35 protein-coding genes and 1 tRNA gene (2 of these 36 running past the window's edge) are annotated in these 57,671 nt (G+C 69.9%); 20 read left to right on the top strand and 16 right to left on the bottom strand.

Going from position 1 to position 57,671, the window contains the following annotated elements; translation table 11 throughout:
• The 3 genes from ACZ4XD_RS13285 to ACZ4XD_RS13275 form a co-directional block, all read left to right on the top strand.
• Nucleotides 1-302, top strand: partial view of a cytochrome P450 gene (locus ACZ4XD_RS13285; protein WP_468041438.1) — the end only. 1,123 nt of this gene lie to the left of the window's left edge; only the last 302 of its 1,425 coding nucleotides appear in the window; its start codon lies beyond the left edge, outside the window; the stop codon is at nucleotides 300-302.
• Between the two features lie 321 nt (nucleotides 303-623).
• Nucleotides 624-2,249, top strand: coding sequence for an ABC-F family ATP-binding cassette domain-containing protein (locus tag ACZ4XD_RS13280; RefSeq protein WP_468041437.1), 1,626 nt, complete (start codon nucleotides 624-626; stop codon nucleotides 2,247-2,249).
• A gap of 117 nt (nucleotides 2,250-2,366) precedes the next feature.
• Complete coding sequence (locus ACZ4XD_RS13275) at nucleotides 2,367-4,229, top strand: hypothetical protein (protein WP_468041436.1); 1,863 nt, start codon at nucleotides 2,367-2,369, stop codon at nucleotides 4,227-4,229.
• A gap of 73 nt (nucleotides 4,230-4,302) precedes the next feature.
• On the opposite strand, the gene ACZ4XD_RS13270 is transcribed toward ACZ4XD_RS13275, so the two are convergent.
• The 9 genes from ACZ4XD_RS13270 to ACZ4XD_RS13230 all read right to left on the bottom strand — a co-directional run bounded on the left by ACZ4XD_RS13270 (nucleotide 4,303) and on the right by ACZ4XD_RS13230 (nucleotide 16,336).
• On the bottom strand, nucleotides 4,303-4,740 hold the full coding sequence (locus tag ACZ4XD_RS13270; protein ID WP_468041435.1) for an NUDIX hydrolase: 438 nt from the start codon (nucleotides 4,738-4,740) through the stop codon (nucleotides 4,303-4,305).
• A 26-nt stretch (nucleotides 4,741-4,766) separates the two neighbouring features.
• Entirely contained in the window at nucleotides 4,767-5,441 is a 675-nt protein-coding gene (locus ACZ4XD_RS13265; protein ID WP_468041434.1) for an HAD family hydrolase, read from the bottom strand.
• A 106-nt stretch (nucleotides 5,442-5,547) separates the two neighbouring features.
• On the bottom strand, nucleotides 5,548-6,309 hold the full coding sequence (locus ACZ4XD_RS13260) for a Bax inhibitor-1/YccA family protein (protein ID WP_468041433.1): 762 nt from the start codon (nucleotides 6,307-6,309) through the stop codon (nucleotides 5,548-5,550).
• Between the two features lie 75 nt (nucleotides 6,310-6,384).
• A complete protein-coding gene (locus ACZ4XD_RS13255; RefSeq protein WP_468041432.1) occupies nucleotides 6,385-7,755 on the bottom strand; it encodes a hypothetical protein in 1,371 nt (456 codons plus the stop codon).
• 3 nt (nucleotides 7,756-7,758) lie between these two features.
• Nucleotides 7,759-10,290: a hypothetical protein gene (locus ACZ4XD_RS13250; protein ID WP_468041431.1), complete on the bottom strand. Its 2,532-nt coding sequence runs from the start codon at nucleotides 10,288-10,290 to the stop codon at nucleotides 7,759-7,761.
• A gap of 16 nt (nucleotides 10,291-10,306) precedes the next feature.
• Nucleotides 10,307-11,803 carry a caspase, EACC1-associated type gene (locus tag ACZ4XD_RS13245; RefSeq protein ID WP_468041491.1) on the bottom strand — a complete coding sequence of 499 codons (1,497 nt, stop codon included), beginning with the start codon at nucleotides 11,801-11,803 and terminating at the stop codon, nucleotides 10,307-10,309.
• Between the two features lie 180 nt (nucleotides 11,804-11,983).
• On the bottom strand, nucleotides 11,984-12,925 hold the full coding sequence (locus tag ACZ4XD_RS13240; protein ID WP_468041430.1) for a pseudouridine synthase: 942 nt from the start codon (nucleotides 12,923-12,925) through the stop codon (nucleotides 11,984-11,986).
• Nucleotides 12,926-13,057: 132 nt separating this feature from the next.
• Nucleotides 13,058-14,221, bottom strand: coding sequence for an alkaline phosphatase PhoX (locus ACZ4XD_RS13235; protein ID WP_468041429.1), 1,164 nt, complete (start codon nucleotides 14,219-14,221; stop codon nucleotides 13,058-13,060).
• Nucleotides 14,222-15,028: 807 nt separating this feature from the next.
• Entirely contained in the window at nucleotides 15,029-16,336 is a 1,308-nt protein-coding gene (locus ACZ4XD_RS13230; RefSeq protein WP_468041489.1) for a hypothetical protein, read from the bottom strand.
• 706 nt (nucleotides 16,337-17,042) lie between these two features.
• On the opposite strand from ACZ4XD_RS13230, the gene ACZ4XD_RS13225 reads away from it, so the two are divergent.
• Together ACZ4XD_RS13225 and ACZ4XD_RS13220 are read left to right on the top strand one after the other, a co-directional pair.
• Complete coding sequence (locus ACZ4XD_RS13225; RefSeq protein WP_468041428.1) at nucleotides 17,043-18,461, top strand: hypothetical protein; 1,419 nt, start codon at nucleotides 17,043-17,045, stop codon at nucleotides 18,459-18,461.
• The gene (locus ACZ4XD_RS13220; RefSeq protein ID WP_468041427.1) at nucleotides 18,458-21,115 is read left to right on the top strand and encodes a phospholipase D-like domain-containing protein; all 2,658 of its coding nucleotides are present in this window, start codon (nucleotides 18,458-18,460) and stop codon (nucleotides 21,113-21,115) included. The genes ACZ4XD_RS13225 and ACZ4XD_RS13220 overlap by 4 nt, the downstream gene beginning before the upstream one ends.
• 15 nt (nucleotides 21,116-21,130) lie before the next feature.
• On the opposite strand, the gene ACZ4XD_RS13215 is transcribed toward ACZ4XD_RS13220, so the two are convergent.
• A complete protein-coding gene (locus tag ACZ4XD_RS13215; RefSeq protein WP_468041426.1) occupies nucleotides 21,131-22,021 on the bottom strand; it encodes a DUF429 domain-containing protein in 891 nt (296 codons plus the stop codon).
• Between the two features lie 418 nt (nucleotides 22,022-22,439).
• On the opposite strand from ACZ4XD_RS13215, the gene ACZ4XD_RS13210 reads away from it, so the two are divergent.
• The 8 genes from ACZ4XD_RS13210 (at nucleotide 22,440) to ACZ4XD_RS13175 (ending at nucleotide 44,405) form a co-directional block, all read left to right on the top strand.
• On the top strand, nucleotides 22,440-24,164 hold the full coding sequence (locus ACZ4XD_RS13210) for an N-6 DNA methylase (protein WP_468041425.1): 1,725 nt from the start codon (nucleotides 22,440-22,442) through the stop codon (nucleotides 24,162-24,164).
• On the top strand, nucleotides 24,161-25,297 hold the full coding sequence (locus ACZ4XD_RS13205; protein WP_468041424.1) for a serine/threonine-protein kinase: 1,137 nt from the start codon (nucleotides 24,161-24,163) through the stop codon (nucleotides 25,295-25,297). Before ACZ4XD_RS13210 ends, ACZ4XD_RS13205 begins: the two co-directional genes overlap by 4 nt.
• A gap of 82 nt (nucleotides 25,298-25,379) precedes the next feature.
• On the top strand, nucleotides 25,380-28,361 hold the full coding sequence (locus ACZ4XD_RS13200) for a helicase-related protein (RefSeq protein WP_468041423.1): 2,982 nt from the start codon (nucleotides 25,380-25,382) through the stop codon (nucleotides 28,359-28,361).
• A gap of 4 nt (nucleotides 28,362-28,365) precedes the next feature.
• Nucleotides 28,366-33,294 carry an Eco57I restriction-modification methylase domain-containing protein gene (locus ACZ4XD_RS13195; RefSeq protein ID WP_468041422.1) on the top strand — a complete coding sequence of 1,643 codons (4,929 nt, stop codon included), beginning with the start codon at nucleotides 28,366-28,368 and terminating at the stop codon, nucleotides 33,292-33,294.
• Nucleotides 33,295-33,303: 9 nt separating this feature from the next.
• On the top strand, nucleotides 33,304-40,041 hold the full coding sequence (locus ACZ4XD_RS13190) for a DEAD/DEAH box helicase (RefSeq protein WP_468041421.1): 6,738 nt from the start codon (nucleotides 33,304-33,306) through the stop codon (nucleotides 40,039-40,041).
• Complete coding sequence (locus ACZ4XD_RS13185; protein ID WP_468041420.1) at nucleotides 40,041-42,188, top strand: UvrD-helicase domain-containing protein; 2,148 nt, start codon at nucleotides 40,041-40,043, stop codon at nucleotides 42,186-42,188. The genes ACZ4XD_RS13190 and ACZ4XD_RS13185 overlap by 1 nt, the downstream gene beginning before the upstream one ends.
• A gap of 97 nt (nucleotides 42,189-42,285) precedes the next feature.
• A complete protein-coding gene (locus ACZ4XD_RS13180; RefSeq protein ID WP_468041419.1) occupies nucleotides 42,286-43,662 on the top strand; it encodes an AAA family ATPase in 1,377 nt (458 codons plus the stop codon).
• Between the two features lie 44 nt (nucleotides 43,663-43,706).
• On the top strand, nucleotides 43,707-44,405 hold the full coding sequence (locus tag ACZ4XD_RS13175; RefSeq protein WP_468041418.1) for an HNH endonuclease family protein: 699 nt from the start codon (nucleotides 43,707-43,709) through the stop codon (nucleotides 44,403-44,405).
• 796 nt (nucleotides 44,406-45,201) lie between these two features.
• Here the strand turns inward: ACZ4XD_RS13175 and ACZ4XD_RS13170 are convergent.
• Nucleotides 45,202-45,969 (bottom strand): IclR family transcriptional regulator, encoded by a 768-nt coding sequence (locus ACZ4XD_RS13170; RefSeq protein ID WP_468041417.1) that lies wholly within the window; start codon nucleotides 45,967-45,969, stop codon nucleotides 45,202-45,204.
• Nucleotides 45,970-46,247: 278 nt separating this feature from the next.
• On the opposite strand from ACZ4XD_RS13170, the gene ACZ4XD_RS13165 reads away from it, so the two are divergent.
• On the top strand, nucleotides 46,248-46,769 hold the full coding sequence (locus tag ACZ4XD_RS13165; protein WP_468041416.1) for a hypothetical protein: 522 nt from the start codon (nucleotides 46,248-46,250) through the stop codon (nucleotides 46,767-46,769).
• Nucleotides 46,770-46,979: 210 nt separating this feature from the next.
• Here ACZ4XD_RS13165 and ACZ4XD_RS13160 read toward each other — a convergent pair whose 3' ends face one another.
• Nucleotides 46,980-47,300, bottom strand: a complete 321-nt coding sequence (locus tag ACZ4XD_RS13160; RefSeq protein ID WP_380839208.1) for a helix-turn-helix domain-containing protein — start codon at nucleotides 47,298-47,300, stop codon at nucleotides 46,980-46,982.
• A gap of 21 nt (nucleotides 47,301-47,321) precedes the next feature.
• Here ACZ4XD_RS13160 and ACZ4XD_RS13155 point away from each other — a divergent pair, with 21 nt between their 5' ends.
• Nucleotides 47,322-48,323, top strand: a complete 1,002-nt coding sequence (locus tag ACZ4XD_RS13155; protein WP_468041415.1) for a hypothetical protein — start codon at nucleotides 47,322-47,324, stop codon at nucleotides 48,321-48,323.
• Nucleotides 48,320-50,218, top strand: coding sequence for a hypothetical protein (locus ACZ4XD_RS13150; protein WP_468041414.1), 1,899 nt, complete (start codon nucleotides 48,320-48,322; stop codon nucleotides 50,216-50,218). Before ACZ4XD_RS13155 ends, ACZ4XD_RS13150 begins: the two co-directional genes overlap by 4 nt.
• A 242-nt stretch (nucleotides 50,219-50,460) precedes the next feature.
• Here the strand turns inward: ACZ4XD_RS13150 and ACZ4XD_RS13145 are convergent.
• A tRNA-Leu gene (locus ACZ4XD_RS13145) sits at nucleotides 50,461-50,548 on the bottom strand.
• Nucleotides 50,549-50,864: 316 nt separating this feature from the next.
• Here ACZ4XD_RS13145 and ACZ4XD_RS13140 point away from each other — a divergent pair.
• The 3 genes from ACZ4XD_RS13140 to ACZ4XD_RS13130 all read left to right on the top strand — a co-directional run bounded on the left by ACZ4XD_RS13140 (nucleotide 50,865) and on the right by ACZ4XD_RS13130 (nucleotide 53,549).
• A complete protein-coding gene (locus tag ACZ4XD_RS13140; RefSeq protein WP_468041413.1) occupies nucleotides 50,865-52,190 on the top strand; it encodes a M20/M25/M40 family metallo-hydrolase in 1,326 nt (441 codons plus the stop codon).
• A 141-nt stretch (nucleotides 52,191-52,331) separates the two neighbouring features.
• Nucleotides 52,332-52,565: a chaplin gene (locus ACZ4XD_RS13135; RefSeq protein WP_468041412.1), complete on the top strand. Its 234-nt coding sequence runs from the start codon at nucleotides 52,332-52,334 to the stop codon at nucleotides 52,563-52,565.
• Nucleotides 52,566-52,736: 171 nt separating this feature from the next.
• A complete protein-coding gene (locus ACZ4XD_RS13130; protein ID WP_468041411.1) occupies nucleotides 52,737-53,549 on the top strand; it encodes a chaplin in 813 nt (270 codons plus the stop codon).
• A 108-nt stretch (nucleotides 53,550-53,657) separates the two neighbouring features.
• On the opposite strand, the gene ACZ4XD_RS13125 is transcribed toward ACZ4XD_RS13130, so the two are convergent.
• Nucleotides 53,658-53,846, bottom strand: coding sequence for a DUF5703 family protein (locus tag ACZ4XD_RS13125; RefSeq protein WP_030416245.1), 189 nt, complete (start codon nucleotides 53,844-53,846; stop codon nucleotides 53,658-53,660).
• Nucleotides 53,847-53,893: 47 nt separating this feature from the next.
• Between ACZ4XD_RS13125 and ACZ4XD_RS13120 the strand changes: the two genes are divergently transcribed.
• Nucleotides 53,894-54,568, top strand: coding sequence for a hypothetical protein (locus ACZ4XD_RS13120; protein WP_468041410.1), 675 nt, complete (start codon nucleotides 53,894-53,896; stop codon nucleotides 54,566-54,568).
• 142 nt (nucleotides 54,569-54,710) lie between these two features.
• Here ACZ4XD_RS13120 and ACZ4XD_RS13115 read toward each other — a convergent pair whose 3' ends face one another.
• Both ACZ4XD_RS13115 and ACZ4XD_RS13110 read right to left on the bottom strand, forming a co-directional pair.
• Nucleotides 54,711-57,494: a helix-hairpin-helix domain-containing protein gene (locus ACZ4XD_RS13115; RefSeq protein WP_468041409.1), complete on the bottom strand. Its 2,784-nt coding sequence runs from the start codon at nucleotides 57,492-57,494 to the stop codon at nucleotides 54,711-54,713.
• On the bottom strand, nucleotides 57,491-57,671 hold the 3' portion of the coding sequence (locus ACZ4XD_RS13110; protein ID WP_468041408.1) for an aldo/keto reductase. 803 nt of this gene lie beyond the right edge of the window; only the last 181 of its 984 coding nucleotides appear in the window; the start codon falls outside the window, past its right edge; the stop codon is at nucleotides 57,491-57,493. Before ACZ4XD_RS13110 ends, ACZ4XD_RS13115 begins: the two co-directional genes overlap by 4 nt.

Here is a 57,671-nt window from a genome sequence, read left to right as displayed (position 1 = left end):
GGGTCACGCACCGCGACCCGGAGCTGTGGCCGGACCCGGAGCGCTTCGACCCGCGGCGCTTCGGTCCGGAGTCCGAGGCGGCGCGGCACCGCTACGCCTGGTTCCCGTTCGGTGGCGGACCGCGCGCCTGTATCGGGCAGCACTTCTCGATGCTGGAGTCCGTGCTGGCGCTGGCCGTGCTGCTGCGCGGGTACGAACTCGACGCCGTGGACGAGGAGGTGCCGGTCTCGGCCGGAATCACCCTCCAGGCGACCGGTCCGGCACGGGTACGGCTGCGGCCGCGCGCCGGGGCGGGGGAGTAGCGCCCGGGGACGCCGCCCGAAGGGAAATTAAACGCAACGAAAATAGCGTTTGCTTTTCGGTGGCGTTCCCCGTACCGTCAACATCGTTCCTGTTGCCGCCGATCGGAGAAGGCCGTTGCTCGTCTGAGGTCATGAGACACCGCGCCCGTGAGCGGTGATCCGCCCTGCGCTTCCGGTATCCGGAGCGGCGGATCATGCCTCATGCGGCCCGTCCGCGACCTCGGCGTACCCGCACGGCGTACCCCGGCGCACACCGGCGTTCCGACGCGGTGTCTCCCAGCGCAGTCCGCATGCACCCCCACCCGCGCCCAGGAGACCCGTATGTCCATGTCCTCCGCCTCCCCGTCCGCCGCCTCCATCGTCTGCACCGGCCTCGGCTTCACCTGGCCCGACGGCAGCCCCGTCCTGGAGGACTTCCCGCTGGCCGTCGGCCCCGGCCGCACGGGCCTGATCGGCCTCAACGGGGCCGGAAAATCCACCCTGTTGAAGCTGATCGCGGGCGAACTCACCCCAACGGCGGGCAGCATCAAGGTCGCCGGCGAGGTCGGCTACCTCCCGCAGCACGCCCCGCTCGACACCGCCCTGCGGGTCGACCAGGCACTCGGTATCGCCACCGCGCGCGCCGCGCTGCACGCCATCGAGGGCGGCGACGCGAGCGAGGAGCACTTCACCGCCATCGGTGACGACTGGGACGTCGAGGAGCGCGCCCGCGCCACCCTCGACCAGCTCGGGCTGCCCGGTATCGACCTCGACCGCACCATCGGCGAGGTGTCCGGCGGCGAGTCCGTGCTGCTGCGGCTGGCCGCCCTGCTGCTGCGCCGGCCGGATGTCCTGCTGCTCGACGAGCCCACCAACAACCTCGACCGGGCGGCCCGGGAGCGGCTGTACACCGCGGTCGCCGGCTGGTCCGGCGTGCTCGTCGTGGTCAGCCACGACCGCGAACTCCTCGAACGCGTCGACCGGATCGCCGACCTCCGCGACGGCGAGGTCCACTGGTACGGCGGCAACTTCAGCGCCTACGAACGGGCCCTGGCCGTCGAACAGGAGGCGGCCGAGCGGATGCTGCGGGTCGCCGAGGCCGACGTCCAGCGCCAGAAGCGCGAACTGGCCGACGCCCACGTCAAGTTGGCCCGCCGGGTCCGCTACGGCAACAAGATGAGCGCCCAGAAGCGTGAGCCGAAGATCGTCATGAACGAGCGCAAGAGGGAGGCCCAGGTATCCGCGGGCAAACACCGCATCATGCACACCGAACGCCTCAAGGAGGCCAGGGACCGGCTCGACGAGGCCACCGAAGCGGTCCGGGACGACGACGAGATCCGTATCGATCTGCCGCACACCGCCGTGCCGCCGGGCCGCACCGTGCTCACCCTCCGCGCGCTGCAGGCCCGTTACGGCGTACACGCGAATCTGGAGGTGCGCGGCCCCGAAAGGATCGCGCTGACCGGCCACAACGGCTCCGGCAAGACCACGCTGCTGCGCACCGTCGCCGGTCTGATCCCGCCGGAGTCCGGTACGGCCGAGACCCATGTCCCCTACCGCTTCCTGCCCCAGCGGCTGGAGGTGCTCGACCCCGCGCTGACCGTCGCCGAGAACGTCGCCCGCTTCGCCCCGGACGCCACCAACAACCGTATCCGGGCCCGGCTCGCCCGCTTCCTGTTCAAGGGCGCCCGCGCCGACCAGCCGGCCGGCACGCTCTCCGGCGGTGAACGCTTCCGCGCCTCGCTCGCCGCGCTGATGCTGGCCGAACCGGCCCCGCAGCTGCTGCTGCTCGACGAGCCGACCAACAACCTCGACCTCGCCTCGGTCCGCCGGCTGGTCACCGCCCTGGAGTCCTACGAGGGCGCGCTCCTGGTCGTCAGCCACGACCTGACGTTCCTCCGCGACCTCGGCATCACCCGCTGGCTGTCGACGGAAGGCGGTGAACTGACCGACATCGCACCGCTGTAGGAGGGGAGGGGGCGGGCCCACTGCCCGGCCCGCCCCCGAAAACCGGTTGCCGCCCCCCTTCCCGTGGGCCACGATCCTCCCCATGACCTACAGGAAGGGCGGCCACCGCCCCACCCGATGACCGCGCGGACCCCGGGCCAGGACCCGGTCCCCGCCCCGTCAGCCACCGATCCCGACCACCCTGCCGAGGTAACCGCGGCGGTCGTTGACGGATCCGTCCTCACCCCCGGCGCCACCGTCCGTAGTGCCGTCTTCGACGCGGTACGCGCCGACCCGGACGGCCCGGTCGCCCAAGAGCTGACCGCACTCACCCACCACCGGCGCCCCGCCGTACGCCGCACCGCGCTCACCCTGCTCACCGAGCTGTCCTTCAGCGGTCCCCGGCCCTGGCCGGGCCCGATCGAGGCGGCGGCGGCCCGGCTCCACGACCCCGACCCGGAAGCCCGCCAGGCAGCCGCCCGCCTCCTCGTGCGCGCCGGCGGCACCGACCGCGCCCGCACGGCCCTCGACAGCCACCCCGACCCCGCCACCCGTATCGCGCTGGCCGACGCACTGCTGCTGCACACGCGCCACACCCCGTGCCCGTCCGTGTCGCTGCGCACCGACCCGCTGCCCGACATCCGCCTGCTCGCCTGTATCGAGGAGCTGCGCACGGCGCCGGAGGAGGAGTGGCCCGCCCTGGACGCCCAGACGATGGCGGAGGTCGGCGCACTGTCCGCCCATGACGCGGACGGCAGTTGGCCCCTCGGCTTCCGCTGGGGTGACGCCCTGTTCCGGCAGGACCGGGAGCAGCACTGCTACACCACCGCCGCCCGGCTGCTGACCGGCACCGCGGGCCCCTACGGCCAACGGGTCGGGGTGGACCTCGCCCGGCGGGCCCTCCAGTCGTGGCGGGCCGCCCCCGCCACCCTGACCCCGCACCTCACCGGGCTGCTCCGCACCGCACCGGCCGCCCTGCGCGACCTCGCCGTGGACGCGCTCTGCGCCTCCCGCACCGCCACCCGCCTGGCCGCCGACGACCTGGCGGCCCTGCTGCCCGCCACCCGTAACCCCCGCTCCGCCATGGCCTGGAAGCTCGCCTACGCCCTCGCCACGGTCGACGACCCGCGCGCCGCCCCGTACGTCCACGCCCGCCTGGCATCGGGGACACCGCCGGCCGGTGCGGTGGCCGCCGTCCGCGGTCTGCTGCGCTCCGGGACCGCCGACCCGGAGCATCTCGTCCCCGTCATACGGAGGTTGCTCCGCTCCGACGATCCGCTCGCCGTGCCGACCGCCACCGCGTTGAGCGAGGACCTCGGCCCCGCGGCGGCGGCCTGCGTCCCCGACCTCATCGAGGCGCTCCGCACCGAGTGCGCCGCGGGCGATGCCCGGGGCGCCGAGTGGGCCGGCCGGCACGAACTGCGCCTGGTCACCGCGCTCGGCCGGATCGGCCCCGCCGCCGGGGCCGTGGTGCCGCTGCTCGAAGGGCTCAGCCGCGACTCCCGGCAGCGGGCCGGCTACCGGGAGCTCGCCCTCTCCCGGATCACCGGGGAGCGCCGCTACGTCGAGGCCGCACTGCGCACCCCGTCCCGGCTGCGGCGGTATGTGTCCGACCGCTCCGCGCTCTTCGACTGGCTGCTCGACCACGGCGGCCTGACACCGGACCAGTCCCGTCAGCTGCGGGACCTCGTCCTCAGCCGCCCCGGCGGGATGCAGGTCTTCGGATCGCGGGCCCTGTGGCGCCACGAGGGCCCGGCGGCCGCCGCCGACCTGCTCGCCGTCCTCCCGCAGTACCTCGACGACGATCTCTTCGGTCCCGCGGCCATGGCCACCCTGGCAGCCATGGGGGAGCACGCCCGCCCGGCCCTGCCGCCGCTGCGCGCACTCATCGGCCGACGCACCCGGCTCCCGCTGCACGCCGGTTCCGGGGACGCCGATATGAACGCCGATGAACACCTCCTCGAAGCCGCCCGGCGGACGGTCCGCGCCCTGACCGCCTAGGTGGGCTGTCCGGCGGACCTGCCGCGATCCGCCGGACGATCCGCCGGACAGCCCCGCGCCGCCGCGAGCGGCCTCACCGGCTCCCGAGCCCCCGGGCGCCCGCCGCGAACAACCCCAGCGTCTCCCCGCATTGCGAATGCAGCGGCTCCGGCAGCGCGTCCGGGGCGAACCAGTCGAGCGCGTCGAACTTGTGCGGTTCGCCGATCGTCACCCCGTCCGGGGCCACCCGTACGGCGAAGACCACCGCGACCCAGTGCGAGTCGACCGGATCGCCGCGCAGCACATTGCGCACCCCGATCTGCTCGATGCCGAGCGGCCGCACCCCGTACTCCTCCCGCACCTCCCGGGCCACGGCCGTCTCGAAGGACTCCCCGAACTCCAGCGCCCCCGCGCCGCAGTCCCAGGTCCCCGGCTCGTCCCGGGCCCCGGCGCCGCGCCGCGCCAGCAGCACCCGCCCGGCACCGTCATGGCACACGAAGACACAGGACACCTTGGGTTCCACCGTTGTCATCTCCCTCTCAACTCCCCTCGGTCCGCTCAGAAGTGGTGCAGCAGCTCGCCGAACGCGGGCAGCCGCAGCACCTTCTCGTCGGCCGGGTCGAGCTCCTCGTGCTCCAGGACCCAGGTGTGGTCATGCGGGATGAACACCGCGTTGAGGCCCGCCGAACGCGCCGGCAGGATGTCCGACTTCGGGGAGTTCCCGATCATCCACGTCGAGCTGGGCACCAGGTCGTAGGCCCGCACCAGCTCCTCGTAGGTCGCGACGTTCTTCTCCGCCACGATGTGCACCTCCCGGAAGTGCCGGGTCAGCCCCGAGGCCGTCACCTTCCGCTGCTGCTCCTCGGTGTCGCCCTTGGTCAGCAGCAGCAACTCGTGCCGCCGGGCCAGCTCGGCCAGGGTCTCGGCCACCCCGGGCATCAGCTCCACCCGGTCCCCGGCGAAGGCCGCCGCCCACCCGGCGATCCGCGCCGACTCCTCGGCCGTCGCGGCCCGTCCGCGCAGCCGCGCCACACACTCCCCGAGGCTGTGCAGAAAGACCTTGCTGCCGTATCCGAGCGTCAGCGCGTTCGCCGCCTCGATCCCGTCGAGCACCGCCCGCACCCCGGCCCGGTCGAGCTCGGGGTGGGCCATCCACTCCAGGAACTCGTCGATGACCCGCTCGAAGATCACGTTGTTCTCCCACAACGTGTCATCCGCATCGAAGATCAGCATCCGTCCGTCAGCCCTTCTCCCACTTCACCGGCCTGCGCACCCTACGCAGGCCCGGCGGCCGACCGCACCGGATATTCGGCGGGGAGGGACGTGCCGAGGCGGTGACTCACCACCACCGGAGATACGACAGCAGCCGCAACAGCTCCACGTAGAGCCAGACCAGGGTCATCGTCAGCCCGAACGCGACGTACCAGGCCCACCGGTGGGAGGCGCCGGACCGCAGCAGGCGGTTGGCGGCCTCGAAGTCCAGCAGCAGGAAGAAGGACGCGGCGGCGACCATCAGCACACTCACCCCGACCGCCAGGACACCGCCGTCCCGCAGCCCCAGATCCGCGCCGAACCCCCACCATGCGACCAGCTCCGCCAGGAGCAGCACCAGCAGCCCGAGCGCCGCCCCGACCGCCCAGCGCGTCACCTTCGCACTGATCCGCACCTTCCGGGTGCGGTACGCCGCCAGCATGCCGGCGAAGACGCAGCCGGTGCCGAGGACGGCCTGGGTCCCGGCCCCCGGATGCAGCGCGTCGAAGAACCGCGTCGCCTCACCGAGCACGACCCCCTCGACCGCCGCGAACAGCAGGGCCAGTGCGGCACTGGGCCGGGGCCGGAGGGCGAGGAAGATCCCCAGGCCCATCCCGGCGAACAGGGCGGGCAGGGCGAGGTATCCGAGTTCCAGGAAGACGGTGAGGAAGGCGCTCGCCACCAGGACGGCGAACACCGTCAGGGTCTTGACGGTGATGTCGTCGAGCGTGATCGGACGGTCCGCGGCGACCGCCGGGGACGCCTCGCCCGACCTGACCGGACCGGCCGGTGACACCGCGCCGTCCAGCGTCAGAAGATTGCGGATCGCAGGGTTGCTCGTCGTGGGCACCGGCCCTCCCGGAGGGGCGAGAGAAGTGAACAACTCCGTGGTGTCACAGCATAGTTGGCGAAAACGGGGAATACCTCAGTCCACCTCGACGACCTGCCGCCGCCCCGGCACGCTCGCCCGCAGCGCCCGCGTCACCTCCGGCACGTCGGGAAACACGGTGTCCCCGCCGGGCGGGGAGGCGTACGGCAGCGCCGTCCCGAGATGATCGCGCCAGGGCGCGGGCACGGCGATCGGCTGGCGGATACCGGTCAGCACCACACACTGGACCGCCTCGGCACCGTGGTCCCGCAGCGCGGTGCGCAACCGGCCCGGCAGCCCCAGGCGTTGCGGCACCGCGGTGTTGAGCAGCCGCTCGCCCACGCTCTCGCCCTGCGCGGCGAGCTCGGCGCCGTGCAGCTGACGGACGGTGTCACGGATGGCCGGGTACTGCTCCGGCAGCACCCCGCGGCAGCGCAGCACGACCGGGGTCTGCGTTTTCCCGTCGACCTCCACCTCACAGGCGATGTCGAACGACATCCGCCGCTTCAGGAAGCCGTAACGGACCTCGTTGATCACCTCCAGATGCGCGTCCGGCTTCGGCCGGCCCGTCTCCCCGGGCGGCTGGCTGTACAGCCCGTGGAGCTGTTCGCCGACCGTCACGCAGCCGGTGAACAGCCGCCGCAGCCCCACGGCCACGGCGTTCCGCTCGTACAGCTCCAGCCAGGCGGGCAGCCGGCTGACGCTGGTGAGATCGGGCGCCAGCAGCCGGGCCGTCTCGGCGTGCTCCAGCGCGTCGTCACGCATCTGCTCGGTGAGCAGACCGATCCGGCGGCGCAGCTCGATCAGCGCCAGCGCGTCGAACTGCGCCGCCTCGTCGCCGGTCTGCTGCCTGCCGACGCCTTCGAGCACCCCCGCCAGCACCTGGGTCGGGGCGGCCTCGGCGGGCCACCCGCGCCGCCGGGCCAGCTCGGTGAGCCGGTCCTGTGCGTACGGGGTCAGCCAGCCCCGGCCCTCGACGAAGCCGCCCCAGTCACGGGACTCCAGACCGTGCCGGGCGGCGAGCCTCGGCAGCCGGGCCAGCAGCGCCAGCAGCAGCAACTCGGCGTCATCGATGCCGTCCTGGTGGTGCCCCGTCTCCCGCAGCGCCTGTGCCAGCTGATGCCCGTCGAAGAGGGTCGCGAACACCTCGGGCTCCGGGCACCCCAGGAGCTCCGCGAGCAGCGGCTGCGTGGTCGGGCCGACCAGCAGACGCAGCTGCCGTTCGGTGAACACGGTCGGCAGCTCGGGCGGGGTGAAGGCGGCCCGGACCCGGGCCGCCAGCTCCGCCAGCGTGCTCTCGGCCTCGCTGAACCGGCCGATCCGGTGCAGCAGATCATGCGCGGCGAAGTGGCCCAGCGCCTCCTCGGCCGCCGCCCTGGCACGGTCCGAGCTCCGCACCATCCAGACGACATACAGCTCGTTGTCCATGTCCTACCTCCCCGCCACCCGGCCGTAGCGCGGGGGTTCCTGCCCGGTGAGGACCTCGAAGAGCTCCTCGGCCGCACCCCGCGACCCCCCGGCATACGGCCCCACCAGAATCTCCTCCAGCGCCCGGCCGAGCTTCGCCAGTGCCGCGTCGACGGCCTCCTGATGCTCGGCCAGCTCCTCACCGGCCTCGTCCAGCTGCCGGGCCAGCCGGGCGTACTCCACCGCGTTCCTGAAGAGCCACACCGCGTACTCCCGCTCGGGGCTCACCTTGTTCAGCGGATCGCCCTTGCAGCTCGCCCGGGCCCGCGGCAGCCCCTGGAACAGCCGCCGGATGCCCTTGTCCAGACCGGCCTCCGGCAGCCTCTCCAGCCAGTCCCGGGTGAACTCCTCGTCCGCGCTGCCCGCTTCGTCCAGGGCCCGCAGCGCGACATCGGGAAGTCCGGGCATCTGATGCCCGAGCAGACCGGGGATCTCCCGGGACTCCAGCCGGGCGGCCCGGCACTCCACGATCGCCCGCAGCAGCCAGACCCGGGCCTGCCACCGCGTCTCCGTACGGATGTCGTCCAGGCACTCCCGCGCGGTGAGGAACGCCTCGTTGCGCATCGCCATCAGCGCCCGGTCCAGCCCCTCACCGAGCGAGGTGTGCCGCTCCGCGGTCCGCAGCGCCGCCTCGATCCGGTCCTCCTCGGCGGCGTCGGGCCCGGTCGGCTGGAGCGCCTCGATCATCCGCCGGGCGATACCGTCCGGCCGCGCCCGCAGTGCCTCCAGGAACCGGCGGCTGAACTCCTCCTCGGCCTGCGGCTGTTCGGCCAGTGCGGCCAGCTCGTCCCAGAGCTGCTGCGCGGACGGGCCGGTGGCGTCGGCCGGGGCCGGCCCGGCGTGGTCCGTGGCGTCCCGCACCACCAGCACGGCGCGCCCGGCGTCGGCGAGGACCGCGGACCGGGCGGTGTCCACCAGCGTGTACGGGTGGCTGAAGAGCACCGCCGGGGCCTCGGCGGTCGGCGGCAGATAGCGGCTGATCAGCACGGTGTGCGGGGTGAACACATCCTCCGGTGCGATGCCGTCCCGGCGCAGCGCACACCGCCACTCGAACCACAGCATCGGCGCGGCCTCCGTGCACCAGGCGCGAAAGGCCCGTTCGGTGGCGGGACTCTCGTCCGGGACGACGCCCCGTAAGGCGGCATCGAGGAACCGCCCCGCGGCCACCTGCCGCGCGGGGGCCTGCGGCCGGTGCACCGCCGTCTCCAGCTGCTCGACCAGCTCCCGCATCCGCCGCGCCCACGCCTTCCGGATCTTGATCAGATGCGGAACATTGACCTCGTAGTACTTCTCGGTGGGCACCTCCTCGGGCTCGGGGAGCCGGATGGTCCGCCCGGTCGCCTCGTCGAACCGCACCACCAGCAGCACCGTCGCCGGCCACAGCGTCCGCCGCTCGTCCTCGCTCGCCTGCTCATAGGCCCGCTTGTCGGCCGTCAGCTGCTCGATCTCCGTCTCCAGCTGGTCCAGGCGCAGCCGGGCGTCCATCGTCAGCCGCTGCGACAGCACCCGCTGATGGGCCTGCTCGACGCTGATATAGGCGTCCGTGGTGAACAGATCCGGGCTGAAGTCCAGCCCCACGGCCCCCTGCCCGCTGACCGTACGGAGATACGGCTGCAGGGACACCAGACCGTCCTCCTCCGTGGCGCGGGGCGCCCGCAGGAAGGCCCGGTCCGTCTCACTCGCCGCCCGGTCCGCGAGCGCCCGCATCCCCTGGGTGTACGTCACCAGGTCCGCGTACGCGATGTCCGCGACCTCCACCAGGCCGGTCTCGTGGGCCAGCGACCGCAGCAGGCCGACGAAGTCGCGCAGCGCACCCCGGGCCGTCGATGCCACCGCCTCCGCCACCGTCACCGACCGGGCGTGGAACACCGAGGGGATGTCCAGCGAGGGCCGGGCGCCGGACAGCCCGGCGGTGACCCGGATCAGCCCCACGCCGATGTGGTCACCGACGAAGTCGCCGCTCTCCGGGTCGCCCAGACCGTTGACCCGCAGACAGGTGGTCAGCGCCGACTGCACCACCTGCTGGCGGATCTCGGGAAGGCCCGCACCGGCCACCAGCACTTCCACCGGGCCCTGTTCGTCCCCCGCCACCCACGCCCGCACCAGCGACGACGGGAGCGCGGCCCGCACCTGCGGCGCGAGCGCGGCCTTCGGCCCCCAGGCGAGCGGCGCGGGAAACAGCGGCCCGCACTCCGCGGACTCCCGGGCCCGCCGGACCCACCGGGCGAGCGGCCCGTCGTCGGTCCCCGGATCACCGGCGGGCACCCGCAGCCCCAGCGCCCTGGCGTGCAGCACCAGCGCGAGATCGTCCTCGGTGTCACCGAACAGCGGCTGGTCCGGGCACTGCTGGAGCCAGTACTGCCACAACCTGCTCACCAGGCGCTTCGGCACGGCCGGCCGGCTGTCCCGGAAGCGCTGCGCGATCCGCTCGGCCTCGTCGGCTGTCCAGGTGTGCGGCAACCGGCTCAGCACCTCGTCGACGGCGTCCCCCCGCATGGATCTCCTCTCGTCGTCACCTGTCGCCGGCGCACCGGAATCCGGCGTTCCCGCGGCACTCGGCCGGTGACCGTGGCGACATGTGCTCCCGCAGACGGGCCGCGGGGGTGTCATAGGCCCCGCCGCGCAACACCGGCGCCCCCGTGTCGTCCACGCAGATGTCCCAGACGTTACCGAGCAGATCGCCGATGTTGTACGGGTTCGGTGGGAATTCCCCGACCGGGGTCAACGCGGCATGACTGCCGAGGAAGTTCACCCGGCCCGCCGCGATCTCCGCCCGCCACCACTCGCCGCTCCGTCCGGCCCGCGCCGCCAGCTCCCACTCCGCCGCGGTCGGCAGCCGCAGCGGTACGCCCAGCAGACGGCCCGCCCAGACCAGATACGCACGGGCCGCGGGAGCGCTCACCGCGACCACCGGGTGCTCCGCGCGCCCCGCCGGAAAGTCCGCACCGTTCCAGCCCGCCAGGTAGTTGTCGTCCACGTCCGTGCCCGCCGCCCGCGCGGCCGCCGGATGCCAGCGCGCGTTCGCCGGATCGCGGAGGAAGGCGCCGAACTGCGCATGGGTCACCGGGTACCGGCCCAGCCACACCGTCCGCGTCTCCGTGAGCGCCACCGGGACCAGCTGTGGCAGGCCGGGCTCCGGCTCCTGGACCGACCGTCGCGGCCGCGCCGGGGACACCCGCCCGCCACCCGGCGGTCCGGCCTCCCCGGCCGTCGCGCCCACCGGAACCCGCGGCTGCGCGTCCACGCCGGCGCCCGCGCGCTGCCCAGTCGGCACCCGGGCCCGGTTCCGGAACAGACAGATCTCCCCACCGCCCTGGCGGATGCTCTGCTGGGGCAGCGGCCGGGACTTCGCGGTGAGCGCCGCCGTCAGCTCCTCGAACAGCGCCGACATGCTCAGCAGCGCGGGCCGCCCCGGCACCCCGTTCTCGATGAGCCGGATCAGCTCCCCGGTGAACGCGGTGTAGGTCTCTCCCGGCGGCGCCAGCGCCTGCCGGGTCGCCGGGGTGGCGGTGAGGACATAAGCGCCCTCGACGGCGACCGCGGGCGCGATCTCCGGGCCCTGCATCAGACCGTCCAGCGCCAGCCCGCTCCAGCAGCAGTCCAGAATCACCACCTTCCGCGGGGCGGTGGGCCGCCCGCCCGACGGGTGCAGCAGGACCGACCGCAGATCCTCGTACCGCAGTGCCGTGAACGACGGTCCCGGGCGCGATCCGGACAGCGCGAGATGGAGCTCGCCCGCGTGCGGATCGACCAGCCCGTGCCCGGCGTAATACACCAGCACGGTGTCGGTGGCCTCGGCGGTTGCCTCCTCCACCGCCCGCAGGATCTCGTCCCGCGACGCCCGCCGCAGCGCCCGGCACCGCCCGTCGGCCAGTCCCCAGGCCGCCGGGTCACAGCACAGCTCCCGCAGCCGGGTGACGTTGTCCGCCACTGCCGGAAGGTCGCCCAGCTCCGTATACGTGGGGGTGCCGATCAGGACGGCGCGCGACCGGGACGGGTCGGACTGCACCCCGGCCAACGGACTAGCCCCTTCGGCCGGGCCGGTGCACCGGCCTCCCGCGACCCCCGCCGCCCCCGGCCTCCGCGCCCCGCCCGGCCTCGATCCGTACCCGCACCGCCGCCCCCGCCGCCGTCCGTGAACCCGTCAGAGCGGTCAGCATAAGCGGCGCCCCCCACCCAGGTCCCGGGATCAGGCGATCGGGCCGCCCGCCCACTCCGCCAGCCGCAGCCGGCTCTCGTACCGCCGTACGCTGCCGTCCACCGGATCGGTGAACTCCAGGGTCTTGGCGAGCAGTTGGAGCGGCGCTCCGAAGTCGTCCGGGGCCGGATCCGTGACGACCGGATAGACCGGGTCATGGCGGATCGGCAGCCCGAGGCGGTTCATATGGACCCGCAGCTGATGGGTGCGGCCGGTCGCGGGCAGCAGCCGGTACCGCCCGAGCCCGCCCCGCCGCTCCACCAGCTCGATCCGGCTCTCCGCGTTCGGCGCACCGGCCTCCTCGCGCGCGGCCAGCACCCCGCGCTCCTTCACGATCCGGCTGCGCACGGTCACCGGCAGCGCCACCGCCCCGTCGTACGGCGCCACCGCCTCGTACTCCTTGCGCACCCGCCGCGCGCCGAACAGGTTCTGGTACGCGCCCCGGTCCTCGGGCCGTACGACGAACAGCGCCAGCCCCGCCGTCAGCCGGTCCAGCCGGTGCGCGGGCTGCAGCGCGGGCAGCCCGAGATCCCGCCGCAGCCGCGCCAGCGCGGTCTCGGTGATGTGCCGCCCGCGCGGAGTGGTGGCCAGAAAATGCGGTTTGTCGGCGATCACGATCCGCTCGTCCCGGTGGACGATCCCCACCTCGAACGGCACCGGCACCTCCGGCGCGAAGTCCCGGTGGAACCACACATACCGTCCGGCCGCATACGCCTCGCCCCCGCTCAGCACCCCGTCCACCCCGACGAACCGCCCCGCACCCAGCATGGCGTCCACCCGCCCGGCCCCGATCGCCCCCTGGAACCGGTCGACGAGATGGTCCCGGACGGTGCCCCACACCCCGTCCGGGTCGGCGGGCAGCCGCACCCGTACGGGGTCGATCCCGTCACGCTGGGGGAGAGGGGCCGGAGGAACCGGGGATCTGCGTCTCACACCGCAAGAGAACACCGGACCGGCACGTGCCCTCAAGTCACCACAGGAAGCGACCGCGCACGGACCCGCTGTGAGCGGTGTGGGGACCGCGGTGGTGGCCCCGGCGCACGGGCCGGGGCCACCCGGAGCCGCTCAGGAGGTGCGGAAGGGGCCGGTGACCTCGTAGGTGATGCCGCCCGAGGAACTGCCGGACGTGCCGCGCTGGCTGGAGAAGTACAGCCGGGTGCCGTTGGGGGAGAAGGCCGGTCCGGTGATCTCCGAGCTGGACTGGCCGGTGATCCGCAGGAACGGCGCGACGATGTCGTCCGGGGTGATGAGGCAGATCTCCATGTTGCCGCCGTCCTCGGCGACGAACAGGTCGCCCGAGGAGGAGCCGGTGACATTGTCGACACCGGTCAGCGGGGCGGTGCCGGGGTTGACCAGGCTGTCGTCGTAGGCCAGCTCGTAGGTGCTGTTCGTCAGGTTGAGCTGCCAGAGGCGGTTGTCGCCCTTGGTGGTGAACCAGACGGTGTCGCCCGCGTAGTGGCAGCCCTCACCGCCGTTGAACCGCTTGGCGCCGGAGACCTGGTTGCGGGTCGTGGTGGGCGAGCCGTCCGGGTCGGGCACGGTCGCCCAGGTGAAGGAGCCGGAGGTGCCGGTGCCGGCGACCAGTACCTGCAGGGTCCCGGAGGACAGGTTGCCCCACGTCGTCGGGGTGAACCGGTAGAAGCAGCCGTCCGACTCGTCCTCGGTCATGTAGACGACCTTGCGTACGGGGTCGGCGGCGGCCGCCTCGTGCTTGAACTTGCCCATGGCGTCACGGCGGGTGGCGGCGTTCACGCCCCACGGGTCGGTCTCGTAGACGGAGCCGAGACTGACCTCCTCACAGGACAGCCAGGTGTTCCACGGGGTGGCACCGCCTGCGCAGTTCTGCCGGGTGTTGGACAGGATGCGGTGGGCGCCGGTGACGGTGCCCGAGGAGTTGAACGTGACGGCGCTCGCGCCGCCGCTGGGGTTGATCTCCGAGTTGGATACGTAGATCCATCCCGAGCCGTCGGCGAAGCAGGCGCCGCCGTCGGGGGCGTTGTGCCAGGTGTAGGAGGTGCCGGAGACGGCCTGGCCGGAGCGGGCGATGACCCGGCTGGTGAAGCCGCTGGGCAACTGGATGCCGTTGGCGTCGGCGGCGCCCAGCGCGCCGTACGGGCCGGGGCCGTTCTGGGCCGGGGCCGCGGAGGCGGCGCCGTGCATGAGGGTGCCGCCGAAGGCTGCGGCCGAGGTGCCGATGACGGCTCCGCGCAGGAAGGTACGTCGTTCCACATCTACTCCTACGTCAAAGAAGTGCACACAATGAGGGGTTGAGCACCTGCCAACTGGTCACCGGGGAGAACTTAGGACCGCCGCACCCGCCCGATCAGGCCCCGAGAGGTGAACTCTTCCCGGCCGACCGGCGGGTAGGTTCCGCGCAGAAAGGTTCAGCGCGTCACCAAATGAACACGCAGGGAAACCCGCCGGACCAACGGATGGCCGCCCCGTCGATACGGACGGACGCCCCGTCGAGCGGGAGGGCGAACCCGGGAGCCCTCGACCGACGGCCATGGCGTCAGGCGATCGCCGCCCGCCGGCACGGCGTGATCACACCGGAGCCAACGGGCTCGGCCTGTCATTCCTGGTCCGACCAGGCGATTCGCTGGGCCGTTGGTCATGTGGTCGGTCACGCCACTACCCGGAAAAAGCAGAAAACCCCAGGTGAACTGGGGTCTCAGCTGGTGGGACGTTCACGAGATCCTTTGACCAGCCGCAACAGGGCTGATTGATGTTGAGGTTCCCGCGAGTCGCGAGATCATCCCCCGAGAACATGCACACGCAATTATTTTGATGGGATGCGCTGCGCCCCTGGGATGGCTCGTCCGCGCAGCTTCCGTGCAAGCACTCTCTGCGTCTCACAGCTCGCACGAGGCAGCATGAGCTGGAGCGTCCCATGCCCGATTCACCTTGGGGTCAAGTTAGGCCGGTTGCAAAAGGCCGGCATCACCCTCAGTTACGTCGACCGCGTGACCCTAGGGCCACCATCGCCTTCGAGGTTTCGGGCAACCCCGCACCACGTGAGTGCGAGCGCGCCTACGCCTACGCGGACAGCGCAGGGAACACAACCACCGAGCCGTCCTTGTTGCGGGCAATCTCAATCGCCACGTCTGTCGTGCGGCTGTTGACCATGACGCCGTCGCCCAGCTTGCGAATCCGGTTTGCCGCTCCCATCAGGCGATCGACTTCACCGGCCGTGAAGACGGGCCGCAGACCTTGCGGACCTGCCAGCTCCAGCGCCGACAAGCGTTCCAGGACACCGGCAATGCTCGACTCTAGTTCGTCGAGGCGCTGCTGGTCGCGCTTGAGCTCGCGGGTGAAGTTCTCGAACAAGTTGTCAGGGTTGTCCTGGGCATGCTCGACAGCCTGCAGGACAACAACCCGCCGCTTCAGCGCAATTGCCAGGGCAGCGAGTTCGAGATGGGTGCGGAACATGCCGCCATGCTCGTCGACGCCGGGGAACGACTTGGCCAGCGTGCTGATCTCGACGAACTTGCCCTCAGGTAGCTTGTCGAGTGCGCTCTGCCACCGGGCAAGGCGGCGGTCAGCGGCGCCCAGCGCCGTGTTGATGGCGTGCACTGCCGAGTCCAATCCTAGGGAGACTCCGAGCTTGCCCTGGTCGAGCAGAATGGCGGTGGCTTTGTCGATGGCATCGCGGCAGCCGTCGAGTGCGCTGTGCTCATCTTCGAGCTGCTGTTCATGCAGCTGCTCCAGCAGTTCGGTGATGTGTTCGATAGCCTGCTGGCGCTTGTAGTCGGCATGCGCGCTCACGCCCACCGCAACGGCCATGAGCACGAGCGGCGCGGCCACGGTGAGCGCCGCGCTGCCGGCGGCCGCAACGCCGGCTGTCGCACCGGCTCCGCCGACCGCCCCTGCTGCCGCCGCTTTACCGACTGGCACGAACGTCGCATTGGCGGCGATGCCCGTCGAGTTCATAAGTGCGCTGTGGATGCCACCGGCCGCCGCCTTCGACGCCATCGGGCGAACGACGCCCTGACCGAACTGGGCGGCGACCTTCGCCGGAACCACCATGCGATACAGGTTTTCGCCGGCAGCGGTCGCCCTGGCCGCCGTAAGGGAACTTCGCGTCGATTGCGTGATGAACTGCGACAGGTGCTGCGCCAGGGGACTCGCGGCATCGAGCGGGATACCTCGGCTGCGGTCAAGCTTGTCGGGCAGCGGATGCACCTCAAGTGTGGCGATCGGCGCGTCGGCCAGAGCGGCCAGCACACCACGCAGTTCAGCCAGGCGCGCAGCCGTCATAGGCTCGTCTCCGGCCAATGCTGGCACCTGGACATCACCGGTCGCCAGCGTCCACACCGGAACGAGTGCCTTGCGATCGCCAGTCATCATCTCCCCCTTGTTCTCCAGCAACAGCCTACGGCTGACGCCCGACAAGAGCGGCATGAACCTCGTGTATGCAGCTACGGGCCCTGTCTCCCGGTGAACTGACGGATCACAACGGAGGGACGGCGCCCCTCACCTGCAATGCTGGCCGGGACCGGTGGCGCGTGGTGCGGGCCGACAAGACCCATGGGGCACGCGGGAATCGCACGCTGCGAAAGATCGCGGACGTCCGGCGGCCGTGTAGCAACCTCAGAGTCGCCCTCACCACAGCGCTCCCGCAGGGCATCTGGGATCCGGGAAGTTGCAACCGCCCTGAATGTAGACGTCATAGCGGAGCCCGGTGATGCGCTGTCTGTCGGCATTGCCCATGGGGTTCGTGAATCGATCGCCTGCGTCAGCACCGAACTCAACTCGGACGTTGACGATAGCCAAGGAGCGGACGGCCTTGAGGCGAGATCGGGCGCGTCCAGCCAACTTCCCGAATCCAGTCGACGGTGCTGGCCTCTCGTCCGAAATCAGCATCCATTCTGAGGCACGGTCAGGTAGCTCCTGCCGATGCAACGCTCCGGCAGCCGACAAGGGGTGGCAAGTGACAGCGGATGTCCGTGGGCCGGCATGGGCACTCGAGGGATTGGGCGTGCGGTCCGGGCGCTATCCCCTGGCGGTGGAGGGCCCGGTGATGCGGGCAGTGGACCGGTTGGTTCCCGGAGTGTCCACCGTAACCCGCTACATCCGCTACCACTCGCTGTACGCGGCGATCGCGGCGCACGCGGAACGGAACGCGTGGGACATCACCGCGTGCCGCCGGGCAGTCCGCCGCAGCGAGGTCCTCCTCGCAGCGCTCCAGCACCACACGGAGACAGATCCGGCATGGCTTGCCCACGGGGTCGATCGAGTGCGGCGTTTCTGCTCAGAGGAACTGGAACTCGCACGAGCCGCCGACGAGGAGCAGCTGAGCCAGTCGTACTCACCCCGCCGCTGGGGCTTTTGGGACCAGTACGGCGGACCCGCCACGGTGCTCGGCGCGGTGGACGTCCGGGACGGAGTACTCAGACCCGGCCGGCATCCGTGCCCTCCCACGGTCAAGGAGCTCTTCGCACCTCTTCTGTCACTCGCGGCGCGGGACGTCGTGTCCTTCGCTGACCTGGAGACAGCGGGGCAGGCGGCTCTTGGCGTCCCGTGTCCGGCCGAGCGGGAATGGCTGACGGACGTGCTGACCGCAACTCGCGGCGGAGGAACCCCCGCGCAGGGGGACTGGGAGGCGTCCGACCGCACTCGGCGTGCGACCCTCCGTATCCTCGGCCGGGCGATCGATCTCCACGGTCACGAGGGCGACGGGTATCAGGAGACGCTGCGTTCCACGGTGGCCTTCGGTGGCGAGGCGACAACGGATCCCGTTCTGGCGGCGATTCCCGAGACGGCCGGTTGGCGGGGAGTGCTGCTGCGCCATTACTCGGTCGGCGCCTGGCGTCGGCTGTGGGCGGCGCTGGTTGCCGGTGTCGGCTCCAAGGACGGCGAGGGCGACCGGTCGGCCGAGGAACTGCGCGACTGGCTGGCGCAACAGGCCCCGGATGCGAATGTACGGCGGGTCCTGGACGACCTGCCTCCGCTCAAGAACGCGGCAGGTCAGTTGTTGCCTGTCGAACGGCAACTCCTGACGCAGGGCGCCGATGCCGCGATGACCAATGTGCTGCTCCTGATGGTGGGTGCGCTGCGCTCCCGAGAGGGTCATCTGCCAGACGACGTACGGGCCGTCTTCCTGGGCCGTCAGCGGCGCTGGGCCGAGTTCCTCGACCCGACGTGGGTCGACGGCCTCATCGACGACTACGCCGACCGGCCGGTCCGCGACCTGGCCGCCCGGCTGGTGGACGACATGCTCGCCCAGTCCCGCAGAGTCGCCCTCGCGAAGCTGCGCACCGACCCCGCGACCGGCGGGCTGAAGATCTTCTCCCGTCTACACCTTCGCAACGAGCGTTATTTCAAGACCGGTGACGAAGGAGACTCCGACATCGGCACCCGCATCCCCCAACTGGGCTCTTTGGCGGCGCAGCTGGGGCTTTTCGCCGTCCGCGACAACTGCCACACCGTCACCGCGGAGGGACGGCGAATCCTGGAGACAAACCCATGAGCGCGGCACACCACACCCGGTTCGCATCCCCCGTCACGCTGCTGAGAGAGTGGAGCGAACGCAGCGATCAGCAGGCACTGCACGAAGCGCTCTTCCTCGGTTTCACAGTTGATCTCCCCTTCCTGGAGAAGGTCGCCATACCCGTCGCCCGTGGCCTGGGTGCCCGCACCGCGGTGATCGGTGATGCGGCCCAAGGGCTGTACGACCCGGTCGATGTGCGTATGGCCGGCCGCAGCTATCTGCACGGCCTGGCCTCCTGCCAGCGTGCGTTCCACCCCAAGGTCGTCCTTCTGCTCGGAGAACACGCCTGCCGGCTCGCAGTGGGTTCGGGGAACCCGACGCTGTCCGGCTGGGGTGCCAACGACGAACTGTGGACGGTGGTGGAAACCGAGGACGACGACTCCCACGCGCTCCTGGCCGACCTCGCCGACTGGTTGGACGCACTGCCCTCCGCCGTGGAACTGGCCCCCTGGTCGGCGAGTCATCTGACGGAACTGGCTGCCCTTCTGACCGAACGGCATGTCAACGCCCCGGCCGGACCGGAATCAGGTGCCCGGCTTCTGCACAACCTTCAGGAGAGTCTGCTGGACCAACTGCCGCTCGGTCCTGTCGACGAACTGCACGCGTACGCCCCGTTCGTCGATGAGGCCGGTGATGCCCTCAGCGGGCTGGTCGGCCGACTGACACCCCGCCGCACCATCCTCGGGCTCCAGCCTCGCTGGTCCAGCTACGACGCCGGAGCGATCAAGAGGGCACTCGGAGGCTTCGACGCGCAGATCCGATTCCTCGAGGAGACTCGGATGCGGCACGGCAAATTCGTCGAATGGCAGGCCGACGGCCGCCGATACGCTCTCACCGGGAGCCCGAATCTCACCCGCGCCGCGCTGTGCACCAGCATCCGGGACGGCGGCAACTGCGAGCTCGCCGTACTCGCCGCCGACACCGCACCGCTGCTTCCCGAACAGGGGCGCATCACCTCACTCGCGAGCCTGACGGGCCGCACCATCCGGCCCTTCGAGTCCCCCGGTCACACGCTCGTCCTGTTGGGCGCCAAGACGGACAGCCAAGGCCTGCACGTCTCTCTGGCGCACCCCCAGCCCCTGCCCGTGGTGATCAGCACGTCTCCGGACGGTTCACCGGGTTCCTGGACTCAGACCGGAACCATTCCGGCGGGGGCCTCGGCCTGTTCCTTCTCGCTGCCCGAGGCTCCTGGTGCGGCGGTTCGCGCCACGTGCGCCCGTCCTGACGGCACCACCGCCGAATCCGCCGTCGTCTTCGTCTACAGCCCCGTGCACTGCGCACGGCGCCACAGCGCCGACAGCGGTCCCCGGCTGAGATACGACTACACGGCGCAGACCCTGTTCGCCGACGAGCGTGCCGCACGCCGTTTCGAAACCGATCTGCTGCGCCTGCGCGAACTCACCGCCGGAACGTCCGCTCCCCGGGTGAGCCCGGCAGGAGACACGACAAAGGGCCCGGTGACATCAAGCGGCGTCGACCGCTGGGACACCTACCTCTCCGACTGCCGCCGGATGATCGGGGCGCCGTTGACGGATCTGGCGTTCGGCACCTCTCAGCTCGACCTGCCGCAGGCACCCTCGTCGCGGTGGATCGTGTCGGCGGTCACCCTTGGCGTGCGGGAGGAGGACGACGAAGAGCACGAGGACGAGACGGAGGAGGTGGACCTCCCCACCACGAGCGAGCCGCTCGCCCCGTACGTCGCGCCAGAGCAGCGTGCCCGTTGTCGCGCCTGGGCCCAGCGCTGGGTCGCGGCGCTCACGGGCCCTGACGGTTCAGTCGCAGCACCGGTTCCGGTCCGCCTGCTCGTGGCCAACCTGTACGTCCAGCTCCTGGCCGCCGGAGTCTGGGACGAGCAGGACCAGAGCTGGCGCGACGGACTCAGCCGCCTCCTCGAAGCCCTCGGTTCCGAAGACCTGGCGGGCGAGGCAGACCACGATGCTCCGCCCGAGACCCGGCGACGGCTGGACGCGGTGGCGGCCGTGGTGATGACACTGCTCGTCCAGGACGCCACGTTCACCGGCGGCGGCGAGCACGACGTACTCGCGGCCCGCGCCTGGCACGGCAGCAAGGCGATAATCGCGCGTGCCGAGCCCGGCGAAGCGGAGGACCTGATGATCCCGCCGGAACGGGCGCTCGCCCGCGTCGCGCCCTGGAGCGAGGTGGACAGACTCATCGCTCTGGCGCAGGAAGACGACCCCTACGCGGAGGTGATCGAGGGGCTCACCGCGGCCGGCTGGTCGGTCGCGTGCGAGGACGGGCTCTGGGAGATCACGGGCTCCTTCGGCAATCCGCTTCCGGTCGTGGCCAAGGTCGCCGAACGACTCGGGCGGCACCACGCCGACGGCGTGCTTGTACGAGCCCGCAGCAAGAACCGCTGGGCCTTCATGGCGTGGGCGGACCCCTACCTGGTCCTGCTCAATCCCCCGGCACGCGTCTGGCGCACCTACCAGGTACGACTCCCTGCCACACCGGAATCACGGTTCAGCGGCGGCGACCTTTCCGCGGTACCCGGCCTCGTCGGTGCCCCGACCCCGCTGCAGAAGGGCCCGCCGGAGGCTCTCAGGAAGATTCTCACCGAAGCATGCCTCACTTACCCGGAGTTGGTCAGTCGCCTGTTCACACTCGACACGTGACGAGGAAGAAAGCGATCAGCGCCGTGACGCCACCGGCGACAGCCCGTCGAGCGGCTGAGTTCCCTCGATTCGCCTCGTCTCACCGTCACGCCGCTGCTCAAGACGGGCAGGCGCGATGATGGTGGGAGCCTGTCCCGGGGGCAGGGAGCTGTCCGCTCCGAGCACTTGGCAGCGCGCCAGTCCATGCCGGTACCACAGTGCGGCCGTCCACGCACAGAGCAGCGCGTCGATGAGGTCCTCCCGATGTTTGTAGCCAGCCGCCTTCTGAGGTGAGGGCTCGGAGAGCAGTTGACGGGAGACCGGGTGGGAGGAGAGCAGGAGGGGCGGATCGGCGGTGGCCAGGCCCGCCATGTGCCCGATCAGCCTGTCGCACTCCGCCGCCCGTACCGCTCGCCACTGTGCCGTCGGAACTCGTGCCGGTCGGCGCTTGTACGTGGGGCGTTCCTGGTCGAAGCCCAGCTCGGCGGCTCCGACCAGGGTCGTGTACGGATAGCACTCGGAGAAGACCAGACCACCGGCCGGCGGCCCGCCCCTGCCGTCGTCGTAGGACCAGCCCGACTCCTCCAGCCGTCCCCGCAGCAGCACTCCGGCCTGCCGGGGAGAGCTCTGGTTAGTACTGTTCGCGCTCACCTTCCAACGGCCGTACCGTCGGCCGACCTCCCGCTCGCAGGGCCGCTGGCCGGCAGGGTTGTCGACGACCAGCGGTGCGTCGACGAATGCCAGGGTCGATCCGTCGACGGCTGCCCTGTCCAGCCATGACATCGTCTCGTCGAGGCCGCGGGTCCAGCCGCATTCGATCACGACGCCGTTCGCGTCGATGGCGGCAACGCCTGTTTCATTCGGCTGGGTGCGGGCTCCGCTCTGCGCCCAGGCAAGGTCGATGCCTATGAACCGTTCGATCCGCATGCATTCGTAGTACCAGAGAACCGGAACCGGCCACCGGTGTGGCGCGGTACCCCTCAGCCAGCGCCCCCATGGCGTGGTGATCGAGGAGATCTCTCACTAGCGCCCGACGTCGCTTCGGGCGGGGCACCTGCGAACTTATGGACGTCCGTGCCCAAGGGGTCCCGTCCACGTCGGGGACTGGAAGGCGGTCACCGGCCCCGCACTCACCATGGACCGCACCGCATGGGTGGCCTCCATCGGCTTCGCCGCGTGTGACGACAGCGAGGGTTGACCTGCTCACGCGTCGGCTGACCGTTTGTCCCTTGAGGTGTGGTTTCTCGCCCCTTGGATTCCGAAATGGACTGGAATGCCACTGCGCTGTTAGCGGCGTTAACGCAGGCATCTTGTCTATGTCCTTTGAGGTGTGTACGGTCCCTTCATGGCCGCCGACGAATCCGCCCCCGCGGCGGTCGTCACGGCTGCCGAGATCGCCCGCTTCGCCGGGGTGACCCGTGCCGCCGTCTCCAACTGGCGCCGCCGTCACCCCGACTTCCCGCGCCCCGCCGCTGGCACCGGGACCAGCCCCCTCTTCGCGCTCACGGAAGTCCAGCAGTGGTTGGACCGACAAGGCAAGGGACGGGAAACCTCCACTGAAGTCGACCTGTGGCACGAACTGCGCGCTCAGTACGGCGACGACCTGCTCACCGCACTCGGCGCGGTCGGCGCGCAGTTGCTCGTCGGAACCGCCGTCGAGCAGCCTCTGGGCGAGCCCGCCGTGGCTGCCCTCACCGCCTTGTCCAGGGAGCGTCGAGCACACGCCCTCTACGCCGACCTTGTCGAGCGCTGTATCGCCTCCACCCCCCGCAGCGGCGGTGAGCCGATGACCACCCTTGCCCTGGAGCGGATCGTCTCGGCGTTCACCGGGCCGGCGGGCGAGGCAGCCGGAGCATCGGACAGCACAGTCGGCACGGTCTACGACCCGGCCTGCGGCATCGGGACGCTGCTGCTCACCGCCGTCCCGGGCGCCCACCGGTACGGCCAGGAACTCGATCCGGCGACCGCCACCGTCGCGGAGTTCCGTGCCCGGCTCGACGGCCGGGCCGCCACCGTGGCCTGCGGGGACTCGCTGCGCAAGGACGCCTTTCCCGACCTCCGCGCCGATCTCGTCGTCTGCGAGCCCCCGGTGGGCGTGGCCGACTGGGGGCGGGACGACCTGCTCCTCGATCCCCGCTGGGAGCTGGGCGTACCCCCGCGCTCGGAGAGCGAACTCGCTTGGGTCCAGCACTGTTACGCCCACACCGCCCCCGGCGGCCGGGCAGTGCTGGTGCTGCCCTCGTCCGTCGCCTACCGCAAGGCCGGCCGCCGCATCCGGGCCGAACTGGTCCGCCGGGGACTGCTGGCCTGCGTGGTGGCGCTGCCGCCCGGTCTGATGTCCAGCCACTCACTGCCCGTGCACCTGTGGATCCTGCGGCGACCGACCCAGGGCGGCCCCGCCCCGACACACATCCGCATGATCGACCTCAGCGACGCGGACCCGGACGGCATCGGCACGAAGGACGGCGCACCGACGCCGGAGCAGATCGCCGACGTCCCGCCCGTCGACATCCTGGACGACGACGTCGACCTAAGTCCCAGCCGCTACGTCACCCCCCACCACGGCGACTACCCCGTCGAGTACGCCGCCCTGCGCGACCGCGTCCAGAGCCTCGCCCGGGACCTGCTCGACCTGTTCCCCGAACTTTCCGCCGGCCCCGGCCGCATCGAGGCCGCGCCGGTGGGACTCGGCGATCTTGTACGGGGCGGTCTGGTCGACCTCGACGGCACCGTGCCGACCTCCCGCACCGACCAGCTGGACACCCACTACCTGCGCGGTTTCCTGCGCAGCGCCGCCAATACCCGCCGCAGCGCCACTGCCAGCGGCACGCTCCGACTGAACGCCTCAGGCACGCAGCTTCCGCAGATGGACATCGGGCGCCAGCGGGAGTACGGCGAGGCCTTCCGGCGTCTGGCCGCGTTCGAGGAACTGCTGCGCGAGGCCGCCGACATCGGCGGCCAGGTCAGCGCGCTCGCGTACGACGGGCTGACCAAGGGCGCCCTCCTGCCACCACCGGCCACTGGTGCCTCTTCGGGAAAGAGCGAGTCCCAGGAGGCGCAGGATCAGTGAGTCGACCCGCTGATAACCTCGCTCTCGTCCAGCCAGGTCAGGACACCACGGGGGAAAAGGTGCTGCAGCCGCTCCGAGCGGGCGACCCGACGACGGTCGGGAACTACCGACTGGTCGGCCGGCTGGGCCAAGGCGCGATGGGTGTCGTGTACCTGGGCTATCGTTCGACCCGCCCGGTCGCGGTGAAGGTCGTCAGGCCGCAGCTCGCGGAGGACGAGTACTTCCGCAGGCGCTTCGCCCTGGAACTGGAGGCGATCCGCCGCGTCGGCGGCTTCCACACCGCCGCTCTGGTGGACGCCGACCCGCTGGCCGCGACGCCGTGGATCGCGACCCAGTACATCAACGCGCCCTCGCTGCTGGAGCTGCTGGAGCAGCACGGCCCGGTCAGCGAACTGGGCGCGTGGTGGCTGGCGGCGGGTCTCGCGGACGCTCTGATGCACGTGCACTCGGTGCGTTTACTGCACCGCGACCTCAAGCCGGGCAACGTCCTGGTCGCGGCGGACGGCGTCCGGGTCATAGATTTCGGGATCTCCCACGTCAGCGGCGGCACCGGCCTGACCACGGCGAGCGCGGCGCTCGGCACCCTCTCCTACATGGCGCCGGAACAGGCCGCGGACTCCCGCAGGGCCAGTGAGGCGGCTGACGTCTACAGCCTCGGCGCGACACTGGCGCACGCGGCGACCGGACACGTCCCCTTCTACGCGCAGATGCCGGCGCAGCGCACGCTGGACATCCAGCCCGACCTGACCGGCCTCCCTCCCGCGCTGCTCGACCTGGTCACCCACACCCTGACCTACGACGCCGAGGACCGGCCGACGGCACAGAGCGTGCTGGAGGAGGCGATGGGACGGCTGCTCGACTTCGGTGTGCCGACAGACGCGCAGGCGTACCCGCCGCTGCCGGAGGCGTTCCTCGCGGCCGTGCTGGAGCGGCAGGCCACACCGGTCGAGGCACCGGATGCCGTACGAGATCCGGATGCCGCGGGAGAGGCCGAACCGAACAGCGCCTCAAAGATCGGCCCCGAGCCGGTGCCTGAGGTCTCGCCGTTTCCCCAGCCTGAGGCGACGCCGGACCGCTGGGCCGCTCGATGGCGCAGCCGTATCCAGGACCGTCGCAGCGACTACGGCGGCTGAACCCTCCGGTCCCTCCCGCCCTCACCAAACCCACAGTGCTTGACCACGCAGCAGCAGAGCAGCAATCGAAGGAGACCCGCCGATGGCCACCGTCGCCGACAGCGCGTCAGACAACATCCCCGGCGATGCGTCCGGCGGCGTCCGGTTCGCCGCCGGGATGCAGGTCCGCGCCCGCGACGAGGACTGGCTGGTCGTGGAGGCCTCCGAGACCGCCAAGGACGGCACCCGCCTGGACGTACGAGGTATCTCGCCCCTGGTCCGCGACCAGCGCGCGGTCTTCTTCGCTCACAAGGGTCTCGACGAGGTGACCCCGCTGCGCCCGGAGGACACCGAGCTCGTCCCCGACGACTCCCCGGAGTGCCGCCGGTCGCGCCTGTTCATCGACGCGCTGATCCGCAAGACCCCGCTGCCCCTGTCCGAGCAGCGCCTCGCCACCGTCGGCACCCACCTCGTCGACGACCTCGCCTACCAGCGCGAACCCGCCAAGGCCGCCCTGCGCGCCCTGCGCCCCCGACTGCTGATTGCGGACGCGGTCGGCCTCGGCAAGACCCTTGAGGTCGGACTCCTGCTGTCCGAGCTGATCAGGCGCGGACGCGGCGAGCGCATCCTCGTAGTGACACCGAAGCACATCCTGGAACAGTTCCAGCACGAGCTGTGGACGCGCTTCGCGATCCCGGTGGTACGGCTGGACTCGGCCGGTATCGAGCGGATCAAGAACGACATCCCGGCCGGCCGCAACCCCTTCTCCTACTACAAACGCGCGATCATCTCGATCGACACCCTGCGCTCCGACCGCTGGCGCAGCCACCTGATGCAGGTCACCTGGGACGCCGTCGTCATCGACGAGTCGCACAAGCTCATCAACACCGGGACGAAGAACAACCGCCTCGCACAGCTCCTCGCCCCGAAGACCGACGCCCTGATCCTGGCCAGCGCCACACCGCACAACGGCCAGCGCGAGTCCTTCGGCGAGCTGCTCAGCCTCCTCGACCCGACGGCCATCCCGAACACCAGCGACTACGACGAGACGCAGCTCCAGCACCTGTACATCCGGCGCCACAAGATGTCCCCGGACGTCTCGGCCGAGATCGGCCACATGTGGGCCACCCGCAAGCCACCGGTCGCCATCGACTGCACGGCGACCCCGGCCGAGCAACGGGTCTTCGACGAGCTGTACGACGTCTGGATCAACCCGGAGGACGGCCGCAAGGCCCCCGTCTCCGGCAAGGGCGCACGACTCTTCCCGTACACCCTGCTGAAGTCCTTCCTTTCCTCCCACTCCGCGCTCGTCGAAACGGTCGACAACCGGATCGACAGCATCGACCGAAGCACCAACCCACAAGAGCGCCAGGCCGAACGCGACGCACTGGTCAACCTCGGCACCATCGCTGAGGCCATAGACATCGAGGACGCCGCCAAGTTCCGGCAACTGGTGAAGGTCCTCAAGGAAGAGATCAAGGTCGGCCCCGGCTCCGACACCCGCGTCGTGATCTTCTCCGAGCGCCGCGCCACACTGCAGATACTGCAGGACACCCTTCCCTCGGCCCTCGGCTTCGCCGCGAGCAAGGGAAAGACCAGCGGCGCCGTCCGCCAGCTCCACGGCGGCCTCTCCGACGACGAGCAGCAGCGCACCGTCAAGGACTTCGGCCTCGCGAGCAGCGAACTGCGGGTCCTGCTCACCGGCGATATCGCCGCCGAGGGCGTCAACCTGCACCGCCAGTGCCACCAGATGATCCACTACGACCTGCCCTGGTCCCTGATCACCATCGAGCAGCGCAACGGCCGTATCGACCGCTACGGCCAGCAGCACTCACCGGAGATCCGCGCTCTGCTGCTGCTCACCGCCGACGAGGACCCGGATGCCCCCTCGGCAGACCGAGCGGTGTCCGCGCGCCTGCTGCAGCGCGAGGACGAGGTCCACCGCACCCTCGGCGAAGCGGCTTCGATCCTCGGGCTGCGCGACGAGGACGCCGAGACCGACGCCATCATGGAACGGCTCCTGGCGAAGGAGGAGCCGTTCGACACGGCTGTGCCGTCGGCCCCGCTGGACCCCTTCGAAGCTTTCCTGGCCGACCACACCCCGGAGGGCGACTCGCCGGGCTACCAGGTGCCGCAACTGTTCGCCTCGACCCGCGCGTTCGTCGAAGAGGCCCTGGAAGAGGTCTACGACAACCCGGAGCAGCGCATCGGCAAGCACTGGGACGAGGACCACCCCAAGATGCTGGTCTTCACCCCGGACCGCGAACTCCAGCGACGCCTGCTGGTCCTCCCCAAGGCGTACCTGGACGAGCGCCAGGTTTTGAACCAGCTCCGGGTCACCTTCGACAAGCAGTTCGGCCAGGACCGACTGGACCGCGCCCGTGAGCGCAGCGGCAACCGTGCCAAGGGCGCGATCACCAAGCAGGAGCGCACCGAGACCTCCGGCTGGCCCGACGTCAGCTACCTCACGGACCAGCACCCGGTGGTGGAGTGGCTCACCGACAAGGTCCTCGTCAGGCTCACCCGCAACACCGCCCCGATCATCACGGCGGACGTCAGCGAACCGGTGTTCCTGACACAAGGCATGTACTCGAATGCCAAGGGCCACCCGACTGTCCTGGCCTGGACGTGTGTGACGGGCTTGGCAAGCGGCGCACCGGTCTTCGACGACGACCTGGTGGGTGTCCTTGAGCGGGCCGGGGTGAGGCCGAAGATGCTCAACCGCCCCTTCACCGGGGACAAGGCAGCCTTGCAGGCGCTGGTCCCGGCGGCGGTAAGGGCTAGCCGCGAGCACATCGCCGAGCTGGGCAACGAGCAGGAGACTCCGCTCGTGGAACAACTCGTGGAGTACGAGCGGCGTTTGGAGGCCTGGCGGAAGGCCAGCCTGTCGGCGTTCGAGCAGCTCAGCTTCAGCGGCATCCGGCGCAAGCACGAGGAGACACGCGTGCAGAAGACGGCAGTGGAGGTCGAGCAGCTCATCGAGCAGTTGGCCACACAGGGCGAGGCGATGGTGCGGGTGATCGGAGTCCTGGCGCCACCCGAGTCCGCCGGCGGCAAGGTAGTTCAGCAGCAGAAGGGTGCGTGACACCGTGGCATTCGAAGCGATCACCAACCGCGGTGAGTACATCTCCGCCCACTACCTCGCCGAGCTGTTCGCCCGCGACCTCACCGAGCTGCGCAAGCGCTGGGCCTCCGCCGACCGGGCGGGCGCTCCGTCGTCCCGGTCGGGAGTGAAGGGCCTGCGTCGCGAGTACTTCAAGGCGAAGGTCCGCATCACCGAGAACAAAGCGTCCGACGGTCCTGAGGTACGGGAGCTCAACGACCGCTTGCTGGCGGCGCTGGCGTATGTCGAGCCGGAGGCCGACGGCAAGGACGCTGAGCCTGTCGCGCCGGAGCCCGCGGGTTCCACCCACACCCGCCTGCGCCGGGGCGACTTCGGCGTGATGCATGGCGACAAGGAACGGTCGGTGCCGATGGCACTCGCCGTCACGGGACCGGGCGGCCTGGAACTCGTCGCCCTGGACGTCACCTGGGAGGTGGACGGCGAACTCGTCGTCGCGGACGTCGAGGACGGCGGCGCACAACTCCTCGACCCGATCCAGCTCGACGGCAAACAGCTCATCACCGGTGCGGCTGACGCGGTCACCTTCCTCTTCGGCTGCGAGGACGGCTACGCCCCGCGCTACGTGCTGCTGCTCGCGGGCGGCGCAGTACTGCTCGCCGACCGCACGGCCTGGCACGAGGGCCGGTTCCTCGCGGTGAGCGTGGACGAGGCGCTGGACCGCAACCTCAGCGCGGACGGCGAGGAACTGGAGGCGGTGGCCGCGTTGTTCGGCGCGGAGTCCCTGCTGACGGAGGGTGGTGTCGCCGGGTACCTGGACGGCCTGGTCGACAAGGGCCGCAAGCACGCGGTGGGTGTGTCGAAGGAGCTGCGGGAAGGGCTGCGGCAGTCTGTCGAGCTCATCGCCCAGGAGATCCTGGACCGGCTCAAGGAGGGCGGCGCCGATCCAGCGGAGCTGGGCGACCCGGCCGACCTCGCGAGTCGGCTCACTCGGGAGTCGCTGAGGTACCTGTACCGAATCCTGTTCCTGCTGTACGCGGAGGCGCGGCCCGAACTCGGCATCCTCCCCAGCAAGGACGACGCCTACCAGGACGGCTACGGCCTGGCACGGCTCGGCGAACTGGTCTCCTACGACCTCCCGGAGGAGGCCCAGGACGGCACACACTTCGCCGATTCGCTGGACCTGCTGTTCCGGCTGGTCGACCAGGGCCACCGCCCTCTGGGCACGGACGCGGCGCCGGCGGAGGACGGAGTGACCGTTCTCGACGCGGACGGCCTGCGCTTCGAGGCCCTGCGCAGCGACCTGTTCAAGGCCGACGCGACCCCGCTGATCGGCTCGGTGTCGGTCGAGGGCGAGCGGATCGAGACGAAGCTGCGGAACAAGGTGCTGTGGCGGGTACTCAACCTGCTGATGCTCACCCGTGGTCGGCGCAATGGCCGCGGCAAGGTCGGCGGCGGCACGGGCAAGGGCTTCATCTCATACGCGCAGCTCGGCATCAACCAGCTCGGTGCGGTGTACGAGGGCCTGATGTCCTACACCGGCTTCTTCGCTTGGGACGACCTGTATGAGGTCGCCAAGCCGGACTCGGACGGGCTGAGCGGCACATGGGTCGTGCCCTTCGAGGATGCCGACAACTACGACGAGGAAGTCTTCGTCAAGCGGCGTGACGAGCTGACGGGCGCTTTCAAGCGGGTCGAACACAAGAAGGGCACGTTCGTCTACCGCCTGTCCGGTCGGGAGCGGCAGCGATCGGCGTCGTACTACACGCCGGAGGTACTGACCCGCAGCACAGTCAAGCACGCACTGGCGGAGCTGCTGGACCAGGACGGCGTCACGACGCCCGCGCGGGCGATTCTCGACCTGAAGGTGTGCGAGCCCGCCCTCGGCTCGGGCGCGTTCCTCAACGAGGCCATCAACCAACTGGCGGCGGAGTACCTGAAGCGCAGGATGGCGGAGCTCGGCGGTGAGCAACTGCCTCCCGACCGGTACGAGGCGGAGCTTCAGAAGGTCAAGGCGTATCTGGCCCTGCACAACTGCTATGGCGTCGACCTCAACCAGACCGCTGTTGAGTTGGCCGAGGTTTCGCTGTGGCTCAACTCGATGCATGAGGGCCTGAAAGCCCCCTGGTTCGGCCTACACCTGCGTCGCGGCAACTCGTTGATCGGGGCGCGGCGGGCTGTGTACGCGGCGGAGACGCTGAAACGAAAGGCATGGCTGACGACGGTCCCGACGGACCGGCCGCTGCGGGCAGGAGCCGAAGAAGGCCAGTTTCAGGCGGGCAAGGAGATCCACCACTTCCTGCTGCCGGCCAAGGGGTGGGGCGCAGTCGCGGACGCTAAGCAGGCGAAGGAGCTGGCAAAGGAAGAGCGCGACGCACTGGCGAAGTGGCGGACGGCCGTCACAGCGACGCCGTCAGTGGCACAAAGCAAGCGGCTGCTCGCACTGGCAACGCGAGTCGAGCGGCTGTGGGAGCTGACCCGGCGCCGCCTGATCGTGAGTGAGCGGGAGGTGCGGCGTCAGATCGACGTGTGGGAGGTCGACCCCGACCAGCCGCTGGAGAAGGCTTCCGGGGACGTGACCCGTGAGCGGATCGAGGGTGCTCTGAACGAGCCAGGGTCGCCGCGCGGACGACTGAAACTGGTGATGGATGCCTGGTGTGCCTTGTGGTTCTGGCCAGTGGGACAGGCCGACACCCCCGGGCCGCCCAGCATGGACGACTGGCTCTCCTTCTGCGAGGCGGTACTGGGCATCCCGGCAGCCAAGGCGAAGGCGGGTAACAGGCGAGGCGGCGCGGCAGGGCTGGACGACGAACTTGGTTTGTTCGCCGACACTGGCGAGTTCGAGCAACTGGCGACGGATGACGAGTTCGACCGGGTGATGAGTCAGTGCGCGGAACTGCCGTCGGTCATGGTGCGGTTCCCGTGGCTGAGCGAGGTGGACGCGGTCTCCCGTCGGGAGGGGTTTTTCCATTGGGAACTCGAGTTCGCCCACATCTTCGAGCGAGGCGGGTTCGATCTGCAGACGGGTAACCCTCCGTGGTACAAACCCAAGTGGAACGGGCCGTTGTCGTTGGCCGAGCACGATCCTTGGTTTGGTCTCAATGAAAAAGCTGCAGCAACAGAGATTGCCGAACGTCAAGAAAGGACTCTCCGACATCCAGCAATAGTCCGCTCTTATTTGGCAGACCTGAGTGCCTGGGCGGGGTTCTCCTTCCATCTCAGCTTCGAAATTACACATCCAGTTCTCATCGGAGTCCAGACGAACCTCTACATGAATTTCATGGAACAGGTATGGAGGAACGGTGGAGAATCCGGAATTTCAGGGCTCGTTCACCCGGAAGACCATTTTGGCGCCGCCACTTGCCGCGGAGTTCGATCAGCTACCTACCCCCGCTTGCGACGGCACTTCCAGTTCCGGAACGAGTTGAAGCTCTTCGAGATCATGAACACAAGGGAATACGGTATCCACATTTATGGACCCGTGAAAGATGTAGAGTTCATCAACATCTCGGGATTGGTGCATCCATCTACTGCAGATGGATCGGTTTTGCACAACGGTGCGGGAGAGACGCCGGGAAGACAATTTGAGGCCGGCGGATGGGACCTAAGGCCTCACCGTGACAGGGTTGTAGTGGTCAATGAGCACATCCTTGCCTCATGGGCTGCTCTTGTGGACGGTGCGGGCATTCCAGCCACACAGTCTCGCATGCTTCGCCCCCTGACCGTCTCCGACAATGAGGCCACGCTGACCCTTTCAGCGTTTCCGAACCGTCTGTGCGATCACCAGTACTGGTGGACGCCGGGATTGCGCGAGAACAGGGCGATTGAAAAGAGAATCATCAGGAAGCTGACACACATCCCCTCGAGCCACGGTGAGGTAATTTTGCAAGGACCCCACCTTGGAGTAGGCATGCCTTTCGCCCAACAGGCGAATGTGGGATGCAAGTCCTATAAGGATTACTCAAAGGTGGATTTCTCGGAGATTCCGGAGGATTTCTCGCCACGTACAAACTACCTGGTGATCTCCTCGGAAGAGGAGTTTCTCAAGGATCATCAGCAGTGGGGAGACCGCCGCGCCACACAATATCTACGCGTTGCCTGGAGGCGTAGAGTGGATTCAGTCACTGAGCGCACGCTGCAATCCGGGTTGATTCCTTGCGGAGTTACACATGTTGACGGGGTTCATTCAATGGCCCTGAGTGAGGACCGCAGCACCGCCCTGATCGGGGCTCTGTGGTCAAGTCTTCCATTGGATTATCTCGTCAAGGTCACAGGGAAAGATGATCTCCAAGCCGATGTGATGGCACAGTTCCCTGCACCCCTCGATCATCCGCTCACTACACCTCTACTCCTTCGCTCACTGCGTCGCCTTTGTGTCGCGCGGCCCTATGCCTCGTTGTGGCAAGACAGCTTTGAAAGCGCATGGCGCTCCGATCGCTGGACCGATCCTGCTCCTCTATGCGCGCCAATTGGAGCTGTGGCTTCTGAATGGTCAGCGGCAACACCACTCCGCAGTGAATATGAACGACGAATGGCGCTAGTCGAGCTCGATGCGATTTCGGCAATTATGCTCGGCCTCACGGCTGACCAACTATGTGCGCTCTATCGTTCCCAGTTCGGAACCCTCCGTAAGTACGAATGGGAAATGTTTTTCGCTCCCGATGGCCATAAGATCGGAGCATCGAAGGATAACGTCGGCGTCCGTCAGTCGGCGGATGAGACTCAATTCGTGCGTGCCTGGGCCAAAGCCGCCCGCGCAGGCGACCCCACCCCCGCAATCCCCGAAGGCTGGGTCAAGCCGAACCGCGAAGCGGAAATGACCCGCGCCCACGCCCACTTCACCGCCCGCCTCCACGCCGGCGAGTACGGCGACTACGCCGCCTACCTTGCCGAGCATCCCCTCACCACCCCCAGACCCATCACGTCCACGCCCGCCCCCGCCCCGGAAAGCAGGTAGCAGCCCGCCATGCTTCCCTCCCTGGCCGCCGAGGATCTGCGCCGTGCCCTCGCCGCGTACCTGACGACGAGCTTCGCGCTCGCCGACGACGACGTCCGCGAGGAGCTCGAGGCATTCCTTGAGCGGCCGGAGAGCCGGCTCTTCCGGGGCCCGTACCTCCGCGTACGTACGCCCTTCCGGTACGCGCCCCCCGGCTGGGAGAAGGCTCTGGACTGGTCGCCCAGCCTCCGCCCCTACACCCACCAGGCGACCGCCTGGCAGCGGCTGTCCAGCAAGTCGGGGCACGCTCCCGAGCCGACGATCGTCACCACCGGCACCGGCTCCGGAAAGACCGAGTCGTTCCTCGTCCCGATCCTGGACCACTGCGCCCGCGCCCGCGCCGCCGGGGTGAAGGGCGTCAAAGCGCTGCTGCTCTACCCGATGAACGCGCTGGCCGACGACCAGGCCCGCCGTATCGACGACTTTCTCGCCAAGAACGCTGCCCTTTCCTCCGTCACCGCCGGTATCTACATCGGCGGCGCATCCGGAAACCGCTCCCCGGACGACGAGGACGAGAACGCCCCCGGCTCCTACGCCCGCGAGTCCGGCGCAAGCACCATCACCCCCGCCCAACTGTCCCCGGACAGCCGTCTGATCACCGACCGCGAGGCCATCCGCGCGAACCCGCCGGACCTGCTGCTCACCAACTACAAGATGCTGGACCTCCTCCTCCAGCGCATCCCGGACGTCCCCCTCTGGCAGGACGGCGGGCTGACGTACGTCGTCCTGGACGAGTTCCACACCTACGACGGCGCCCAGGGCACCGACGTGGCGATGCTGCTGCGCCGCCTTGGCGCGGCCACCGGCAAGGCCGAGCCCGGCCGCCCCCTCGGCACGATCACCCCCGTCGCCACCTCCGCCACCCTCGGCGGCGGGAACGCAGTGACCGGCGAAACCGGCGGCGCCCCCTCCACCGAACCAACCCCCACCCTCGACGGCCCCCAGAAGTCCGACCGCGAACTCCTCCTCGAATTCGCCGAGAAGGTCTTCGGTACCCCCTTCCCGGACGCCGCCCTCATCGGCGAGGACCGCCAGACACCCGGCGAGTTCGTCGCCGATCCCGACTTCCTTCTCCCCGTACCCTCCCCGGCCGACCTTGCCGCCGTCCCCGACCCCCTCAACGACCCGTCGGCCCTCCACCGACTCGCCGAACTCGTCGTCGGCATGGACTTCGCCGACCCGATTCAACTCGGCGAGAAACTCCGCCAGCACAACCTCATCCGCGCCCTCCTCGACGTAGCCGGCGACACTCCCGTCACCGTCCCGGAGATCGCCCGCGAGTTTGCGAAGCGTGGCGGCGGCGCGGCATGGGACGAGGCGGCCCGGACCGACATCGACCTGGTCGCGACCGGCCTCGCGCGTCTCCTCGCGCTGGTCTCGACCGCCCGTACGTACGACCCAGTCGCCGACCGCATCATCCCCTTCCTCCGCGTCGAGGCCCAGCTCTGGGTCCGCGAGGTCCGCCGTGTGATCCGCGCCGCGACGCCGACGCCCCACTTCCGCTGGTTCGACGACGACGGCCCCACCGGGGACACCCGCCCCAACCCGGCCAACCTCGCCGTCTACCCCTCCGCCGAGGTGGACAGCACCGCCGACGCCGATGCCGATGCCGACACAGACCCGGATGCCCCGCACGTCGGCGCCCCCTCCCTCGCCCCGGACAGCCCCGTCCCGTTCGTCCGCCCCGTCGGCCCGGCCTACCGCGCGCACCTCCCCGCCGTGTACTGCCGTCACTGCGGGCGCTCCGGCTGGGCCGCGCTCTCCACGGATCTGGAGTGGCAGCAGCTCAAGACCAAGCCGCTGGAGATCTACCGGGCCTCCGCCCAGGGCAACCGCGCCGTCCGCTGGATGATCCGCGCCAGGCCGGGCGAGCACACCCCGGTCTTCCTCCATGCCGAGGAAGCCGAACTGCGCACGGTGCCATGCAACGACACCGTGCCCGTCATCACCGTCGCTGGGCCCGTCCCCGCCAGCGCGGGCGACAAGTGCCCCTCCTGCGACCTGACCGACGGTATGCGCTTCCTCGGTGCGGGCACCGCCACGCTCGCCTCCGTCACCACCACCCAGTTGTTCTCCGACCGTGGTCTGACCGACGACGAGCGCAAGCTGCTGGTCTTCACCGACTCAGTCCAGGACGCCACGCACCGGGCCGCGTTCATCGCCAATCGCAGCTTCGGCTTCACCTTCCGCGGGCTGCTCACCGAGCAACTCAAGCCGGGGGCCCCCGTCGCCGTGCACGACCTGGCGACCGACGCCGCCGAAGCGGTCGTGGCGGCCGCCGAGAAGGGCGAGCGGAGCAAGCTCGCCTCGATCGTGCCGCCCGACCTGCGTGACAACCCGGAGATCCGTACCCTCCTCAGCGGCGACGGATTCAGTGATGCGGGCGCGTACATGCTGCAGGACCGCATGGTCTTCCAGACACTGATGGAGTTCGGCCTGCGCTCACGCCTGGGCCGCACCCTCGAACTGACCCGGACCGCAGCCGCCGAGGTACACCTCCCCGACGCCGCCGCCATAGCGGCTCTGCTGCGGGAAGCGCACCAGCGCCTCCCGGGGCAGATCACCCTCCCCGCCGACGACGCCGAGTACGTCGTCTACCTGCGCGGTCTGCTGGAGCGTATGCGGCTGCGTGGGGCGCTGTTCCACCCCTGGCTGAAGGAGTACATCGCCCAGGCCGGCGCCAGGCGCTGGCCGATCTGGGGCGGGCGGCCCACCGGGATGCCCGCGTTTCCACGCGGTCTGGCCGCACCGACCTTCCCGGTCCTCGGCCGCCTCGGCACATCCGACTTCGACTCCCTCAACCGGGACAACACCTGGTTCGCCGACTGGGGGCACCGCACCCTCGGCTGCGAGCGGCGCGAGGCCCGTGCCCTCGCCGAACAGGCTATGAAGCTGCTCGCGCAGCGCGAAGTACTGGCGACCTACCCGGCCGAGGGCGGCTCGACCGTCTTCGCCCTCAGGCCGCGCACCATCATGGTGCATAGCCTCGCCGCCGACCCGTCGTCCCCTGGCGACGACAGCAGGGCAGCCGGGGCCGACAGGTCGGACGGAACCGGCGTCAACGACCACGGCGTCCGCTGCGACAGCTGCACCTGGCGGCAGACCGTCCCGCCCGGCCGACGCGACGACTGGCTCGGCACGCCCTGCCTGCGCTTCCAGTGCGGCGGCACGTTCACCACCGACGACCGCGACTACAGCGACGACTACTACCGCCGCCTCTACACCGTCGACCGGCCCGGTGACGTCCTCACCGCCGAGCACACGGGCGCGCTCAGCCGGGCCCGCCGCGAGGAGGTCGAGCAGGCCTTCAAGAACCGCCCCTCACCCTTCGACCCGAACGTCCTGACCTGCACGCCCACCCTCGAACTCGGCATCGACATCGGTGACTTGTCGGCCGTCCTGCTCGCCTCACTCCCACCCGCGCCCGCCAACTACGCGCAGCGCATCGGCCGCGCCGGCCGCAGCACCGGCAACTCGCTCACCGTCACCTTCGTACCGCGCGGCGCCCGCAACCAGTACTACCTGCACGCACCCGAGCAGATGCTCGCGGGCCGGATCATCCCGCCGGACTGCTACCTGGACGCCTCCGAGATTCTGCGGCGCCAGTACCTGGCGTACCTGCTGGACCGGGCCGCCGACCGCAGCCTGTGGCGGGGGACGATGATGCCCGAGGAGCCCATTCCGCACCGCGTCGGCGCGCTCATCACCCGGGGCCTGGCCGAGGACGGCTGGTTCCGCCGCTTCCTGGACGTCGCCCACGCCCGCCACGCGGAACTCGCGGACTCCTTCGTCCGACTCTTCCCCGGGATGTCGGCCGAGGCCGAGCAGGGCCTGCGGCAGTTCGCGCAGCTGGAGCTGGAGCAGACCGTCGGCCAGGCCGCCACTGCGTGGCGCAAACGCCTGGAGGCGCTGTGCTCCAGGTCCCGGCAGATCGGCCGGGCCTTCGACGCGCTGTCCACCGCCTCCGGGGACCGCGAACGCGACGAGCAGCGCCGCCAACTCTACGCCGAGCGCAGGTCGGTCAACCGGCGCAGGGACGCCCTGGTCGGCGAGAACTCGATCAACGCCATGGTCCGTCTGGGGCTGCTGCCCAACTACACCCTCCACGACGACGCCACGCTCCTGGACGCCACCCTTTGGTGGAAGGACGCCGACGGAGAGTTCCAGGACCAGCTGACCGAGTACGGGCGCGGCTCACGCATGGGCCTGCTGGAACTCGCGCCCGGCAACACCTTCCACACCGACGGCTACAAATACATCATCAACGGCCTGGACCTGGGAGCCGGCGAGGGCGACACCGCCTATGCCAAGTGGCGGCTGTGCCCTGAATGCGGCTACGTCGCCACCGCCGAGTCCGGGCTGGACCTCACCGCCTGCCCGCGCTGCCAGACCCCGCAGATCGCCGACCCCGGCACACTCCACACCGTGCTGGTACCCGAGCGCGTCACCGCCCGGGAGCGGCGCGAGGACGCACGGCTCACCGACGAGCGTGACGAGCGGGAGCGGCGCCGGTTCACCGACATCACGCTGGTGGACATCGACCCGGACCAGCCTCAGGGTCTGCGCGCCTGGAAGCGGGTCGGGGAGCTGCCGTTCGGGGTGGAGTTCGCGCGGGTGGCCACCATCCGCACCCTCAACCTCGGCCCGGCCGCCGCGGCCGGCCCCGAGCACCAGATCGCCGGCGACGACGTCCAGGTGCCCGGCTTCGAGACCTGCCTGGAGTGCGGGGCCGTACGCGGCGTGCACCCCCAGGCATGGGACCGGTCCGCCGAACGGATCGGAACCCGGCACGCGTACTGGTGCAGCCACAAGGACGACGGGATCGCCGCCGAGACGGCGTCGATGCAGAAACTCGTTCTCGCCCACGAGCTGACCACACAGGCACTGCGGATCCTGCTGCCCGTCTCCACGATGGAACTGCAGACCCGGCTCGTGTCGTTCAAGGCCGCGCTGCTGCTGGGCATAACCAAGCACTTCGGCGGCGCCCCCGACCACCTGCGTGTCGTGCCCGCGACCATGCCGGGCGGCACCCGGGAACTGCGCCGCCGCTTCCTGGTGCTGCACGACTCCATGCCGGGCGGCACCGGCTACCTGGAGCACCTCGCCGACGCGAACGTGCTGCACCGGGTGCTCACCCTCGCCCAGACCGCCCTGCGGGACTGCCCCTGCGGCAAGGAGAACGTGCGCACCCCCTGCCACCGCTGCCTGCTACCGCACGTCAGCAGCAACGAGCACCCTTTCGCGTCGCTGCGGGTCGCCAGGGAGCTTTTGGACGAGATCCTCAGGGGCTGGGACACCGAGCGTGTCGACACCCTGTCCGGGGTGCGGATCGACCAGCTCGCCGAGAGCGAGTTGGAGAAGCAGTTCGTCCGCACCCTCGTGGACTGGGGCAGCCGCCGGCCGGAGTCCGGCTCGGTGACGCCCCGCGCCGGGGAGCGCGGCATGGAGTACGAGCTGCGCTGCACCCGCCCGGACGGCAGCGGCACCCGCTGGCTCTTCCAGGACCACGTGCGGCAGCTGAACTCCGCGCCCAGCGAACCGGACTATCTGCTGACCCGGATCGACGGACCGTCGACACGTATCGCGATCTTCCTCGATGGCTACGCCTTCCACGCCAGCACCGGCATCAACCGGATCGCCGACGACGCCGCCAAGCGCGAGGCACTGCGGGCCGAGGGCATGCAGGTGTGGCAGTTCACGCACACGGACGTCATGGCCTGGAAGGCGGCGGTGGAGGGGACGGCGGACGACCGCGAGGTGCGCACCCCCGCCGAACCGCTCCTCGGTGAGGGCGCGCTGCGGACGGCCCGGCAGATCCACCAGATGCTGACGGGCGGCCCACGCCCCGACGACACGCTGGACCCTGTGCTGCGGAACCCGATCGAGACCCTACTCATGGTGCTCGCCGATCCCGACGCGGAGAAGTGGTCCCGCAGGGCGGCGGCGCTGATCGGTGGTTTCGCAGGGAGCGGAGCGGCGCGGCAGCCGATCGACCGGCGTTCGGTGGGGGAACTGCTGCCGGACGTGCTGGCGGGCGGCACCCTGCCGGTACCCGACAACCCGGCCGCCTCCGACGCCATCGCGATGGACGTCCGCACTCTGGGCGGGCTGCGCGTCCTCGGGCTGCTCGACCGGCGGGCCGAGCCCGCGACCGGGCAGCCCGGGATGTCCGCCTGGTCGGCCTTCACCGTGCTGGACGACCGCGACGAGGCCGTCGCCGAGCCCGGTCATCGGGCGCGGTGGGCCGACTGGCTGCGGTGGTCGAATCTCTTGCAGCTTCTGACGGGCGACCGGGGTTCGGCACTGCCGCGTTCGTTCCACCAGATCGCGATGTCCACGGCCGGACAGCTCGACCCGCACTCGGTCGCCCTCCTCGCGGGTGCGCTGGCCACCACCGCGGGCCTGCCCGAACAACTGCCGGAGCCCTGGGCGGAGGCGGTCGAGTGGGCTTCCTCGCAGGCCGAGGAACTGCTGTTCGCCCTGTGCAAGGAAGCCCGTACCCGTCACTTCGGCGCCCCGGAGGTCGGCTTCGAACTCGACGACCGGGTCGCGCAGCAGGCCGAACTCGCCTGGCCGGACGCCAGGGTGGCGGTGTTCCTCGATGCGGACGAGCACCGTGACGCCGCCTTCGCGGCGGCCGGCTGGCACGTCGTACATGCCGAGACAGTTGATGTGGCCGAGCTGGCCGAGCGTTTGGAGAATGTGTGATGTCCAAGGCCCAGGTCGTCATGGCGGACGTCTTCGGCAAGTACTACGACAAGCTCGACGGGTCGGTCCAGGCACAGGTGCTGCAGTTCATCATGAAGATGCAGCGCGATCCGGACGCCAACGGGCTCAACCTCAAGCCGCCGAAGGGCGCCGAGGACAAGCGGGTGCGCACGGCCAGGATCAACGACAACTTCCGCGCGGTGCTGATGCACTACGCAGACCGGATCTACTACCTGGTCGCGGTACTGCCGCACGACGACGCCTACGACCTCGCGTCCCACATCATCTTCGACATCAACAAGGTCACCGGCGGCGTCGAGCTGATCAATCTCGCGAGCCTCCACGGAACCCTGAGCGGGCAGCCCGCCCAGCCCCCCGCCGCCACCGCGGCAGAACCCTCGCTCTTCGCCAAAGTCTCTGACGCCGACTTCGACCGGCTCGGCGTGCACCCCTCGGTCGTACCGGCGTTGCGTGAGATCCGCAGCGTCGACGCGATACTCGGCTTCGTGGAGCACCTGCCCAAGCTCGCCAGGGACGTGATCCTCTGCCTCGCCGACGGCATGACCGTCGAGGACGTCTGGACGCACGTCAGCTCGGTCGCCGCCACCAGCGACACCATCGACCCCGACGACTACGAGGCCGCGAACGAGCGCCCCGCGACCAAGGAGTCCTTCGTCGTCACCGGTGACGTCGCCGAGTTCGGCCGGATCATGTCCGAACCGCTGTCGGCCTGGCGGATCTTCCTGCACCCGGCCCAGCGCGCCCTGGCCGAGCGCAAGACCCCCAACAAGGGCTCGGTACGGGTCACCGGCGGCCCCGGTACGGGCAAGACCGTCGTCGCCCTGCACCGGGTGAAGGCCCTGGCCGAACGGCTGCCACCTGGCCAGGCGATCCTGCTCACCACCTACACCACCACCCTCGCCGAACTCTTGCGCTCGCTGCTGGAAGACCTCGGCGGCACCCAGCTCACCGCGAAGGTGGACGTCCGCAACATCGACAAGGTCGCCTACGGCATCGCCAAGGAGCTCTTCGGCGCGAAGACCCCCAAGTCCCTCGGTGACGACGAGATCCGCAGGCGATGGGAGGACCTGGCCGAGGAACAGCAGCCGCACCGCTGGGACGCGCGCTTCCTGGAGGCAGAATGGAAGCAGGTCGTGCTGGCGCAGGACGTGCGCAGCCGCGACGACTACCTCGCCGCCAGCCGGGCCGGTCGCGGACGGCGCCTCAACCGCCCGGAACGGGCACAGGTGTGGGGCCTGATCGAGGCCTTCGAGCACCGGCTGGACGCGGCCGGTGAGGTCGGTGTCACCCAACTCGCGGCGCAGGCCGCCCGGATCGCCTCGGGCTGGAGCGACGAGACCCGCCCGTACCGGCACATCGTCGTGGACGAGGCCCAGGACCTGCACGCCGCGCACTGGAAGCTGCTGCGCGCGCTCGTCCCGGTCGGCGAGGACGACCTGTTCATCGTCGGCGACGCCCACCAGCGGATCTACGACAACCGGACCGCGCTGAGCGCCCACGGCATCAACGTGCGGGGGAGGCGCTCCAGGCGACTGACCCTGAACTACCGTACGACCCGTCAGATCCTCGGTACGTCCTTGAGCCTGCTGGGCGACGCGAGCTTCGACGACCTCGACGACGCGACCGAAGACCTCGGCGGCTACCGGTCCGTCCTCGGCGGCGCGAAGCCCGAGCTCACCGAATACCCCTCCACGGCCGCCGAACTCGCCGGCCTGGCCGGGCGGGTCGAGGAGTGGCTGGGCGAAGGCCTGAAGGAGGACGAGATCGTCGTCACCGCCCGGACCAACAAGCTCGCGGACGCGGCGGTGAAGGCATTGCACGAAGCGGGGATCAAGGCCGTCAGAGTGAAGCCGCGGCAGACCCCGGCGATCGGTTCCGGGGTGCATGTGATGACGATGCACCGGATCAAGGGCCTGGAGTACCGGGCAGTCGCGATCATAGGCGTGGGCGCGGACCACGTGCCGCAGCCCGGCGCCGTCACTCCGGTCTCCGAGGACCGTCTCCAACACAACCGTGACCTGCAGCGCGAGCGTTCGCTGCTGTTCGTCGCCGCCACCAGGGCCCGCGAACAGCTCTCCATCAGCTGGGCGGGACCACGCAGCCTCTTCCTGGAGGGAAGCCACTGACCTGCGGTGACTCGACACAACGCCGCCGCGTTAGAGTCACCACGGAGCCGGCCGTCGTCCGGCTCTCACCTCAGAACGGGATCCGGGCGGACGAGATATGTACCTGAAGAACCTTCGCCTGCGGAACATCAGGTCGTTCCACGGTGCACGCAGCGTCGACCTGGACCTGACCAGGCCCGACGGCTCCTACGCCGGCTGGACGGTCCTGGCGGGCCGCAACGGCTCGGGGAAGACGACCCTGTTGCGCGCGGTCGCCCTGACGATCAGCGGACCGGCCGTGGCCCGGAGTCTCGTCCCCGGGTTCGACACCTGGGTCTCGCGGGACGAGACGGTGGCCAAGGCCGAGGTGTGTCTAGTCCATGACCCGGAGCAGGACCAGTTCACTTCGGGGCGGCGTCCGGTCCGACCCATCTGGGCAGGACTCCGCTGGACAGCGGCGGAGCAGACGTCACTCTCCGGCAAGCCGGGTTCCAGCCGGGCCGGACAGCCGTCGCTGAACGCCATCGGCTACCAGAAGGAACGCCCCGTCGCCCAGCGCGGCCCTTGGGCGGACAACCCGGTGGGATGGTTCTGCGCAGGGTACGGGCCCTTCCGCAGGCTCGCCGGGGGTTCGAGCGACATCCAGCGGCTGATGTCCAGCTCAGGTGCGGTCGCCCGGCTGACGAGCCTCTTCCACGAGGACGCGTCGCTGGCGGAAGGCGTGAGCTGGCTCATCGAGCAGCACCTGCGCGCATTCGAGGACAAGGACGGCGCCCGGGACCTCAAAGCGGCAGCCCTGGCTGTCCTGGGCGACGACCTGCTGCCCGACGACTACCGGATCGATAACGTCGACTCCGAGGGGTTGTGGGTGGTCAACCGGAACCACCGTTTCCCGCTGAGGGAGATGAGCGACGGTTACCGCACGGTGGCGGCCCTCGTCGTGGACATCCTCAAGCAGATCCACGACGCTTACGGCCAACTCGTCCTCGAAACGACGGACGGCACACCGAACGTTCCGAGTCCCGGCGTCGTCATCATCGACGAGATCGACGCCCATCTGCACGTCTCCTGGCAGAAGCGCATCGGTGGCTGGCTGAAGGCGCACTTCCCGAACATCCAGTTCATCGTCACCACGCACAGCCCCTACGTCTGCCAGGCCGCGGACCCAGGAGGCCTGATCCGGCTACCGGGACCGGACGAGGAGAGCCCTGTGGAGGTTGTGCCCGAGCACCTCTACGACCGCATCATCTTCGGCAGCGGTGACGACGCCGTACTCTCGGACCTGTTCGGGCTCGACACCCCCTACTCCGACCAGGCCGAACAGAAGCGGGAGGAACTCCTCGCCCTCGAACTGGACGTGGTTCGGGGCCGGGCCAGCGAAGAGGAAAAGGCCCAGTACCGTCACCTGAAGCGCAAGTTGGCCAGTTCCCCGGCTACTCGCGTCGACGAAATCGCAGCCCGGCTTCACTCCCGCCGCCCACGGCACGATTCATGATCCGAGTAACGAGGGTGCCACTCCCACAGACGGCACTGACTTCAATGGCCGGCTACACCGGCGACGTCGGACAGGCCGCTGTTCCCAAGCAGCGAGCCAAGCAGTTATGGAAGCACACGACCGTCCGGAGGCACATACATCCGGTACTGAAAAGCGCCCTCGCCGAGATGGCACCAGGACTGGAACGCTGCATGTACTGCGGGGACAACCAGGGCACGGACATCGACCACTTCGAGCCCGTCCACGTCAATCCCTTACGGACCTTCGACTGGAACAACCACCTTCTGGCGTGTTCCCTGTGCAACAGCCACCTCAAGCGTGATCTCTTCCCTCTCGCCGGCGACGGTACACCCCTGCTCATCGACCCGAGCGCTGAGGATCCTGCTCCGCACCTGCACCTCTCGCTCGCCGCCGGCGAATACCTCGATCTCACCGACAGGGGCACTGCGACGATCAAGGTATTCGGTCTCAACCGGAAAATCCTCGTCCGGGGACGGCTCAACGCTTACCGGATCACCCCGCTTCTGTTGAACGAGTGGCGTACTGCCTTCGAGAAGGACGACCTGGAGGAGGCGGCAGCCTGTGCGGCAACGATCTGGGAGCAGCCCACCGCCGACGTTGTTCATGCGATGTTCCACCAAGCGGTCGTCCCGGGCGCCGAGGATATCTTCACGGACGAATCCGACACCCTCGCTCTGTTACGCGACCCGGTGATCCGTACGGGACTGGTGGGCGCCTGCTAGGTCAACACCCTGCGCAAGCACGTTCTCGCCGGTGGCTTCCCTCCCAGAGAAGAAGTGGGAGGACATCGCCGTGAAGCTGACCTCGGCGATCGGTGACATCACCGAAGTGGCCGGCTGCGCAATACTCGGGCAACGGTCCCTGACGTATCCGTGCGGCTTGCTGCTGCCCAGACCAAGATCAGATTCGCCGCATCAAGCTCCGAGATGAAACCTGCGTTTCTCTAGGACACGAGTGGCCGGTTAAGCGGCCGCATGTCAGGATCAGACTGTGCCTGCTTTCCTGGACGCCACAGAGAGTTCGAGGTGCCCTGCCGTGCCGCCTCCCAGGATGCGGCGCGTGGTGTTCGTCGCGGTGCTGAGCTCGGACGGGCGGCTTGCGCTGGTGGCAGAGAACCTGCCCGGCGCTCTTCCCCAATGGGTGCTTCCTTCAGGATCCGCCCGAGCCGCAGAACCCTACCGTGAGGCGGCAGCGCGCGTTCTCCGCGACGCGGTCGGCGCGATGCCGGTGCGAGGGGGCACCGTTGAAGGATGCTGTTGGGCTCAGGTGCCTGTGCCCATAGGCCGGAGCCGTCGAGAGGCACATGTGTTCATCTTTCGTCTCGCTGCGGCTGGTGCTCCGCCCGAGCATCTGCCCTGGAGGGGAGTGACACGCTGGGCAGGGCCTGAGCAGTGGCAGGAGTTGTGCACACGGTGCGATCTGCCAGATGTGGATGTGATGTTGACGGGATACCTGGAGGGGTGGATCCCGGACGGGCGGATCACGTTGGGGCCTTGAGTCCCGCCTCGGCGCCCGCCGTCACTCTGCCCTGGCGATCGTAGTGGCGGTCTCCTGCAGGGCTGCGGCAACCGCTGGCATGTCCTGCTCACGCAGACGCACGGCGGGTGCGTACACGGAGATCGCGGCGAGCGGTTCCCCGATGCGGTTGCGGATGGCCACGCCGACGCCGTGCAGGTCGTGTGCGCTCTCCTCGAGGTCTGCCGCCCATCCCCGGGCCCTGACTTCCTCCAACTCCACCTCAAGCAGCGGCCACTCAGTGATGCTTCCTGCCGCCGTGGCAGGGAGCGCGGCCGGGAGTGTCGCGCGTACATCTGCCGGGTCGCGCAGTGCGAGCAAAGCCTTGCCCGCCGCTGTGACGTGGGCGGGGAGCTCCTGTCCGAGCGGAACGCTGACGCGCAGGACATGCCGGGCCTCGACTCCGTCGAGTAGTCGGACGACGGCCGCATCCAGGGAGTACAGGCACACCGTCTCCTGCAGCTCCTCGGAGAGCTCCTCCAGGGGTCTGCGCGCCTGTCGTCGGACGTCCAGCTGGGCGATCGCAGCCAGTCCCATGCGTACGAGCTGCGGCCCCGCCGAGTATCCGTGCTGGCCGGGATCGTGACGCAGGAAACCCGTGCGCTGCAGGGTGACCAGGATGCGGTGTGCAGTGGAACGTGAGATACCGAGCTCCCGGGCGGTTTCTGTAACACCGATTTCCCCCCGGTCATACGCCAGGACGAGAACATCCAGGGCCTTCGTCACCGACGCCAAGGCCTCTGTCGCCGACAGATGCTTGCCATCCACCATGAGGGAACCGTAACGCTCAAACGTTCCCGGACACCGGGAGCTTCGACAGAATCCACACGTCAGGATTCTGTGATGGCACGTCTCACAGTTCCGGTGCGGCATCGCACGAACCCGGCGAGCCAACTCTGCGCCAAGACAGGTCGATTCCCGCGATAACCCCGACCGGACTTGCCGTGCTTGAGCGCACTGTTGACCATTTGATAGCGCCTCACAGGAACTGCGTGCGTGCCACAGTGTGCCGTCCCTACACTGGCAGCGACCTTCCTTAGGAGTTCGCTATGGCGGGATACCGGACCAGCGCACCTGCGTCAGACAAGGGTGTCTACATCGGCCAGGCCCGGCATGCCGTGAAGGAGCTGATCACTTCACTGCGCGGCGAGTTGGCGACATTGGAAGCTGTGTACGCGATGATGTGCCAGGGCGCCGAATCCACCGATGTCCGCGAAGAGCCGCCGGACACTGGCGAGGACGCGGAAACCGCCCAGCCTTCCCGGGAGGGTCCGTCTGATGTTTCTGCCGCCGACGAGGATCCTTCGTCCGAAGATGCGCGCCCGGGGATTGGCACTCGGACCCTGGGGCCACCGCGTAACGGAAGCATGCGCGATGCGATCCTCACACTCCTGTGCGCTGCTCAAAAGGCAATGTCCATCACCGATATCGCGGCGGCGGTGCGCCCGGGAGCGGACGCGACGGTCCGCTCATCCGTAGGAAAAACCCTCAATCGCATGAAGCAACTTGGCGAGGTGGAAAACGTAGCACCGGGAATGTTCCGGGCTGTGCTGTCATCCCGGGCCGCTTGATCCACTCGAGAACGACCCTAACCCAACAAGCAGGCCTCCCTCGATTAGCGGTCGAGGGAGGCCGCCAAACACGCGAACGGACGCTTCTCCTAGCAGGGTTCCGGTCCGTCGCGCACGTTCACTCTAGCGCTCCCACGGGTGGCGCTATAGGGCGTCTGCGCCATTCCGCACTTGAGCGTGCACGACTGACCTCAAAGAGGCAATTGGGGATCAGTCATGAGCACATTGGGTCGTATTCGATCCGGGCCAGAGCGCCAGGCCCAGGGCACGCTCCAGTCGGCAGACCGTCAGCACATCCGGCCAGGTGGCGCCCGCCAGCAGATCCCCGATGGTCTGCCTGCCGACGTGGCTCTGGGCGGCCAGGGCACGCAGCGAGAGCTCCGGCCTCTCACGCAGGGCCGCGGCGAGGCGGCGGGCAATCGTCTGGACCACCGCCGCGGCGGGCTCCCCGGCGATCCGGGCGTCCGGCCACTCCTCCGGATCGACGGCGTAGCTCCATGGCGGCGCCGTGCGCGCTCGGCCTCCGGTCATAAAGATGCGCTCCTTCAGATCGTGATCGACACTGACACCAGTGGCCGGTTAACCGGCCGCTTGTCATGGGCCTTGTGCCTGGAGGTCGCTGTGTCGAATCGCCTGCTGGCCTACGCACCGAAGGCGGAGACGGTGCCGCCCGCCCAGTGGCGCCGCATCGCTCCGGTCGTCCGCTCGCTGGGATTCATGGCCGTCGCAGCGGGTCCCTACGGCCCAGACGTGGTCATGACGCCGCTCGCACGGCTGGTCGCCTGGGTCGAGGCCCAGGGCCTCCCGCTCGAACCCTCGGTGATCCTTGACCAGAGCACCGTCGAACGCTTCATCCTCGTCGGCTGCCGCGACATGGCCGCCAACAGCCGCCGAACCTGCAGCAGCCAGCTGCGCCGGGCCTCCGAAGCACTCCTGCTGGACCAGCTCGGACAGCATCCGCCGATCCGGCTGAAGGCCACCGCCGCCCCAGTGGCCCCCTACCCGCCAGCAGAAATCGCCTACTGGCTGATCTGGGCGCAGAGCCTGCCCACCCCCGCCCAGCGGCGCAACGCCTGCCTGCTGTTCTGTCTCGGCGTCGGTTGCGGGCTCGCCGTTGAGGATCTTGTGTACGTTCAGGGGCGGGATATCCTCGCGGGCCCCACCGGGAGGGCACTGGTCAAGGTGCACGGGCGCCGTCCGCGCACTGTCGTATGCCGGTACGCCTACGAGGAACTGCTGCTGGCGGAAGCCGCCCACATCCCGGCAGACACGTACGCCTTCCGGCCGGACTGGCAGGACCGCACCAGCAAGCACATCGCATCGGACTGGCTGGCCAGGTACCCGCGGATCATCGGCCGTTGTGACGGTGCAGTGCTGCAGAACCAGCGGCTGCGTACGACCTGGCTCGTCGATCTGCTGAATGCAGGTATTCCGCTGAAGGTGATCCTCAAAGCGTCCGGACTCGGGACCCTGCACAGCCTCTCGCGCTACCTCGTCTTCCTTCATGACGTGCCCGAAGCGGATGCATCCGATCTGTTGCGGGGGGCAGCATGAGCAGGAAGAACCCGGAGGGCAAACCTTGCCGGCGTACCGGCCTCGCTTTACGCCCTGCACCGCAGGCCCCCGGCCGTACCCTCAGCGACCGCGTTGTGAGGCAGGTCTTCGACCTCGTGCGCCACAGCGGAGTACTGGAACGCCTTCCCTCCAACGAGCACCGGCCAGGCCCGAAGGGCTTCTCGTTCCGCACAGTGCTGATCGGCCTGATCTTGTCGCAGTACATGGGCAAGAGCGCGAACATCAACGACGCATGGGAGACGCTCTTCTTCGCCTTGTCTCCAGGGTCCAAAGCCCTCCTTGACGTCCCCGACGTCGACCTGCACATCCGCGAGGGCGCAACCCGAGAAGAAATCGACCGCATCGCGCACCACCAGTACGCGACGTCGAAGCGCGTCTACCGGTCCTGGTCCTCGATGACCCGGCGCCTCGACCCTGCACCGCACGACCGCCGCAAGCGGCTGTCTCTCAGCGAGGCCAAGAAGATCCGTCGGAAGTGGAATGCCCGCGACAACCAGGACACCGTGCGCAACCTGGAGGCCATCGCCCAGGATCTGATTCTCGCTCCGGTGATGGCTTCCTACCGGCGCGGCGACTTCGCTCGGTGGCCTGGTCACATCGTGGTCGACGACACTCCGGTTCCGGTCTGGGGCAAAGAGCCGGACTACCGTCAGGACCGGGCCTCGCTTGAGATCACCGCCGGGATGTACGTGAAGGGAGGAACGCAGAAGAAGTCGCCCAGCGGCAAAGCTGCGGCCTCCACGAACACTGGCACCCGGCGCGGCACGGCAAACAAGCCAGTGCCTCGCAAGAGTAAGTCGGGGCAGGAGAAGAAAGCCAAGGCATCGGAGAAGAGAGAGTTCCGCTACGCCATGATGGCCGCGTTCCCGGGCCATGGCCATGGCGACCTCGCCGGCGCCTACCCCGCGGTCTGCCTCGGCATGATCCTTCGCACCCCGGGTACCGAACCCGGCCCGGCCGCCCTGCGCGCCATCCAGCCGGCCTTCGAACGAGGCCTGGTCAAAGACCTGTTCTGCGCCGACCGGGGCATCACCCAGGCCAAACCTCACAACCTGCATCTGCAGCTGCTCAAGCTCGGCCTCAACGCGGTGAAGCACTACAACGACGACAAGGTCGACCGGCAGGGAGAGTTCCGCGGCATGCAGCTGGTCGGTGGCGAGTTCTACTGCCCGCTGATGCCCACCCCGCTCACCACTGCGGGCGCCACATACCTCGACAGCCGCACGGATGAGGACCGTGCCCACGCACTCAACCTGATCCAGTCCCGGAAGGACTACCAGACCAAGATCAAGGAGTACGGGCCCGCAGGGGACCAGCGTCGACAGTGCCCCGCCCTCGGGTCCCACGCCACGGTCACCTGCTACCGCCGGCCCCAGCCACGCCCGTCCACCGTCGTCGACCTCGACGCCCCCACTGTCCGTGCCCCGGCAGCCCTGCCCACCATCCCCAGGCCCAAGCGGGACGCCCCCGTCTACCCAGACATCTGCAGGGGGAAGAGCGTCACCGTCCCGGGCACTGTGTTGGCCAAGTGGCGACAGAAATACCCCCTGTTCACCCCTCTGTGGCAGGAAGCCTGGTCCGGACTGCGCAGTCAGAATGAGGGCGGCAACGGCAACCTCAAGAAGTCCGCCCTCGACAGCATCGACAATCCGCAGCTCCGCCTGCCGCACGGACGCGTCGCACAGACCCTGCTCAATGCCATCATCATCTTCGTGGCGAACCTCAGAGCCATCCGACGGTTCCTCCGCGATCAGGGCATCCAGCCCCGCAAGGCCAGCACACAGAGCGCCGGAACCCAACCCGGTGAGCCCTCCGACCCGCCCCAGGCGCGACCGATTCCGACCGAGCAGGTCGAGGCTCCGCCACGCGAGTGACACACCTCCGCCGCGCTCCGCCCCCTGAAAACCCCACATGCCTGCGCCACGGCTACCAGCCGTCGCGCAGGCATGTCCTGTTTCCGCAGGTGAGAGGCGCAGTACCTGGACCGCCACCGCGTCGCCTCCTCATCGAGCCGATCACGAGGCTCGAGGCCCCAGAAACGACGAATTACCGGTGAGTCACATGACTCGACCGGTAATTCGTGAACGCTTCGGGACGATCTCGTGAACGTCCCAGCTGGTGTCCGAGGGGGGACTTGAACCCCCACGCCCGATAAAGGGCACTAGCACCTCAAGCTAGCGCGTCTGCCATTCCGCCACCCGGACAAGGTGTCTGTCGTTGCGGCCCCGGGCCGTTCCGACGTGGAAAACAATAGCAAACATTCGAGGGTGGTCGATCACCCGCACAGGTGGCCGGATGCGGGCCTGTGACCAGGGCATGTCGGGAGTATTGCGGCCTTGGGCCCAGCGGGCGACGGGTGGAGGATGGCAGTGGACCCGCCGCGGGCCGCGCTCCTCAGGGCGCGCGATGCGGCCGTGAAGCCAGAGGAGGCACTGTGAGGGAGCTCAGCGAGCTGCGCGAGCGATCCATGGAGAGGTGCGCGCCGCGCGAGTGCGGGGCCGGGCGAAGCGAGGTTTCGGCATGAGTGAGTCGCAGCCGCCGCGCACGGTCACCGGTGAGGACGAGGTGGTCGACCTGTGCCGGGACCTGATCAGGATGGACACCAGCAACTACGGCGACCACTCGGGCCCGGGTGAGCGGGCCGCCGCCGAGTACGTCGCGGAGAAGCTCGCCGAGGTCGGCCTGGAGCCGCAGATCTTCGAGTCCCACAAGGGCCGCGCCTCGACCGTCGCCCGGATCGAGGGCGAGGACCGCTCGCGGCCCGGACTGCTGATCCACGGCCACACCGACGTCGTTCCGGCCAACGCCGACGACTGGACCCACCACCCCTTCTCCGGCGAGATCGCCGACGGCTGCGTCTGGGGCCGTGGCGCGGTCGACATGAAGGACATGGACGCGATGACGCTGGCCGTCGTCCGGGACCGCCTGCGCACCGGCCGCAAGCCCCCGCGCGACATCGTGCTGGCGTTCCTCGCGGACGAGGAAGCGGGCGGCACCTACGGCGCGCGCTACCTCGTCGACCACCACCCGCACCTCTTCGAGGGCGTCACGGAGGCGATCAGCGAGGTCGGCGGCTTCTCCTTCACCGTCAACGAGCAGGTGCGGCTGTACCTCATCGAGACGGCCCAGAAGGGCATGCACTGGATGAAGCTGACCGTGGACGGCAGCGCCGGACACGGCTCGATGATCCACAAGGACAACGCCATCACCGAACTGTCCGAAGCCGTCGGACGGTTGGGCCGGCACGAGTTCCCGGTGCGGGTGACGAAGACCCTGCGGTCCTTCCTCGACCAGCTCGGCGACGCGCTGGGCACCGAGCTCGACCCGGAGGACATGGATGCCACGCTGGCGAAGCTCGGCGGCATCGCCAAGCTGATCGGCGCCTCGCTCAAGAACACCGCCAACCCCACGCAGCTGGGCGCCGGTTACAAGGTCAATGTCATCCCGGGACAGGCCACCGCGCATGTCGACGGCCGGTTCCTGCCGGGCTACGAGGAGGAGTTCCTGGCCGACGTGGACCGGCTCCTGGGCCCGCGCGTCAGGCGTGAGGACGTGCACGCGGACAAGGCGCTGGAGACCACCTTCGACGGTGCGCTGGTGCAGGCGATGCAGTCGGCGCTCCAGGCCGAGGACCCGATCGCGCGCGCGGTCCCGTACATGCTCTCCGCGGGGACGGACGCCAAGTCCTTCGACGATCTCGGGATCCGCGGGTTCGGCTTCGCCCCGCTGAAGCTGCCGCCGGAGCTGGACTTCGCGGGGATGTTCCACGGTGTGGACGAGCGAGTGCCGGTGGACGGGCTGAAGTTCGGGGTGCGGGTGCTCGACCGGTTCATCGAACAGAGCTGAATTCGGCGCGATTTTCCTGCCTTTCGCGCCGGCTTCGCCGAAAAGAGTGAACGCACCGATGTGTTCGTAGCTTCAACGGCTTTTCCTCGTTGCAGTCAGTGCGGTCCGCGGCTGGGATCGTATTGCCTACAAGGAGGACTAATGATCAAGAAGGTCGTCGCAGCTGCGGCAGTCGCCGGTGGTGTCGTCATCGCCGGTGCCGGCCTGGCCGTTGCCGACTCGGGTGCCCAGGGTGCCGCCCTGCACTCTCCGGGTGCGGTGTCCGGCAACACCATTCAGGTGCCGGTCCAGGTCCCGGTGAACGTCTGCAACAACACGATCTCCGTGGTCGGGCTGTTGAACTCCGACTTCGGCGCCGGCTGCGTCAACAAGTGACCTTCTGACGTCCTTTGGCGTTGTATTTACACCCGTAAGGGGCTGACTCGGGTCTTCGGAGGCGTGCCAACGCAATCCGGAGTCGCTGAGTATTTCGGCGGGCGGGGCGGTCTTTTCCGAAGACCGCCACTCGTCCCTATTCCTGTAAGGCACTAGGCAGGGGAACAACCTATGAGACAGGTCGCACGAAAGGGCCTGATCACCGCGGCCGCCGCCAGTGGCGTACTCGCCATGGCCGCCGGCTACGCACAGGCCGACGCGGGAGCCGCCGGAGGGGCGGCGAATTCGCCGGGCGTGGGATCCGGCAACAACGTTCAGGTACCGGTCCATGTGCCGGTGAACGCCTGCGGCAACACCGTCAATGTGGTCGCGCTGCTGAACCCCGCGTTCGGCAACCGCTGCGCCAACGACGGTGGTGGCAGGCACCACGGTGGGAACCACGGTGGCAACCACCAGGGCGGGCACACGGGGGCCGGCGCCGCCGGTACCACCGCGAACTCGCCGGGTGTCGTGTCGGGCAACAATGTCCAGGCTCCGGTCGACGTACCGGTCAACGCCTGTGGCAACCATGTCTCGGGAGGCGGGCTGCTGAACCCCGCCTTCGGCAACCACTGCGCCAACGGGTCCTCGGCGACCCCGGACAGGCCGCACCACCCCGGTAAGCCGCACGAGCCCGGCAAGCCCCATCACCCGGGCAAGCCGCATGAGCCGGGTAAGCCGCACGAGCCGGGTAAGCCGCACCACCCGAGCACGCCGCACCACCCCGGCAAGCCCCACCAGCCGGGTAACCCGAGCCAGCAGACCCCGCACAAGCCGGGGAAGCCGCAGACCGGGGGGCACAGCCAGCAGGCGACGCCCGCCAAGCCCGTCGGGCACCTCGCCCAGACCGGTGCGGGGTCGATCGGCTACGCGGTTCCGGCCAGCGCCGGAATGCTGCTCGGTGGCGTCCTGCTCTACCGCAAGACGCGCGCCGCCCGCCGGTGACCAGCAGCAGCTAGCCCACCGGCAGCTCACCGAGCGGGCCCCGTCTCGACGGGGCCCGCTCTGCTGTGTTCAGCCCCCGGTGGCGCTGTGTTCAGCCTCCGGCGACGCTCACCACGTCGCGCGGAGCTGGCGGATGATCCGGCGGCGCAGCCGTACCTTACGGCTCCCGTCGGGGTTCAGACGCAGTCGGTCCAACTCCCAGTGTCCGTACTCGGCATGGTCCGTCAGCAGGCGTGTGGTGGCCTTCCGGGAGACTCCCCGGGGCACATACACATCGCAGAATTCGTATTCCGGCATCGCATCTATTGTGCGGGACCGGCCCCGGTACGGATAGCGTCTGCACTATGTCTGATGCTGCGCAGCCTTCCGCCGCCGAGGTACGTGCCGCCGCCGAGGCGGTCAAAGCCGCACTGGACCGTCACCTCGACGCGGTCGAACGCCGCTCGGGGCAGGACGATCCGGCCGTGTACGCCGCGTTCGACGAGCTCGCCGCGGCGGCCGAGGTCTATGACGAGCTGCTCTACGACACCTACGACGAGGTCACCCCCTTCGAGATCCCCGGAAACGAGGCGCTGCCCGCATACGCGGGCCCGGAAGAGCCGAGCGCGCTGAGCGTGCTGATCCGCCGGGACTACACCGTCGCCGCACCGCAGCGACTGCTGCATCAGGCACAGCGCATCGCCGATCTTGATCCGGACGCCGCCGACGAGGCGGCCGGCCCTGCCGCCGATGCCGCCGCGGTCGTCGGCACCAGCGTGCATGCGGCGCTCGGTGTGCTCTTCGGGGAGTTCGAACCGGACGAGATCGCCTCCCGGCACAAGGAGTTCGGCCTGGAGGAGGGGGACTCCACGCTGTGGGTGGCGGCCGCCGACGACCCGGCCGAGCCGGGGGAGTGGCTGTCCGCCCCGTTCGACCAGGCGGACCCCCAGCGGGTGGTGTGCCGCTTCGACGTCAGCGCCGTCTTCGACGAGGAACTGGGCGAAGACGACCTGGTGGAGCCGCTCGACAGCGAACGGTGAGGGAGGCGCCGGGCGGCCCCGTGCCGCACCGGCGCCGCCCGCTGGTCCGTAGACGCCGCTGCCCCGGCCCGTCCGCTTCTTCTGCGACGGGCCGGGGCAGCGGCGTACAGGGGCTGAGTGGCGGGCGCCGAAGCCCCCGGGCTCAGTCGGCTGCCGTCGGCTCCTCGCCGCTCTGCACGCTCTGCTGGAGCAGGCTGCGCAGCCGGGTCGTGCGTTCCTTCACGGGCACCTCGACGACCGCGCGGGCCAGCGCCTGGTCCGCGCCCTGGACGACCGACAGATGCCGCTCACCGCGGCTGAAGGCGGTGTAGACCCAGGCGCGGGTCAGCCCCCCGGTCGCGTCCCCGGGCAGCACGACCACCGCGGCGGGCCAGCGCGCGCCGGCCGCCTGATGGGCGGTGAGTGCCCAGCCGTGCCGTACGGCCCCCGTGCCGACCTGCTCGCGCGGCACCACGACCGCGGAGCCGTCGCAGTCGAGATGCAGTCCGGCCGCGTCCGCGCCGGTGATCGTGCCGGGCACCGTACGGCCGGGGGCCGGGGCGTAGGCCACGCGGTCGCCGGGGTCGAAGCCGCCGAACCGGCCGGGGCCGGGGTTGAGCCGCTCCTTGAGGGCGGCGTTGAGCGCGCGGGTGCCGGCCGCGCCGCCGTGGCCGACCGTGATGACCTGGGTGTGGTCCGCGGGGACACCGAACGCCCGGGGCACGGAGTCGGCGACCAACTGGACCGTGCGGTGCACCGCCTCGCCGGCATCCCGCACCGGGACGATCACCACCTCCTTGCCGGGCGCCTCGACCTGGCTCAGCTCGCCGATGCCGATGCCCGACACCAGCTCGCCGATCGGGCCGAAGTCCGGGGTACGGGAGGCGATCTGCGGACAGAAACGGGCCGCGAGCAGATCGGCGAACAGCCGGCCGGGACCGGCGGACCACAGCACGCCCGGATCGCCGCTGAGCACCAGCCGGGTCCCGTCGGTCAGCGACTCGACGAGCAGCGCGGCGGCCTCCAGATCCAGCTGCGGGGCGTCCAGCACGACCAGCAGATCGAGCGCGAGGGCGCCGTCGGCGTCCCGTCCCGGGCCCTCTCGGCCGGACAGCAGGCCGGAGACGGTCACCGCGGCCGTGGCGGGGTCCGGGGAGCCGGTGGCCGGGGCGTCGGGCGCGCTCCCGGTCAGGTGCGCGGCCAGGCGGCGGCGGCCGTTCTCGGTGTGGGTGGCGCCGAAGGCCCGCAGGCCCAGCGAGCGGGCCGCGGCGATCAGCGCGGCCGGCTCGGCACGGGCCGCCTCCGCGCCGGTGTGGGCCACCAGGCCGCTGTGCGCGGTGGCACGGATGAGCTCGGCGGCCGACGGCGAGGGCGCGGCAGCCGCCACGGCCTCCCAGGCGGCGGCGGCGGAGGGCCGGGCGGGGCGGGGCGCCGTGTCGTGGTCGGTGGGGGTGTCGGTGGGAATGTCGGTGGCGGGGGCCGTGGCGGGGGCGCTCTCTCTGGGCGTGTCCCCGTCGGTGATCTGTGCTTCTCCGTCGGCCGTGGTCTCGGCGGCCGCGGGCCCTTCGGACGTGGCGCCGTCGGCCTCCGCCGGCTCCGTCTCCTGGGTCGGCTCCGCCACCGCTGCGAAGGTGTTGAGCAGCCGGGCCAGACCGTCGGCGACGCTCTCCTCGGCCATCGCGAACCGGTCCAGGCCGAGCAGGATCCGGACCGGCTGCTCCTCCTCGTCGTCGTCACCCGTGGCCGGACGTGGCCGGCCGCCCGGCTCGTCGATCGCGTCCTGGAAGACCAGCACCGCTCCGTCCGTGATGGCCGCCTGCAGGGCGTCATCAGGGTCGGGCACCGAGCGCTGGGCGAGGGCCGCGCGCAGGGCGGCGGCCTCCAGGGCGGAGTGGCCCGCCAGCGCGGCCTGTTCCAGCAGCCAGCCGACCAACGCCTGGGCGCGCCGTTCGTCGCCCGGCCCACAGGCGGGGCCGAGCAGCGCCCGCGCGAACCCGTCGGCCTGCTCGGGGCGGACCCCGGGCACCTGGAGCAGCAGCCAGGGGTCCTCGCTCAGCGCCTCGGCGGCCCGCTCACCCAGGACCTCCGCGGTCTGCTCGGCCAGCGTCTCGGGGGCACCGCCCGCCGCGAGCACCTGCCGCACGCCCTCGACCCCGGGGAGGGCCCGCACCGCGGGCCGGGCGGGGGCGGGGCCGCCGGCCGCCGGTGCGGCGGCGGCCGGGCCGGTGGCACCGCTCTGCGGCCCGCCCGGACCGGCCGGTCCGCCGTTCTCCTGCTCCTGAGCGGTGCGCTGCCGGGTCACCTCCGGGCCCGGGCCCGTGGGTCCGCCCTGCTGCCCGCCCTGCGGTGCGGCCTTGGCCGGCTGGGCGGCGGGTGCGGCCGGCCTGGCGGGGCGGGGGGCGTCATTGAAGAACGAAGCGGCCGAGCGCTCGCCACTCTCCACGGCTCGCACGGCCGCCGCCAGCGCGTCGGCGGTTGCTTTGGCCGAGCCGGAAGGCGGAGTTCCCTTTGTCGCACCGGGGGCCGCAGCCTCGGCTCCGGACGCCGGGGCGGCGGTCTCCGCGCCGGAAGACGGCGTGCCGATTCCTGGGCCGGAGGCAGGGCTTCCGTTTGCTGCCGCACCGGGGTCCGCGGTCTCGCCCTCGGATACGGGCGCGCCGGTCTCCGCCCCGGATGCCGGAGCGGCGGACTCCGCCGCAGGAGACGGCGTTCCGGCCTCCGCGCCGGCCGCCGCAACACCGGCCTCCGCCCCGGAAGCCGCTGCCTCCGCTCCGGCCGCCTCGGCGCCCTCCTCGTGCCCCGTCGCCTCCTCGCCGGGCGCCGCCGCACTTTCCGGCGCCGCCGCGGCTCCCGGCCCCGCCGCCTCATCGGGCGTCCGGGCCTCCGCGGTGCCGGGTGCGGCCTCCTGCCCGGGCGGGGTTTCGCCGGCGAGGCGGTCGGTGCTCACAGCGTGCTCCAGTCGTGATCGGGGTAGTGGTGCACCGGCGCCGAAACATCGTCCAGCGCCTGGCGGATCTCGTCAGGAAGACTAAGGGTCTCCACTGACAATGCGGCTCTGAGCTGCTGCGCTGTGCGGGCGCCCAGGATCGGCGCGGTCACGCCGGGGCGGTCGCGGATCCAGGAG

It is taken from the genome of Streptomyces sp. NPDC029466 (assembly GCF_055574515.1).
This window is presented reverse-complemented; position numbering and strand designations above follow the sequence as displayed.

Bases quoted from the DNA above. Each gene is read 5' to 3' on its own strand.
- ACZ4XD_RS13280 (WP_468041437.1), top strand. From the start codon at position 624: ATGTCCATGTCCTCCGCCTCCCCGTCCGCCGCCTCCATCGTCTGCACC.
- ACZ4XD_RS13275 (WP_468041436.1), top strand. From the start codon at position 2,367: ATGACCGCGCGGACCCCGGGCCAGGACCCGGTCCCCGCCCCGTCAGCC.
- ACZ4XD_RS13270 (WP_468041435.1), bottom strand. From the start codon at position 4,740: ATGACAACGGTGGAACCCAAGGTGTCCTGTGTCTTCGTGTGCCATGAC.
- ACZ4XD_RS13265 (WP_468041434.1), bottom strand. From the start codon at position 5,441: ATGCTGATCTTCGATGCGGATGACACGTTGTGGGAGAACAACGTGATC.
- ACZ4XD_RS13255 (WP_468041432.1), bottom strand. From the start codon at position 7,755: ATGGACAACGAGCTGTATGTCGTCTGGATGGTGCGGAGCTCGGACCGT.
- ACZ4XD_RS13250 (WP_468041431.1), bottom strand. From the start codon at position 10,290: ATGCGGGGGGACGCCGTCGACGAGGTGCTGAGCCGGTTGCCGCACACC.
- ACZ4XD_RS13230 (WP_468041489.1), bottom strand. From the start codon at position 16,336: ATGACTGGCGATCGCAAGGCACTCGTTCCGGTGTGGACGCTGGCGACC.
- ACZ4XD_RS13220 (WP_468041427.1), top strand. From the start codon at position 18,458: ATGAGCGCGGCACACCACACCCGGTTCGCATCCCCCGTCACGCTGCTG.
- ACZ4XD_RS13215 (WP_468041426.1), bottom strand. From the start codon at position 22,021: ATGCGGATCGAACGGTTCATAGGCATCGACCTTGCCTGGGCGCAGAGC.
- ACZ4XD_RS13210 (WP_468041425.1), top strand. From the start codon at position 22,440: ATGGCCGCCGACGAATCCGCCCCCGCGGCGGTCGTCACGGCTGCCGAG.
- ACZ4XD_RS13200 (WP_468041423.1), top strand. From the start codon at position 25,380: ATGGCCACCGTCGCCGACAGCGCGTCAGACAACATCCCCGGCGATGCG.
- ACZ4XD_RS13190 (WP_468041421.1), top strand. From the start codon at position 33,304: ATGCTTCCCTCCCTGGCCGCCGAGGATCTGCGCCGTGCCCTCGCCGCG.
- ACZ4XD_RS13185 (WP_468041420.1), top strand. From the start codon at position 40,041: ATGTCCAAGGCCCAGGTCGTCATGGCGGACGTCTTCGGCAAGTACTAC.
- ACZ4XD_RS13180 (WP_468041419.1), top strand. From the start codon at position 42,286: ATGTACCTGAAGAACCTTCGCCTGCGGAACATCAGGTCGTTCCACGGT.
- ACZ4XD_RS13175 (WP_468041418.1), top strand. From the start codon at position 43,707: ATGGCCGGCTACACCGGCGACGTCGGACAGGCCGCTGTTCCCAAGCAG.
- ACZ4XD_RS13170 (WP_468041417.1), bottom strand. From the start codon at position 45,969: ATGGTGGATGGCAAGCATCTGTCGGCGACAGAGGCCTTGGCGTCGGTG.
- ACZ4XD_RS13165 (WP_468041416.1), top strand. From the start codon at position 46,248: ATGGCGGGATACCGGACCAGCGCACCTGCGTCAGACAAGGGTGTCTAC.
- ACZ4XD_RS13160 (WP_380839208.1), bottom strand. From the start codon at position 47,300: ATGACCGGAGGCCGAGCGCGCACGGCGCCGCCATGGAGCTACGCCGTC.
- ACZ4XD_RS13150 (WP_468041414.1), top strand. From the start codon at position 48,320: ATGAGCAGGAAGAACCCGGAGGGCAAACCTTGCCGGCGTACCGGCCTC.
- ACZ4XD_RS13140 (WP_468041413.1), top strand. From the start codon at position 50,865: ATGAGTGAGTCGCAGCCGCCGCGCACGGTCACCGGTGAGGACGAGGTG.
- ACZ4XD_RS13135 (WP_468041412.1), top strand. From the start codon at position 52,332: ATGATCAAGAAGGTCGTCGCAGCTGCGGCAGTCGCCGGTGGTGTCGTC.
- ACZ4XD_RS13130 (WP_468041411.1), top strand. From the start codon at position 52,737: ATGAGACAGGTCGCACGAAAGGGCCTGATCACCGCGGCCGCCGCCAGT.
- ACZ4XD_RS13125 (WP_030416245.1), bottom strand. From the start codon at position 53,846: ATGCCGGAATACGAATTCTGCGATGTGTATGTGCCCCGGGGAGTCTCC.
- ACZ4XD_RS13120 (WP_468041410.1), top strand. From the start codon at position 53,894: ATGTCTGATGCTGCGCAGCCTTCCGCCGCCGAGGTACGTGCCGCCGCC.